General features: G+C 63.7%; 57 protein-coding genes, 1 tRNA gene and 1 pseudogene (1 of these 59 only partly in view). 33 read left to right on the top strand and 26 right to left on the bottom strand.

Features of this window, described 5'->3' with window-relative positions; all coding sequences use genetic code 11:
• Positions 1 to 218 precede the first annotated feature (218 nt).
• The 8 genes and pseudogenes from FJ972_RS04605 to FJ972_RS04570 all read left to right on the top strand — a co-directional run.
• A pseudogene (locus FJ972_RS04605) lies at positions 219 to 636 on the top strand (glycosyltransferase); the annotation flags it as partial.
• Positions 637 to 641: 5 nt separating this feature from the next.
• The gene (locus FJ972_RS04600) at positions 642 to 2,015 is read left to right on the top strand and encodes a glutamine synthetase family protein (RefSeq protein WP_140524685.1); all 1,374 of its coding nucleotides are present in this window, start codon (positions 642 to 644) and stop codon (positions 2,013 to 2,015) included.
• A 2-nt stretch (positions 2,016 to 2,017) separates the two neighbouring features.
• Positions 2,018 to 3,316 (top strand): NAD(P)/FAD-dependent oxidoreductase, encoded by a 1,299-nt coding sequence (locus tag FJ972_RS04595; RefSeq protein WP_181173423.1) that lies wholly within the window; start codon positions 2,018 to 2,020, stop codon positions 3,314 to 3,316.
• A gap of 198 nt (positions 3,317 to 3,514) precedes the next feature.
• The gene (pcaF, locus tag FJ972_RS04590; protein ID WP_140524646.1) at positions 3,515 to 4,720 is read left to right on the top strand and encodes a 3-oxoadipyl-CoA thiolase; all 1,206 of its coding nucleotides are present in this window, start codon (positions 3,515 to 3,517) and stop codon (positions 4,718 to 4,720) included.
• A 150-nt stretch (positions 4,721 to 4,870) separates the two neighbouring features.
• Positions 4,871 to 5,902 (top strand): BMP family protein, encoded by a 1,032-nt coding sequence (locus tag FJ972_RS04585; RefSeq protein ID WP_140513977.1) that lies wholly within the window; start codon positions 4,871 to 4,873, stop codon positions 5,900 to 5,902.
• 165 nt (positions 5,903 to 6,067) lie between these two features.
• The gene (locus tag FJ972_RS04580) at positions 6,068 to 7,579 is read left to right on the top strand and encodes an ABC transporter ATP-binding protein (protein WP_140524645.1); all 1,512 of its coding nucleotides are present in this window, start codon (positions 6,068 to 6,070) and stop codon (positions 7,577 to 7,579) included.
• Positions 7,579 to 8,634 carry an ABC transporter permease gene (locus tag FJ972_RS04575; protein ID WP_140524644.1) on the top strand — a complete coding sequence of 352 codons (1,056 nt, stop codon included), beginning with the start codon at positions 7,579 to 7,581 and terminating at the stop codon, positions 8,632 to 8,634. The genes FJ972_RS04580 and FJ972_RS04575 overlap by 1 nt, the downstream gene beginning before the upstream one ends.
• Complete coding sequence (locus FJ972_RS04570) at positions 8,631 to 9,575, top strand: ABC transporter permease (RefSeq protein WP_140524643.1); 945 nt, start codon at positions 8,631 to 8,633, stop codon at positions 9,573 to 9,575. Before FJ972_RS04575 ends, FJ972_RS04570 begins: the two co-directional genes overlap by 4 nt.
• 42 nt (positions 9,576 to 9,617) lie before the next feature.
• Here FJ972_RS04570 and FJ972_RS04565 read toward each other — a convergent pair whose 3' ends face one another.
• Positions 9,618 to 10,385, bottom strand: a complete 768-nt coding sequence (locus FJ972_RS04565; RefSeq protein WP_140492551.1) for an SDR family NAD(P)-dependent oxidoreductase — start codon at positions 10,383 to 10,385, stop codon at positions 9,618 to 9,620.
• A gap of 292 nt (positions 10,386 to 10,677) precedes the next feature.
• On the opposite strand from FJ972_RS04565, the gene FJ972_RS04560 reads away from it, so the two are divergent.
• The gene (locus tag FJ972_RS04560) at positions 10,678 to 10,833 is read left to right on the top strand and encodes a hypothetical protein (RefSeq protein ID WP_140492547.1); all 156 of its coding nucleotides are present in this window, start codon (positions 10,678 to 10,680) and stop codon (positions 10,831 to 10,833) included.
• A gap of 137 nt (positions 10,834 to 10,970) precedes the next feature.
• On the top strand, positions 10,971 to 11,918 hold the full coding sequence (locus FJ972_RS04555; protein ID WP_140524642.1) for an LLM class flavin-dependent oxidoreductase: 948 nt from the start codon (positions 10,971 to 10,973) through the stop codon (positions 11,916 to 11,918).
• Positions 11,919 to 12,016: 98 nt separating this feature from the next.
• Here the strand turns inward: FJ972_RS04555 and FJ972_RS04550 are convergent, their stop codons facing one another.
• Positions 12,017 to 12,691: a cysteine hydrolase family protein gene (locus tag FJ972_RS04550; protein ID WP_140524641.1), complete on the bottom strand. Its 675-nt coding sequence runs from the start codon at positions 12,689 to 12,691 to the stop codon at positions 12,017 to 12,019.
• A gap of 219 nt (positions 12,692 to 12,910) precedes the next feature.
• On the opposite strand from FJ972_RS04550, the gene FJ972_RS04545 reads away from it, so the two are divergent.
• Genes FJ972_RS04545 through FJ972_RS04530 form a run of 4 tightly spaced genes read left to right on the top strand, consistent with a single transcriptional unit; the run spans position 12,911 to position 16,102 of the window.
• Positions 12,911 to 13,702: an ATP-binding cassette domain-containing protein gene (locus FJ972_RS04545; protein WP_210239833.1), complete on the top strand. Its 792-nt coding sequence runs from the start codon at positions 12,911 to 12,913 to the stop codon at positions 13,700 to 13,702.
• Positions 13,703 to 13,757: 55 nt separating this feature from the next.
• Positions 13,758 to 14,678, top strand: a complete 921-nt coding sequence (gene exbB, locus FJ972_RS04540; RefSeq protein WP_140524639.1) for a tonB-system energizer ExbB — start codon at positions 13,758 to 13,760, stop codon at positions 14,676 to 14,678.
• Positions 14,679 to 14,690: 12 nt separating this feature from the next.
• Positions 14,691 to 15,158: a TonB system transport protein ExbD gene (exbD, locus tag FJ972_RS04535; RefSeq protein ID WP_140524638.1), complete on the top strand. Its 468-nt coding sequence runs from the start codon at positions 14,691 to 14,693 to the stop codon at positions 15,156 to 15,158.
• Positions 15,155 to 16,102, top strand: a complete 948-nt coding sequence (locus tag FJ972_RS04530; protein WP_140524637.1) for an energy transducer TonB — start codon at positions 15,155 to 15,157, stop codon at positions 16,100 to 16,102. The genes exbD and FJ972_RS04530 overlap by 4 nt, the downstream gene beginning before the upstream one ends.
• A 74-nt stretch (positions 16,103 to 16,176) precedes the next feature.
• On the opposite strand, the gene FJ972_RS04525 is transcribed toward FJ972_RS04530, so the two are convergent.
• From FJ972_RS04525 to FJ972_RS04510, 4 genes are all read right to left on the bottom strand, one after another.
• On the bottom strand, positions 16,177 to 16,500 hold the full coding sequence (locus tag FJ972_RS04525; protein ID WP_140524636.1) for a hypothetical protein: 324 nt from the start codon (positions 16,498 to 16,500) through the stop codon (positions 16,177 to 16,179).
• A 241-nt stretch (positions 16,501 to 16,741) separates the two neighbouring features.
• Positions 16,742 to 16,993: a hypothetical protein gene (locus tag FJ972_RS04520; protein WP_140492525.1), complete on the bottom strand. Its 252-nt coding sequence runs from the start codon at positions 16,991 to 16,993 to the stop codon at positions 16,742 to 16,744.
• Positions 16,994 to 17,062: 69 nt separating this feature from the next.
• Positions 17,063 to 18,157, bottom strand: coding sequence for a SagB/ThcOx family dehydrogenase (locus FJ972_RS04515; protein WP_226880501.1), 1,095 nt, complete (start codon positions 18,155 to 18,157; stop codon positions 17,063 to 17,065).
• A 399-nt stretch (positions 18,158 to 18,556) separates the two neighbouring features.
• Positions 18,557 to 19,303: a helix-turn-helix domain-containing protein gene (locus tag FJ972_RS04510; RefSeq protein ID WP_140524635.1), complete on the bottom strand. Its 747-nt coding sequence runs from the start codon at positions 19,301 to 19,303 to the stop codon at positions 18,557 to 18,559.
• Between the two features lie 443 nt (positions 19,304 to 19,746).
• Between FJ972_RS04510 and FJ972_RS04505 the strand changes: the two genes are divergently transcribed.
• Positions 19,747 to 21,111 (top strand): tyrosine-type recombinase/integrase, encoded by a 1,365-nt coding sequence (locus tag FJ972_RS04505; RefSeq protein ID WP_140524634.1) that lies wholly within the window; start codon positions 19,747 to 19,749, stop codon positions 21,109 to 21,111.
• An 11-nt stretch (positions 21,112 to 21,122) separates the two neighbouring features.
• On the opposite strand, the gene FJ972_RS04500 is transcribed toward FJ972_RS04505, so the two are convergent.
• Positions 21,123 to 21,638 carry a hypothetical protein gene (locus FJ972_RS04500; RefSeq protein ID WP_140524633.1) on the bottom strand — a complete coding sequence of 172 codons (516 nt, stop codon included), beginning with the start codon at positions 21,636 to 21,638 and terminating at the stop codon, positions 21,123 to 21,125.
• Between the two features lie 358 nt (positions 21,639 to 21,996).
• Between FJ972_RS04500 and FJ972_RS04495 the strand changes: the two genes are divergently transcribed.
• The 5 genes from FJ972_RS04495 to FJ972_RS04475 all read left to right on the top strand — a co-directional run bounded on the left by FJ972_RS04495 (position 21,997) and on the right by FJ972_RS04475 (position 26,174).
• Entirely contained in the window at positions 21,997 to 22,665 is a 669-nt protein-coding gene (locus tag FJ972_RS04495) for a recombinase family protein (protein WP_140524632.1), read from the top strand.
• A gap of 247 nt (positions 22,666 to 22,912) precedes the next feature.
• Positions 22,913 to 24,049: a hypothetical protein gene (locus FJ972_RS04490; protein ID WP_140524631.1), complete on the top strand. Its 1,137-nt coding sequence runs from the start codon at positions 22,913 to 22,915 to the stop codon at positions 24,047 to 24,049.
• Positions 24,050 to 24,192: 143 nt separating this feature from the next.
• On the top strand, positions 24,193 to 24,732 hold the full coding sequence (locus FJ972_RS04485; protein WP_140524629.1) for a hypothetical protein: 540 nt from the start codon (positions 24,193 to 24,195) through the stop codon (positions 24,730 to 24,732).
• A gap of 399 nt (positions 24,733 to 25,131) precedes the next feature.
• Positions 25,132 to 25,635 carry a hypothetical protein gene (locus FJ972_RS04480; RefSeq protein ID WP_140524628.1) on the top strand — a complete coding sequence of 168 codons (504 nt, stop codon included), beginning with the start codon at positions 25,132 to 25,134 and terminating at the stop codon, positions 25,633 to 25,635.
• Positions 25,636 to 25,682: 47 nt separating this feature from the next.
• The gene (locus tag FJ972_RS04475) at positions 25,683 to 26,174 is read left to right on the top strand and encodes a hypothetical protein (protein ID WP_140524626.1); all 492 of its coding nucleotides are present in this window, start codon (positions 25,683 to 25,685) and stop codon (positions 26,172 to 26,174) included.
• A gap of 1,095 nt (positions 26,175 to 27,269) precedes the next feature.
• Here the strand turns inward: FJ972_RS04475 and FJ972_RS04470 are convergent.
• Positions 27,270 to 27,345 (bottom strand) — tRNA-Ala (locus tag FJ972_RS04470).
• Between the two features lie 136 nt (positions 27,346 to 27,481).
• On the opposite strand from FJ972_RS04470, the gene FJ972_RS04465 reads away from it, so the two are divergent.
• Together FJ972_RS04465 and FJ972_RS04460 are read left to right on the top strand one after the other, a co-directional pair.
• Positions 27,482 to 27,772 carry a YggT family protein gene (locus tag FJ972_RS04465; RefSeq protein WP_140492518.1) on the top strand — a complete coding sequence of 97 codons (291 nt, stop codon included), beginning with the start codon at positions 27,482 to 27,484 and terminating at the stop codon, positions 27,770 to 27,772.
• 13 nt (positions 27,773 to 27,785) lie between these two features.
• The gene (locus FJ972_RS04460; protein ID WP_140492515.1) at positions 27,786 to 28,103 is read left to right on the top strand and encodes a DUF167 family protein; all 318 of its coding nucleotides are present in this window, start codon (positions 27,786 to 27,788) and stop codon (positions 28,101 to 28,103) included.
• Between the two features lie 3 nt (positions 28,104 to 28,106).
• On the opposite strand, the gene FJ972_RS04455 is transcribed toward FJ972_RS04460, so the two are convergent.
• From FJ972_RS04455 to FJ972_RS04445, 3 genes are read right to left on the bottom strand one after another with little or no spacing between them, the layout of a single operon-like run.
• On the bottom strand, positions 28,107 to 28,988 hold the full coding sequence (locus FJ972_RS04455; protein ID WP_140492512.1) for a MurR/RpiR family transcriptional regulator: 882 nt from the start codon (positions 28,986 to 28,988) through the stop codon (positions 28,107 to 28,109).
• Between the two features lie 24 nt (positions 28,989 to 29,012).
• Positions 29,013 to 30,080 carry an ABC transporter ATP-binding protein gene (locus FJ972_RS04450; RefSeq protein ID WP_140524624.1) on the bottom strand — a complete coding sequence of 356 codons (1,068 nt, stop codon included), beginning with the start codon at positions 30,078 to 30,080 and terminating at the stop codon, positions 29,013 to 29,015.
• Between the two features lie 2 nt (positions 30,081 to 30,082).
• Entirely contained in the window at positions 30,083 to 30,853 is a 771-nt protein-coding gene (locus FJ972_RS04445; RefSeq protein ID WP_140492506.1) for an SDR family NAD(P)-dependent oxidoreductase, read from the bottom strand.
• A gap of 280 nt (positions 30,854 to 31,133) precedes the next feature.
• On the opposite strand from FJ972_RS04445, the gene FJ972_RS04440 reads away from it, so the two are divergent.
• From FJ972_RS04440 to FJ972_RS04425, 4 genes are all read left to right on the top strand, one after another.
• Entirely contained in the window at positions 31,134 to 32,366 is a 1,233-nt protein-coding gene (locus FJ972_RS04440; RefSeq protein ID WP_140492503.1) for an ABC transporter substrate-binding protein, read from the top strand.
• A 126-nt stretch (positions 32,367 to 32,492) separates the two neighbouring features.
• Positions 32,493 to 33,362 (top strand): carbohydrate ABC transporter permease, encoded by an 870-nt coding sequence (locus FJ972_RS04435; protein WP_140492500.1) that lies wholly within the window; start codon positions 32,493 to 32,495, stop codon positions 33,360 to 33,362.
• Between the two features lie 5 nt (positions 33,363 to 33,367).
• The gene (locus FJ972_RS04430) at positions 33,368 to 34,192 is read left to right on the top strand and encodes a carbohydrate ABC transporter permease (RefSeq protein WP_140524682.1); all 825 of its coding nucleotides are present in this window, start codon (positions 33,368 to 33,370) and stop codon (positions 34,190 to 34,192) included.
• A 78-nt stretch (positions 34,193 to 34,270) separates the two neighbouring features.
• Positions 34,271 to 35,797: a M81 family metallopeptidase gene (locus tag FJ972_RS04425; protein ID WP_140492494.1), complete on the top strand. Its 1,527-nt coding sequence runs from the start codon at positions 34,271 to 34,273 to the stop codon at positions 35,795 to 35,797.
• Positions 35,798 to 35,910: 113 nt separating this feature from the next.
• On the opposite strand, the gene FJ972_RS04420 is transcribed toward FJ972_RS04425, so the two are convergent.
• The 6 genes from FJ972_RS04420 to FJ972_RS04395 form a co-directional block, all read right to left on the bottom strand.
• Positions 35,911 to 37,965 carry a M3 family metallopeptidase gene (locus FJ972_RS04420; protein ID WP_140524623.1) on the bottom strand — a complete coding sequence of 685 codons (2,055 nt, stop codon included), beginning with the start codon at positions 37,963 to 37,965 and terminating at the stop codon, positions 35,911 to 35,913.
• An 85-nt stretch (positions 37,966 to 38,050) separates the two neighbouring features.
• Entirely contained in the window at positions 38,051 to 38,485 is a 435-nt protein-coding gene (locus FJ972_RS04415; protein WP_140492488.1) for a nuclear transport factor 2 family protein, read from the bottom strand.
• Positions 38,482 to 39,126, bottom strand: coding sequence for a carbonic anhydrase (locus FJ972_RS04410; RefSeq protein ID WP_140492485.1), 645 nt, complete (start codon positions 39,124 to 39,126; stop codon positions 38,482 to 38,484). The genes FJ972_RS04415 and FJ972_RS04410 overlap by 4 nt, the downstream gene beginning before the upstream one ends.
• Before the next feature lie 138 nt (positions 39,127 to 39,264).
• Positions 39,265 to 40,035, bottom strand: a complete 771-nt coding sequence (locus FJ972_RS04405) for a DUF429 domain-containing protein (protein WP_140524621.1) — start codon at positions 40,033 to 40,035, stop codon at positions 39,265 to 39,267.
• Entirely contained in the window at positions 40,032 to 40,916 is an 885-nt protein-coding gene (pdxY, locus tag FJ972_RS04400) for a pyridoxal kinase PdxY (protein ID WP_140524619.1), read from the bottom strand. Before pdxY ends, FJ972_RS04405 begins: the two co-directional genes overlap by 4 nt.
• Before the next feature lie 7 nt (positions 40,917 to 40,923).
• The gene (locus tag FJ972_RS04395; RefSeq protein ID WP_140524617.1) at positions 40,924 to 41,175 is read right to left on the bottom strand and encodes a hypothetical protein; all 252 of its coding nucleotides are present in this window, start codon (positions 41,173 to 41,175) and stop codon (positions 40,924 to 40,926) included.
• Positions 41,176 to 41,337: 162 nt separating this feature from the next.
• Between FJ972_RS04395 and FJ972_RS04390 the strand changes: the two genes are divergently transcribed.
• From FJ972_RS04390 to ppa, 5 genes are all read left to right on the top strand, one after another.
• A complete protein-coding gene (locus tag FJ972_RS04390) occupies positions 41,338 to 41,973 on the top strand; it encodes a LemA family protein (RefSeq protein WP_140514006.1) in 636 nt (211 codons plus the stop codon).
• A 51-nt stretch (positions 41,974 to 42,024) separates the two neighbouring features.
• Entirely contained in the window at positions 42,025 to 42,834 is an 810-nt protein-coding gene (locus FJ972_RS04385) for a TPM domain-containing protein (RefSeq protein ID WP_181165206.1), read from the top strand.
• 8 nt (positions 42,835 to 42,842) lie between these two features.
• Entirely contained in the window at positions 42,843 to 43,481 is a 639-nt protein-coding gene (locus FJ972_RS04380; protein ID WP_140524615.1) for a TPM domain-containing protein, read from the top strand.
• Between the two features lie 116 nt (positions 43,482 to 43,597).
• Positions 43,598 to 44,104, top strand: a complete 507-nt coding sequence (locus tag FJ972_RS04375; RefSeq protein WP_140492466.1) for a GNAT family N-acetyltransferase — start codon at positions 43,598 to 43,600, stop codon at positions 44,102 to 44,104.
• 190 nt (positions 44,105 to 44,294) lie between these two features.
• Positions 44,295 to 44,828: an inorganic diphosphatase gene (gene ppa / locus FJ972_RS04370; RefSeq protein ID WP_140492463.1), complete on the top strand. Its 534-nt coding sequence runs from the start codon at positions 44,295 to 44,297 to the stop codon at positions 44,826 to 44,828.
• Between the two features lie 14 nt (positions 44,829 to 44,842).
• On the opposite strand, the gene FJ972_RS04365 is transcribed toward ppa, so the two are convergent.
• From FJ972_RS04365 to ccmA, 5 genes are all read right to left on the bottom strand, one after another.
• Positions 44,843 to 45,424 (bottom strand): DsbE family thiol:disulfide interchange protein, encoded by a 582-nt coding sequence (locus FJ972_RS04365; RefSeq protein WP_140524613.1) that lies wholly within the window; start codon positions 45,422 to 45,424, stop codon positions 44,843 to 44,845.
• Positions 45,421 to 45,594, bottom strand: a complete 174-nt coding sequence (gene ccmD / locus FJ972_RS04360) for a heme exporter protein CcmD (protein ID WP_140524611.1) — start codon at positions 45,592 to 45,594, stop codon at positions 45,421 to 45,423. Before ccmD ends, FJ972_RS04365 begins: the two co-directional genes overlap by 4 nt.
• Positions 45,591 to 45,740 (bottom strand): hypothetical protein, encoded by a 150-nt coding sequence (locus FJ972_RS04355; RefSeq protein WP_181173424.1) that lies wholly within the window; start codon positions 45,738 to 45,740, stop codon positions 45,591 to 45,593. Before FJ972_RS04355 ends, ccmD begins: the two co-directional genes overlap by 4 nt.
• Positions 45,727 to 46,392, bottom strand: a complete 666-nt coding sequence (gene ccmB / locus FJ972_RS04350; RefSeq protein ID WP_140524610.1) for a heme exporter protein CcmB — start codon at positions 46,390 to 46,392, stop codon at positions 45,727 to 45,729. The genes FJ972_RS04355 and ccmB overlap by 14 nt, the downstream gene beginning before the upstream one ends.
• Before the next feature lie 196 nt (positions 46,393 to 46,588).
• Positions 46,589 to 47,197, bottom strand: a complete 609-nt coding sequence (ccmA, locus tag FJ972_RS04345) for a heme ABC exporter ATP-binding protein CcmA (protein ID WP_140524608.1) — start codon at positions 47,195 to 47,197, stop codon at positions 46,589 to 46,591.
• A gap of 284 nt (positions 47,198 to 47,481) precedes the next feature.
• Between ccmA and acnA the strand changes: the two genes are divergently transcribed.
• The gene (acnA, locus tag FJ972_RS04340) at positions 47,482 to 50,172 is read left to right on the top strand and encodes an aconitate hydratase AcnA (RefSeq protein WP_140524606.1); all 2,691 of its coding nucleotides are present in this window, start codon (positions 47,482 to 47,484) and stop codon (positions 50,170 to 50,172) included.
• 54 nt (positions 50,173 to 50,226) lie between these two features.
• Here acnA and FJ972_RS04335 read toward each other — a convergent pair whose 3' ends face one another.
• A complete protein-coding gene (locus FJ972_RS04335) occupies positions 50,227 to 50,898 on the bottom strand; it encodes a ceramidase domain-containing protein (RefSeq protein ID WP_140524604.1) in 672 nt (223 codons plus the stop codon).
• A gap of 179 nt (positions 50,899 to 51,077) precedes the next feature.
• Between FJ972_RS04335 and FJ972_RS04330 the strand changes: the two genes are divergently transcribed.
• Entirely contained in the window at positions 51,078 to 51,893 is an 816-nt protein-coding gene (locus FJ972_RS04330) for a DUF1223 domain-containing protein (RefSeq protein WP_140524602.1), read from the top strand.
• 91 nt (positions 51,894 to 51,984) lie between these two features.
• On the opposite strand, the gene FJ972_RS04325 is transcribed toward FJ972_RS04330, so the two are convergent.
• The 3 genes from FJ972_RS04325 to FJ972_RS04315 form a co-directional block, all read right to left on the bottom strand.
• Positions 51,985 to 53,370: an NAD(P)/FAD-dependent oxidoreductase gene (locus tag FJ972_RS04325; protein ID WP_140524601.1), complete on the bottom strand. Its 1,386-nt coding sequence runs from the start codon at positions 53,368 to 53,370 to the stop codon at positions 51,985 to 51,987.
• A 125-nt stretch (positions 53,371 to 53,495) separates the two neighbouring features.
• Positions 53,496 to 54,608, bottom strand: coding sequence for an ABC transporter ATP-binding protein (locus tag FJ972_RS04320; RefSeq protein WP_140524599.1), 1,113 nt, complete (start codon positions 54,606 to 54,608; stop codon positions 53,496 to 53,498).
• A protein-coding gene (locus tag FJ972_RS04315) for an ABC transporter permease (RefSeq protein ID WP_140492241.1) crosses the window boundary here: on the bottom strand, positions 54,605 to 54,927 show its end. Its footprint extends 475 nt past the window's final position; the window shows 323 of its 798 coding nt (coding positions 476–798); the start codon falls outside the window, past its right edge — the gene reads right to left on this strand; it ends in the stop codon at positions 54,605 to 54,607. The genes FJ972_RS04320 and FJ972_RS04315 overlap by 4 nt, the downstream gene beginning before the upstream one ends.

Here is a 54,927-nt window from a genome sequence, read left to right as displayed (position 1 = left end):
CAAACTGCGACCGCAAGCGGCCGGCCGCGGCGCTCCCGCGCCGTTCGGCATGATCAGCCGGCCGGAATGAAGAGGAATAATTGACGCGTAAAGCCAGCCCGACCATCGCGCTGTTCCCCGAAGCAGGCTTCGGCGCGGCGCTGAGTTGCGTCGGCATCGCGCGGGCCGTGCGGGGCCCCGCCTTCATCTTCCATGCCGGCCTTTCCGGCGTCTTTGCCGACAAGCTGCCGGCGCGCTTCATCGTCAATGTCGGCGGCCTGCGCGACGCTTACCGAGCGGTGCCCGACAATGTCTATCTCGGCGCCTGGTTTCCGCAGTCCTCGGCGGTGGCGAAGTTGGATTTGTTCATCCACCACGGCGGCAACACCGGCTTTTGCGAGGCGCTGCGCTTCTGTGTGGCGTCGCTGATCATGCCCTACTGCCGGGACGGCCACGACAATGCACCTCGCGCCGAAGAGACCGGCACCGGCGATCATATCGGCCGTGACGGCTGGACCGAAGGAGGATTGGAGAGAGCCATTCCCGGCCTGCTGGCCGACCACGCCATGCGCGCCCGCCTCAAGGGAAATGCAGCCAGATGGCGCTGACACCCAGAACGTGGCCGCGCAAGCCATACTCTCTCTGATACGGACTTGAACGAAATGCTTGAGAAGAACACGAATACCGCGCCCTTCAGCGATCCCAAGGCATGGTTGGCGCAGCACGGCATCAACGAGGTCGAATGCCTGGTGCCCGACATGAACGGCGTGCTGCGCGGCAAGGCGCTGCCGACGGCAAAATTCCTCACGGCGCTGGAAGACCGCGCGCTTTATCTGCCGAGCAGCGCCTTCCTGGTCAGCATAGACGGGCGCTATTCCGGTTCCATCGACGAGGGTTTTGCGTATTCGGACCCCGACATGCGCATGGTGCCCGATGTCTCGACGCTTTGCCTGGCGCCGGGCGCCGGCGCTGGCAAGGCCTACGTCTTCGCCGACGCCTTCCACATGGACGGCCGGCCATGGATGGCCTCGCCGCGCCATGTTCTGCGCGCCGTGCTCGATCTCTACCGGCAGCGCGGCTGGCGGGCGGTAGTGGCGCCGGAGCTCGAATTCTACCTGACCGCGCCCAATCCCGATCCCGACAAGCCGCTGACCGCGCCGACCGGCGGCAATGGCCGCGCCGAGGCCGTGCAGCATCCCTATGACATGGCGGCGCTCGAGGAATATGAACCGGTGGTCCGGCGCGTCTATGACTATGCGGAGGCGGCCGGACTGCCGCTCGATACGCTGATTCATGAATCGGGACCGGGGCAGTTGGAGATCAACTTCCTGCATGGCGACGCGCTGCCGCTGGCCGACAAGGTGCTGCTGTTCAAACGGCTGACGCGCCAGGCCGCCCAGCAAGACGGCATGTATGCGACCTTCATGGCCAAGCCGATCGCCGCACAGGCCGGCAGCTCGATGCATCTGCACATGTCAGTCATCGACGAGGCCGGCAACACGTTGTTTGCCGGCAGCGATGATGCCGATACCGCGATGTTCGGTTATTTCATCGGCGGCCTGCAAAAATACATTCCCGAAATCATGCCGCTGTTCGCGCCCAACGTGAATTCGTTCCGACGCGTTAGACCAAACCACAGCGCGCCGGCCAACATCGAATGGTCGCATGACAACCGTTCCTGCGGCCTGCGCGTGCCGGCCGGCGGGCGCGCCGCGCGGCGGGTGGAGAACCGGCTGCCGGGTGCCGATTGCAATCCGTATCTGGCGATCGCCGGCTCGCTTCTGGCGGGCTATCTGGGCGTCGAACAGAAGCTGGCGCGCTCGGCGGAAGCATCCGGAAATGCCTACAAGATCAAGAGCACGCTGCCGAAAACGATGGAGGAGGCGCTGGATCGTTTCGAGGCCTGTGAACCGGTGCGCAAACTGCTCGGCGAGGACTTCTTCCAGACCTATCTGCGCGTGAAAAGCGTCGAGCTCGACCTGTTCCAGAGCGTGGTGACGAGCTGGGAACGCGACCACCTGCTGCTGAAGGTGTGATCATGGCATCTTCAACGGGTTTCAATTCCGGTCTCGACATCGGCAAGTCCTACTATGTCGCCACCGCCAATCCGGCGCCGGACCATCCGGCACTTATCGGCGATGTCGAGGCCGACCTGGTGGTCGTCGGCGGCGGCTGCACCGGTCTGTCGGCCGCTCTTCACGCCGCCGAACGCGGCTTGAAGGTGGTGCTGCTGGAAGGCGGCAAGATTGGCTGGGGCGCTTCGGGCCGCAATGGCGGCCAGATGATCCCCGGCCTGCGCAAGGGCGCCAAGGGCCTGGTCAAGCTTTATGGGCCTGAACGGGCAAAGGCGCTGTTCGATCTCGCCTTCGAGGCGCGCGGCCTGGTGCTCGACATTATCGAGCGCCATACGATCGACTGCGATCTCAGGCTGACCGGCCATCTGGTCGGCGCGGTCAACGGCTCCGATCTCAGGGATTTGGAGGAAGAGGCGAAATGCCTAGAGAGCGTGATGAAATTCCGCGACGTCGAGATCCTGTCGGCGGCGCGGGCCCGGGCCAAGGTCGACACGCCCTATCACGGCGCGATGTACGAGCCGCTCGGCGGCCACATGCATCCCTTGAATTACACGCTCGGGCTTGCCCGCGCTGCAAGCGCGGCCGGCGTCGTCATCCACGAGAATTCGGTGGCCGTGCGGCTTGAGCGCGAGCCTTCGATCCGGGTCTCGACGTCAAAAGGATCGGTGCGCGCAAAGCATGTCGTGCTGGCTGGCGACGCGCTGCTCAATGGGCTGGAGCCGCGCGTCAACAGCCGCATCATGCCGGTCGGCAACTACATCGTCGCCACCGAGCCGCTGGAGGGCTCCCGCAACGTCATTCCTGCCAATGTCGCGGTGTCGGACACGCGCTTCGTCGTCAACTATTACCGCATGTCGGCCGACGGTCGCCTGCTGTTCGGCGGCGGCGAGCGCTACACGCCGTCGCCGCCGGCCGATATTGCCGGTTTCGTGCGGCCGCACATAGAAGGCACCTTCCCGCAGTTCAAGGGCTGCCGGATCGACCATGCCTGGGGGGGGCTGGTGTCGGTGACGACGTCGCGACTGCCGCATGTCGGGCACTATGGCGAGGTCTATTACGCGCACGGCTATTCCGGCAAGGGCGTCATCCTGTCGACGCTGTCGGGCAAGCTGCTCGCCGAAGCCATCACCGGCGACGCCTCGCGGCTGGACCTGTTCTCGACGCTGACCCCGATGCCCTTCCCCGGAGGCACGGCGCTGCGCGGGCCGCTCTATGTGCTGGGAATGCTGTGGTATGCGATGAGGGATCGGATGAAGCATTGAGCTCGCGGCCAACCGGCTGATCGTGGCGCTGCATCCAAGCGTGATTCGCCAGCAGGGCAGGAGAGCTGTGGCTGGGTGGTTAAGTTCGCGCGGGCGCTTGACGAAATGCCGGCGCCAAGCGAACCGAGCTACGACATTGCGCGACCTGCACGCGTCGCACCAAGGCGGCGCATAAGGGAAACGGGAGAGCTGACTGACATGGCCGAAGCCTATATCTGCGACTATATCCGCACGCCGATCGGCCGCTTTGGCGGCTCGCTGTCCTCGGTACGCGCCGACGACCTCGGCGCCATTCCGCTGAAGGCACTGATCGAGCGCAATGCCGGCGTCGACTGGCAGGCGGTCGACGACGTTGTCTACGGTTGCGCCAACCAGGCCGGCGAGGACAACCGCAACGTGGCGCGCATGGCGCTGCTGCTGGCCGGCCTGCCGAAGGAAATCCCCGGCTCGACCGTCAACCGCCTGTGCGGCTCGGGCATGGATGCGCTGACCATCGCCGCCCGTGCAATCAAGGTCGGCGAGGCCGAGCTGATGATCGCGGGCGGCGTCGAATCGATGAGCCGGGCGCCCTTCGTCATGCCCAAGGCCGAGACGGCGTTTTCACGCAATGCCGAGATCTACGACACCACGATCGGCTGGCGCTTCGTCAACCCGCTGATGAAGAGTCAGTATGGCGTCGATTCCATGCCGGAGACGGGCGAGAATGTCGCCGAGGATTTTTCGGTTTCCCGCGCGGACCAGGACGCTTTCGCGGTGCGCAGCCAGGACAAGGCCGTCGCCGCGCAGTCCAATGGCCGGCTGGCCAAGGAAATAACCGCGGTGACCATTCCGCAGCGCAAGAGCGATCCGGTTGTCGTCTCGAAGGACGAGCACCCCCGCGCTGGCACCACGATAGAGGCCTTGGCCAAGCTGCCGACGCCGTTCCGGCAAGGCGGCACGGTGACCGCCGGCAATGCCTCGGGCGTCAATGACGGGGCGGCGGCGCTGATCGTCGCTTCGGAAGCGGCGGCCAGGAAATACGGCCTGACGCCGATCGCCCGCATCCTCGGCGGGGCCGCCGTCGGCGTCGCGCCGCGCATCATGGGCATCGGCCCGGCGCCGGCGACGCAAAAACTGTGCGCGCGGCTTGGCCTGACGCCAAAACAGTTCGATGTCATCGAGCTCAACGAAGCCTTCGCCTCGCAAGGCATCGCAGTGCTGCGCCAGCTCGGCATCGCGGTGGATGCGCCGCACGTCAACCCGAATGGCGGCGCCATAGCGCTCGGCCACCCCTTGGGCATGTCGGGCGCGCGCATCTCCGGCACGGCGGCGCTGGAGCTGCGCGAACGCGGCGGCCGCTATGCGCTGGCGACCATGTGCATCGGCGTCGGCCAAGGCATCGCTATCGCGCTCGAACGGGTCTGAACAACCGCTCTCCCGGCTAGTCCAGGAGAGTGGATATGATCGATCTGCCAAATTTGACCATGTGGACAAAAGTCCGGACCCGTTCCATAGTTCCTCGTCTGATTTTTAGAACGGCCGGCTCGACACGGCTGTCGAACAGAGGGGACTGCAATGGAAAACCGGAAGAACAAATCTCATTCAACGCGCGAAGGCCTTTCGCGGCGCGACGTGCTTGAGCTGGGCGCGCTTGGCCTGGCCGCGGCGATGCTGCCGGGCGCCGCCTTCGCCAAGGACAAGAAGCTGAAAGTAGCGGCGATCTTCGCCACGCCCATCGAGGAGCCGTGGGACAATCAGATCCATGTCGCTTTGCAGAAGGCCGAGAAGGAACTCGGCATCGAGTATAAATGGTCGGAGAAGGTGCAGACCGCCGACTTCAGCCGCGTCATGCGCGAATATGCACAGGGCGGCTATGAACTGGTGCTGGGCGATGCCTTCGCCGCCGAGCGTGAATCGCGCCGTACCGCCAAGCAGTTCCCGAAGACTGCTTTTCTGTTCGGCTCCGGCGCCGGGCCGGCGGAGCCCAATTTCGGCGTCTTCGACAATTGGATCCACGAGCCCGCCTATCTCTCCGGCATGATCGCCGGCAAGATGTCGAAGTCGGGCACGGTCGGCGCCGTCGCGGCGATGGGCATTCCGGAAGTGAACCGGCTGGTCAACGCCTTCTTCGCCGGCGCCAAGGAGGTCAATCCGAACATCAAGAAGAAGGTCGCCTTCATCGGTTCCTTCTTTGATCCTCCCAAGGCCAAGGAGGCGGCCGTGGCTCAGATCGACGCCGGCGTCGACGTCATCTATGCCGAGCGCTTCGGTGTCATCGAAGCGGCGGTGGAGAAAAAGATCTACGCCATCTCCAATATGTCCGACCAGTCGAGCCTTGGCCCCGACACCGTCATTACCGGCCCGGTCTGGGATATGTATCCCACCGTCGAACAAGCCATAAAACTGGTCAAGGCCGGCGTCTTCACGGCGCAGGACTATGGCGATTTCTCGCGCATGGCCAAGGGCGGTTCTCACCTGGCGCCCTACCATAAGTTTGACAAGACGCTGCCGGCCGAGGTCAAGGACATGGTCGAGAAGAAGAAGGCCGAAATCCTTGAAGGCAATTTCCGCGTCGACGTGGACGAGAACACACCGGTTTCGGATTGAGTTCCTTACCCTCCCCCTAGTGGGGAGGGTCGATCCGCGAAGCGGAGCGGGGTGGGGTCTTCGGCGCCGCACCCCCCGTCTTACGATCTTCGCTTCGCTGCGATCGCAAACCGACCCTCCCCACAAGGGGGAGGGTGAAGTAGAGCCATCTCCGCAGGAGCGCCCTTGCCCGCCCCGCTCATCGAAATGCACGGCATCACCAAGAGTTTCGGCGCCGTCAAGGCGAACGAAGCCGTCGACCTCAGCGTGGCGCCCGGCGAGATCCTCGGCTTGCTGGGCGAGAACGGTGCCGGCAAGACGACGCTGATGAACGTGCTGTTCGGCGCCTATGCGCCCGACGCCGGCGAGATCCTCATCCAGGGCCGGAAGGTGCGGATCACCAGTTCGGCCGATGCACTGGCCGCGGGCATCGGCATGGTGCACCAGCATTTTCACCTGGCGCCACGGCTTACGGTGCTGGAAAACCTGCTTATCGGCATACCAGGCAAGTCCGGGCGGATCGACCGGTCCGGCGGACTGGCGCGGTTGGCCGAAATCAGCCGCCAGCACGGGCTGACACTCGATCCCAGCCTGCCGGTCTCGGCGCTGTCTGTCGGAGAGCAGCAACGTCTCGAGATCGTCAAGGCGCTGTTTCGCGGCGCAAAACTGCTGATTCTCGACGAGCCGACCGCGGTGCTGGCGCCGAGCGAAGTCGACGGTCTGTTTTCGGCCTTGCGGTCGATGGCGGCGCAGGGTCTGGGCATCATCTTCATCTCGCACAAGCTCAACGAGGTGCGCGCGCTCACCCATCGCTGCACGGTGCTGCGGCATGGCCGCGTCGCCGGCCGCGTCGACGATCCGGCCAACACCACGTCGGCGGAAATGGCGCGACTGATGTGCGGCCACGAGATCGTGCCGCCGGCCAAGGGGCCGTCGACACCGGGGGCAGCGGTGCTCACTCTCGACGGCATTTCCACCTCGAGCCATTCGGGCACGGCGCTGCGCGATGTGTCGCTTTCCGTGCGCGCCGGCGAGATCCTCGGCATTGCCGGTGTCTCCGGCAATGGCCAGCGGGCACTGGCGGAGGTGATCTCGGGCGTACGCGCCCCCGATGCCGGTCGGATGACGATTGCGGGACAGAAAGTGTCTCGCTTCTCGCCGCGCGAGGTGCAGGCGCTGGGCCTTGGCCGCATCCCGGAAGACCGCATGACGACGGGACTGGTCACCAATTTGCCGCTCGCCGATTCCATGGTGCTGCCGCGCATCGGCACCGCCGCTTTCAGCAGCAAGGGCCTGCTCAAGCTGGATGCAATCCGCGCCTTCGCCGAGGCGCAGATCAAGGCCTATGATATCAGATGCCCCGGGCCGATGACGCGCGCCGGCGCCCTGTCCGGCGGCAATCTGCAGAAGGCGCTTTTGGCGCGCGAGCTCGCCTTCGATCCGAAGGTGCTCATCGTCTCGCAGCCGACGCGCGGCCTCGACATCGGAGCCGCCCGCTTCATCCATGAAAAATTCCTCCACATGCGCGCCAAGGGCTGCGGCATCATCGTCATCGGCGAGGATCTGGAAGAGTTGCTCGTGCTCTGCGACCGCATCGCGGTGATGTATGAGGGCCGCATCGCCGGCACGCTTCCCAGCGCCGAGGCGACGATCGCACGGCTGGGGCTGCTGATGACCGGGGCGGAGGGCCATAGCTGATGTTCCGCCTCGAAGTCCGCAGCTCGACGCCAGCCTGGTTCAACCTCGCATTGCCGCTGCTGGCGATCGGTGCCGCGCTGGTGCTGTGCAGCGGCCTGATCGCGCTGGCCGGCGCCGGCGTGCTCGAATCCTACGGCGTTATGTTCACGGCTTCGCTCGGCGACAGCTATGCGATCACCGAAACGCTGGTGCGCGCCGCGCCCATGATCTTCACCGGGCTGGCGGTGGCTGTCGCCTTCCGCGCCAAATTCTGGAACATCGGCGCCGAAGGGCAACTGCTTGCCGGCGCGGTGGCGAGCTGCTTCGTCGGCGCGATCCCGATGCCGGGACCGCTCGCCATGCTTTTGATGGCAGTGGCAGGCGCCGCGGCCGGTGCAGCCGTCGCGCTCGTGCCGGCAACGCTGCGGGTGAAATTCAAGGTCGACGACGTCGTCAGTTCGCTGCTGCTCAATTCGGTCATCTATTACGCGCTGATGGCGCTGATCGAAGGGCCATGGAAGGATAGTTTCAGTGGCTATCCGATCTCGCCTCCGATTGAGGATTCGGCCAATTTTCCGGTGCTGATCGAGGGCACGCGGCTGCATCTCGGCGTCATCGTGGCGCTTATCGCGGCACCGCTGATCTGGTTCCTGATCGCGCGCACCACGCTCGGCTTCCGGATCCGGGTCACCGGCGAAAATCCGGAAGCGGCCAGATATGGCGGCATCAATGTCCAGCGGGTGCTGCTCTCGACGGCGTTGCTGTCCGGTGCGCTAGCCGGGCTCGCCGGCGTCGGCGAGGTTGGCGGCGTGCATTTTCAGGTGATGAGCGACATCTCGCCGGGCTACGGGTATTCCGGCATCGTCGTTGCAATGCTGGCGCGGCTCAACCCGCTCGGCGTGGTGCCGGCGGCAATCTTCCTGGCTGCCGTGATGACCGGCGCCGAGGCGATGTCGCGCGCGACCGGCGTGCCGGCCTTCCTCAGCGATGTCATCCAGGGCACGGCACTGCTTGCCATGCTGGTGGCGCTGCTGTTCACCGCCTATCGCATCCGCCGCGTCGGAGCCGCCCAATGAGCGCGGTGTTCGAACAGATCTTCCAGGTCGGCTTCTTGGCCGCCATCATCCGCATCGCCACGCCCTTGGCTTTCGCCACGCTTGGCGAAATGTTCTCCGAGCGCGCCGGCGTGCTCAATCTCGGCATCGAAGGCATCATGCTGTTGTCGGCAATGGCCGGCTTCACCGCCGCCAGCCTCAGCGGCAACCTGTGGCTGGGCGTCCTGGCGGCGGTGCTGACCGGCATGCTGATGGGGGCGCTGCATGCGCTGTTCACGGTGGCGCTGGGCTTAAGCCAGCATGTCTGCGGCATCGGCGTGACGCTGCTTGCGTCGGGTCTGGCCTATTTCCTCTACCGGCTGATCTTCGGCCAGCAATCGGTGCCGCCGAGCATCAAGGGTTTTCAGACGCTGCCGATCCCGGTCCTCTCCGAGATTCCCGTGCTTGGGCCGGCGGTGTTCAACCAGTTCGCGCTGGTCTACATGGCGATCCTGGCCATCCCGATCGCCGCCTTCGTGCTCTACCGCACGCCATGGGGGCTGTCGGTGCGCATGGTCGGCGAAAACCCGCGCGCCGCCGACTCCGCCGGCGTCAGCGTCATTGTCACCCGCTTCCAGGCGGTCATTCTCGGCGGGGCGCTGATGGGGCTGGCCGGCGCCTTTCTGTCGATGGCGCAGTTCAACGCCTTCACCTTCGGCGTCGTCTCGGGGCGCGGCTGGGTGGCGATCGCCCTGGTCGTGTTCGGCCGCTGGGATCCGTGGCGCTCGGCGGGAGCGGCGTTGCTGTTCGCCTTTGTCGATGCCTTGCAGTTGCGCATGCAGGCGAGCGGTCTCGGGCATATTCCCTACGAGGCGTTCCTGATGCTGCCTTTCATCTTCACCATCGTCGCCATGGCGGTGATGTCGCGCAACGCGGTGGCGCCGTCGGCGCTGCTGAAGCCGTTTCGACGGGAAGAACGATAGACGAGTAGGGCTTGGGACGAAGACCCTGGACCTTGGGACACCTCACATCGCGGTAAAACCATTGTCGACGAACAGATGGGCCCCGTTGACGAAGCTCGACTCGTCGCTGGCGAGGTACAGCGCCGCCTTTGCCACCTCTTCCGGTTCGCCGATCCGCCCCTGCTGTGCGGCCAACGCCGCGTCGGAGACATCGACGCCGAGCTTACCCAGATCGGCGACCTCGCGCAGCCCATGCGGTGTGCGGATGAAGCCGGGGCAGACGGCGTTGCAGCGGATGTTGCGGTCGCGGAATTCCACGGCGATGGCGCGCGCGAACATGTGACAGGCGCCCTTGGTGGTGTCATAGAGCACTTCGTTCGGCGTCGCCGCCACCGCCGAGATCGACGAGGTGCAGACGATCGAGCCGCCGCCGGCCGCGATCATGCCGGGCAGCACGGCGCGGGTCATCAGGAACATCGAGCGCACGTTGACGGCATGCAGCCAGTCCCATTCCTGCACGCTGGTCTCCAGGAACGGCTTTATCACGATGGTGCCGGCATGATTGAACAGGACGGTAACCGCGCCGAACTTCTCGGCCGCGCCCTTCACGGCCGCCTCGACCTGCGCCTCGTCGGAAACGTCGGCGACAAAATGCTCCGCGATTTGGCCGCGCGCCCGGATCGCCGCGGCGGTGGCTGCCGCCGCTTCGCCATTGCGGTCGATGATCGCCACCTTTGCGCCTTCCGCCGCGAACAGTTCCGAGGCCGCCCCGCCCATTCCCGTCGCGCCGCCCGAAACGATGGCGACCTTGCCGGCCAGTCTTGCTCCCATTTCCTTGCTCCTCCCAAATGTCCTTTGGACGATCTCGCATTGTCGCTCTGCCGCGATGCTATCCTGCCCGCGCGGGGCGGCCAATGCACGAATGGATCGGCAAGTGAAGTGCCGTCGAGCGCCGGAAGTGAAACCGACGCTGCCATGTCCGTCGATCACGCCGATGCCGCTCTGCAGCAACTCAGCGCCAGTTCTCACGGCGCTGTTAGAAAAAAATTCTGCGCATGGCCGAAAAATAGCAATCGACAAAGTCTACAACTTTTATAGATTAACCGGCGAGACGGAGGTCGACATGTCCTATATGCAGAACACCGAGACCCGCAGCAGCGGCCAGAGGCTGGCCAATGCCCAGAGCTTCCGCCCGGCCTATGCCGGTGCTTTCGCCTATGTCGTCTTTGCCCTTGCGTTCGTGTTCACCGGGGCTGTTGTTCTGGGCCTCATTCCCTGAGCCGTGGTCCGGCCAGGCTGACGACCCACCGCCTTCAGGCAATCGGAGTTGAATGAACCGGATCCCGGTGCGCTTTCGCGTGCGCCATTGATTCGTATCTGACCGCATCCGTGATTCCAGAGATGGAGGAGATGGCAATGCCGATCGAATTCACGCATGTGCCCGGCAAGACCTATCCTGCCGATAGCGCAGTTTCCTTTTTCTACGACTTTGCCGAGACGGCGACCAGGCTGGCGCTGATCGAGGATGGCGGTTTCCGCAACCTCGTCGTCGACGATCCGGCCGGCCTGCTGACCAATATGGATCTTGCCGCCCAGGTGCTGGACCGCAGCTCGTCGCTGGAAGTGGTCCTCACCCATTGGGCCGGCGTGGTCGAACCGACCGTGGCGGCGCGGCAGCTTGCCTCGATCGACGCCCGCAGCGGCGGCCGCCTGGCGCTCAGGATGATCAGCGAGCCGTTAAGCGACGACGATGCCGAAGCGCGTCCGGTCGGACACGGTGTCCTCTGGCAGCGCATCGACGAGTATCTGGTTCTGTTGAAGCGGCTATGGTCGAACGAGCGGCCTTTCGACCACGAAGGCGCGTTCTACAGCATCAAGGGCGGCTATGTTCCGCGCAAGGGGCCTCATGGTGCCGACCTCGTCATCCGCATGGGCGGGCAGTCCGGCACGGCACTGAAAGTGGCCGGCCGGCATGCCGACGTCTTCGAACTGGCGCCCGGTTCGATCGACGATGTCAGGCAGTTGATGGAGCGTGTGCGCGGCGCCGCCGTCGAACATGGCCGGGCCGCCAGACTACGCTTCGCCCTTCCGGTCCGCATCCACCGGGGAATTTCCTCGGCAGGGCACAAGGCGGTCGATGTCTCCGGTCCGCCGGCCCAGGCCGCCCTGTCGCTGCTTGCTTACGCGGCTCTCGGCATCGATGAATTCATGATCGTCGGTGTCGACACGCCGCGCGAGATCGCGACAGTCGGCCGCGAGACGATCGCGCTGCTGCGCAATTCGCTGGCGCGGCGTGAAAGCGGCGAGTTCCAGCATGGGGCTTTCGCGCAGCGCACGGGACTGGAAACACGGGCAACGGGCTGAACTGCGGAGAAATTTCCTTTCCAACCGCTCTGGCCTGCCGGAGGGTGCTATCCTGCCGTGTCTATGACGTGCGAGGCTGCTCTGCGGTACCTAATCCTTTAACGCGCCTTGCTACCCAGCCGTGACAGGCCTTCAATGACTGCACCAGAATCCGCCAGCACGCCGAAGACGCCGTCTTCGACCGTCACCATGTGAAGGGCCGCCTCATGCGCCCGTCCGTCGCCGCTGGCGCAGGCGTCGGAGATCGTCAGGCACTGGAAGTTGCGATCGCAGGCTTCGCGCAGCGTCGTGTGCACGCAGACATCCGTAGTGCATCCGCAAAACAGAAGATGCGTGATGCCTCGCGCGCGCAGCACGAGCTCGAAATCCGTATAGGTGAAGGCGCCGTTGCAGGTCTTGTCGACGATGATGTCCTGCGGCGCGACGTCGATCTCCGGAACGATCTGAAAACCCGGACCCGAACGAAGCAGGATCTCGGTGCCGTCGAGGCCGGCCCGCCTGCGGCGCCATTTCTCGTACGGCGTCATGTCGGCCATGTCGGCCCGGTAGCCCTGCCTTGTATGGACGATGCTGACGCCCGCCTCGCGGGCAGCGGCGATCAGCCGGCTCACCGCGAGCAGGATCGCTCTCAACGGCGACGGATCATATCCCTTCCTGGCGAAGTAACCCGTCGTCGACAGGAAATCCTGCTGCAGGTCGATCACGACCAGCGCGGTGTTCTCGGCCACCAGCCTGCCGTCATAGGGAAAATCGAAGGGTGTCGCCTTGATCATGCGCGGTTTCCTGTTTCAGCGAAGACCTTAGAGCGGTTCATCGCTTCACGGAAACGCTTCCTTGCCTGAAATTCGAAGCGGCATCAGGCGTCACGATATTTTGTTGATGCAAAAACTCAACTTCATTGTTGACTAGTAAAGTCATGTTTCATAGTCAACCGGGCACGGCTGCCGAAAACCGGATTGATGACATGCCCGCAGCCGTACTGGAGACGGACCTTGACCGGAATTGACACCCAGACTGCTTTCCACATCGACGCGGTGCGCTTTGCCGTGGGCGAGCGGACGCTGCTCGGTCCGGTTTCGCTCGAATTGCAGTGTGCGCGCGTCTACGGGCTGATCGGCCACAACGGGTCCGGCAAGTCGACGCTGGTCAAGCTTTTGGCGCGCCAGCAGCCGGCAAGCGCTGGCGCCATCACCTTCGCCAGGCGGCCTTTGGCCCAGTGGGGTGCGCGCGAACTGGCGCGGGCGCTTGCCTATCTGCCGCAGACGACGCCGGCGGCGACCGGCTTGACCGTGCGCGAGCTGGCGGCGCTCGGACGTTATCCGTGGCATGGCGCGCTCGGCCGCTTCGGCCAGGACGACAGACGGCATGTCGAGGAAGCGCTGGCCCTGACCGACATGGCCGGCTTTGCCGACCGGCTGGTCGACGAGCTGTCGGGCGGCGAGCGCCAGCGCGCCTGGCTCGCCATGCTGGTGGCGCAGAATGCCGGCGTCATGCTGCTCGATGAGCCTATCTCGGCGCTCGACATCGCCCATCAGGTCGAGGTGCTTGGGTTGGTCAGGTATCTCAGCCGCAAGCGCGACCTTTGCGTCGTCGTGGTGCTGCACGATCCCAACATGGCGGCGCGCTATTGCGACGAGCTGATTGCCCTGAAGGACGGCAGGCTGCTGACGCGCGGCACGCCCGGCGAAATCATGCAAGGCGATGTGCTCAAGGGCATTTTCGGGGTCGAGATGGGGGTGTTCGCGCACCCCGTCACAGGCCAGCCCGTCGGCTACGTCCTGTGACGCTTCAGCGCCACGGCGGGGAAGACTGGCGGCTGTGAGAACGAGGAAGAAGACGATGTCGAGAACCGGTTTGGTCGCAGCGCTGTTTGCATCCGCCATGCTGGCGGCCGCCAGCGCGCCGGCGCAGGAGCAGCCGGCAAGCGGCACGCCCGCCACCATTACGGCGCCAGCACCATCGCCGGCCGCGCCCGCCGCTCCCGTGGGAGCCCTAGCGCCTGCACAGCCGCAAGCCGGGGCCGGTACCGCGGCCGAGCCCTCGCCGGCGCTGAGCTTGCCGCACGATTTGTCGCCATGGGGCATGTTCATGGCTGCCGACATCATCGTCAAGGCGGTGATGATCGGGCTGGCCTTCGCCTCGCTCGTCACCTGGACGATATGGCTGGCCAAGTCGCTGGAAGTGCTTGCCGGCAAGCTTGGCGCTCGTCGCGCCGCGCGGGCCATCGGCAATGCCGCGACGCTGAAGCAGGCGAGCCGCGCGCTCGACCGCAACGGCGGCACCGGCGCCCTGCTGGTGCGGGCGGCGGAGGAAGAAGCGGCACTTTCGGCCGGCGCGCTCGACCATGCCGGCGGCGACGGGCTGAAGGAACGGGTCGCCTCGCGCCTGACACGCATCGAGGCGGCGGCGGCGCGACGCATGTCGCGCGGCACCGGCCTGCTGGCGACGATCGGCTCGACCGCGCCTTTCGTCGGTCTGTTCGGCACGGTATGGGGCATCATGAACGCCTTCATCGGCATTTCGCAGGCGCAGACCACCAATCTGGCGGTGGTGGCGCCGGGCATTGCCGAAGCCCTTCTCGCCACCGCAATGGGGCTCGTCGCCGCGATACCGGCCGTCGTCATCTACAACGTCTTTGCGCGCTCGATAGCCGGCTACCGGCAGATCCTCGCCGACGCCTCGGCTGGCGTCGAGCGGCTGGTCAGCCGTGACCTCGATTTCCGCACGGTGGCGGCGGCAACGGCGCTGGCGGCGCAGTAGCGGGGCAAGACCTTGGGCAGCCGCATCCGTCAGACCATGGACGACGATCTCGAGGAAAGCCACGAGATCAATGTCACGCCCTTCATCGACGTCATCCTGGTGCTGCTGATCATCTTCATGGTCGCAGCGCCCTTGGCGACGGTGGATGTCAATGTCGACCTGCCGGGCTCGACCGCGACGCCGGCGCCGCGGCCGGAGACGCCGCTGTTCCTGACGTTGAAGGATGACCTCTCGCTGGCGATCGGCAACGACACCGTGCCGCGCCAGGTTTTCGCCGCCACGCTTGACGGCAGGACCAAAGGCGACAAGCAGGCGCGCATCTTCCTTCGCGCCGACAAGGCGGTTGCCTATGGTGACCTGATGGAGGCGATGAACCTGCTGCGCGGCGCCGGCTACCTGAAGATCGCCCTGGTCGGCCTGGAGGCTGCGCACGCCGGCGATGCTCCCGCAGTGGCGCCAAGCGGAGCCGCTGGTCCATGACCGGGCAAGCGGCCGCCTTGCCAACGGTGGAGCTGTCGCGCCTCGGCTGGCGCGACCTCGGCCTGTGGGCGGTTGCGGCCACGCTGGTGCTTGGGGCGCATGTTGCGGTCGCCTATGCGGTGCAGAGCTTCAGCCCGGTCGACCCGGCGGATGGCGGGGCGCCGCCGGCGCTGGCCATCGAGATGGCGCCGATGGTCGCGACGCCGGCCGTGCCCGAACAAGCCGCGATGTTGGACGCCGCTGTGCCCGACCAGGCCGAGCCGGTCGAGGACACCGAAAAGGCCGCCGAAGCCGAGCCCGAGAAAATGGTCGAGCAAGCGGAGCCCGTTGCCGAGCCGGATGCAACGCCGCCTGACACGACCGAACCGACTGAAACGACGCGGGCTGAGCCGGCCGACCAACCCCCGCTTGAAGAGATCGTCCCTGACATGGTCGAGACGGTCGCGCCTGACGTCGTCGTGCCGCTGCCGCAGCCGAAGCCGGTCGAGACGCCCAGGGAAAAGAAACCCGTCCAGGCCAAGGTGAAAAAGCCGGTCGAGAAACCCAAGCCGAAGAAGGATAAGGCGCCGCCGCCGAAGACGGTAACCGCCGCGAGCGCGGAGGCAAAGCCCGCCACCAGGACGGCGGCGCCGAAATCGGCGTCCGGGGCGTCCGGCGTCAGCCCGGCCAAGTGGGAATCGCGGCTGCTGTCATGGATCAAACGGCATACGCGCTATCCGAGCGCCGCGAAATCGCGACGCTCGCAAGGCAATGCGAACGTCACCTTCACGGTGGACGCCTCAGGCCGGGTGACGTCGGCGCGCATCGTCCGCTCCTCGGGCGATCCCGACCTCGACCGCGCCGCGCTCGCCGTGCTGCAGGGCGCCACCGTGCCGCCGCCGCCGCCGGAGCTGGGTTCGCGCGTCAGCCGCACGGCGCCATTCGTATTCAGCCTTCGGAACTGATGCATGCCGCCCAAAACTGAACCCGGTTCGGGAGAAACGACATACACGGATCAAAGCAAGGTCGAAGGGTCGGCCTACCGATAGCTCATCGACAGACACAGAGCCTCGACCTGCTCGAGGTAGAAGCGGCATCTCATGCGCAGGATCCTGAGGTTCGGATCGCCGGTGCCGTTGATCTCGATGGTCTGCATCATGAAGTCGAAATGGGCATGGAAGGCATCCACCGCGCCCCAGAGACTGTCGGCATGCCAGGTGTCGGCTATCGCCGTGGAAACCAGTTGGCGCGCTTGCAGGCGCGCCGCATCCGGCGATGCCGGCCGGCTGGCGATCAGGGCATGGAGGCGGCTGAAGACATTTTCACCGACATCGGCGCTTTTGATGGCTGCGATCATGTTCATTTGTGGGTTCCCCTCAGGTCGTCGTGCATAAAGGCCGGTTCGGCGGGCTGCGGGCGATCATTGCAGGGATCGCAGCGGCATCGGCCGGCCGGCCTTGGATGATGTTGCCTCTGCGCCCGCGTGTTCCAACCAATCGGCCATCTCGATGCGGTCAAGCCGACAGCGGCCTTCCTCAAGGACGGCAGCAGGCCTTGCCGCGCACGTCCCCGGGGCACGCCACAGAGATGATGGCTGCATCTGGCTATGCCCTCCTCGGCTGGACGCGATTGTCTTTCGCCTGCGTCCTGGGGTGCATCGAATTGCCGCTGAGCTGCGGATGCCTGGCCGGCCGGGCGCCGCGAAGGACGTCGAAGGCCTCGGCATAAGCCATGCCCAGCAGATAGGAGATCATGGGGAAACGGCTTGCTTCGGCCATCTGCACCAGCTCATTGGCCATCGATGCGATATATTGGAGACTATCGATCTCGGACTGGCGTAGGGATTGGTTGGCCACGTGCTGCTCCTGTGATGTGGTGGAATTCAGGGGACCCCCTCACCGGGCACTCTGAACATAATCAATCGGCTAATTGATCGACCCCGCTGCCGGGCGCGGATCGGTTTCCGGGATAGACAGTGTCAAGGCGTAGATGGGCGCGTCGGTGAGCCGGTCGAGGCCGAGCAGGCGCTTGATCGCCGAGTGGCTGAGCGCCGCGGTCGGGCAGGCCGACAGGCCGTGCCTGGTCGCTGCAAGCATCATGTTCTGGCCGATATGGCCAGCTTCGATCAGCACGACACGATAGGCGTTGGCGTCCTCATACTTCCACATGGTGCGGTCGAGCCTTGCGCAGAGCAGGACCAGGCAGGGCATGGGGTCGGCCCATTCCTGTCCGCCGACCAGCTCGGAGACTTTCGGCAGGTGGTTCGCCGAAATCCTTTCAAGATCGTGTCCGACAGCCGAGTAGTGATAGACGCCGGGCTCCAGCCCTTCCACCGCCGGCGCGACCACATAGGCTTCGTAGGGGTTTCTCGCGCCGCCGGAAGGGGTCATGCCCAGCGGCAGGGCGCCAATGCAGTTGCTGGTCTCGCCGGTGATGCCCATGCCCGCGAACAGACAGTCGGAAAGCTGTTTCGCGGTGATGGTGGGCGCCGCCGCCGTTCGGTTCGTGCGACGCTGCGCCATCAGGGCAATGAGTTCATTGTCGTCCAGCGCGTCCGGCAGCCGGATGGCCGTCGCGGAATTCCTGAGCACGAGGTCGGGCTGCACGGTGTGACCGGCGCGTTCGATCTGCCGTGCCTCCGCCTGTTCGATGGTCATGAACTCGCTGTCCTGGACGCAGAAATGCATCAGCGCGGTCGGAATGCCCCAGTTCCATTGTCCCGAGAATTGGCTCTCCTGTTCGGCCAGTTGCGACCCGGCGGTCACCAGTGCGGAAAAATCGAGCAATTGGGGGATGACGGCATCCAGCTCTGATCGCGACCATCCGTGGTCCCGCGCGATCTCCGCGGCGGATGCCCATTTGTCCCAGGATGCGAGAAGACCGATCACCTCGGAACTGCATTCGAAGACGCTTCTGGTCAGGAAATTGCACGCCGTGACCTTGTTGGCGCCGGGGTAGAAGACAAGCGTTTTTGCGGAGCGCATTTTCATGATGCCGAAAGCCGAATGCAGAAATGTCATTGCGAAGGCGAGGCGCCGACGAACAACCGTCGCCGGCGCCTCGGGCAGCTCAGCGCTTGTTGTAGTGCATGCCCTGCGAAAAGAAGACGGTCTGGGTGCCTGCGGCAATCGTCAGCTTCGGAGCAGTGTTCACTTTCTTCGCCATTTTCATCCCTTCCTGACCCCAAATGGGATCTGTTGAAAAGATCCCCAAAACGGGATCCACGGGCGGAAGGTAAGATCGAAAGAGTTAATGGTTTGTTAAAATGGTAGTAAAACTGCATTAAACTAAATTATCTTTCTTGTCTGTAAAGTACAAAAAATCGATTTTACTCACATACGGAGTAGATGACTGCCGGCATACGCTATTTCCGGATAGAGTTATTCTTATTTAGCGTAAAAGGGAAGATTCTGACGCGATCAGTCCAGCCCCTCCCGAGCGAGGCTGACCACGAGCTGGTCGAGGCTCGGGTCGTCGAGCTTGACGACGTGCGCCATGCGGATCGCCTGCCGCGGGCCGATGGATACGTCCTGCCGCATGATGACCGACACGAAGGCCGGCCCGGCTTCCGTCAGAAGCATGGCCTTGCCAATCAGTACCGGTTCCGAGATGGGAGCCCACTGCACCGAGATCAGCGATGGTTCACCGGTCTGGCGGCGATTGACGCCGCTGAAGTAGATCCAGTTCAGGCGCGAGATCGCCACGCCGTAGTGATTGCCGCGCGCCCGCGCCCATGTCGTTCCCCGGCGCTCCGACCATCCGGTAACCCTTCGGAACGTCACCAGCTCGGCGTCGCGCCGCACGAAGGTCACCGACCGCATCAACAGGTCGGGGCGGGCCGGGATCGAAAAATAGGTGAAGTAGGTGCCGCCCGCGATCGACGGGGCGGGCGGCCGGATCATTTGGTTGAACAGGCTTTCGGAAATCGGTGGCAGGCCGCGAACCGCAGGTTTCGGCGCGCCCGGTTCCCGGTACAATTCGGCTTCGTCGATGCGGAAATAGTCGCAGATCAGCTTGGCTGTCGCTTTGTTCGGAACAGTCTGTCCCTGAAGGTAGCGTTCGAACTGCGTGCGATTGATGCCCAGTTCCCGGCATACCGCGCTTACCGAGGCATGCTCCTTACAGAGCCGTCTGAGATTTGCAGCGAGATACTCGCGAATTGACACGTTTTGCTTCCGCGGGCGGGTTCTTCATATCGACTTCCAAATCCGTATAGCGCCGTCAGCCGCCCCCACCGAAACGCCTTGCTACAACACACAGAAAAAACTGATTTGGTAATGTCACTCTAATGGGGTGGATTCCAAAAAAAATAGCGCGATTCCATAGCGATCACCGCCATAAGTCCAATTGACAGGCGTTTGCCCCGGAAGGCTCTCGCAATCCTTCATGATGGACGGAAAAGGGCGCCAGTGTCGTGACATTTCGCACCGTAGCCACCGACGTGGGTTCGGCTGTTGCAATGCAGCGAAGAGAAGAAAACGACTATCCCGCTGGTGGAGCTGAGGGGGATCGACGCTGAAGCTACCTATACCCTTGATATCCTTGTAAATCAATGCAATAGACCCCCGGGACGTGGGCCAAATGCGTGGGCCAAACTGGGGGTCTTTCTATGCCGAAGCAGCGAAATAGTGCCAGACGACACCTCGAATTGAAGCGCCGGATATGGTGGTTCAAGATCGGGGTTCCGGTCGCCATGCGCAGCCACTTCGATGGCAAGACCCATCACCGGGAGAACCTCCAGACCAGCGACATGCGCGTGGCAATGGAGCGGCGGGATCAAGCCGAGCGGGATACCCGGAGCCTGTTCAAACAGATCGCGGCGGGCAAGGTGATCAGCCCAGCCACGATGTCAGCACGAGAGCGCGGCACCGTCTGGCGCGAAGCTCTGGTCGACCTCAAGGCCACCGATAACCACAGCCAGTTGGATTTCGCTATGGGCCTTGCTGAGGATGAGAGCGAGCGGCTGCGGGGGTCACAGCGCAAGGAGTTTGAAGACGCCTTCACCGGCAAGGTTCCCATTGACGAGCATGTTGAAGCGTATCTGAAGGCCATAGGGCTCGCCGACAAGACCACGAGCGAGCGGCGGGGGCTTGTGAAGCGGTTCGCCCGCTGGTGTTCGCAAGAAGGTTTGAAGCTGCCTGACATCGACCGCAAGAGCGCTGGCAAATACGTGGTCGCCATCATTGAACCGATGGATCGCAGGACCGCTAAGAAGCACATGACGGCGCTGCGCGGATATTGGGACTACCTCACGTTGCGAGGCCATGTTGCCGGTGCAGTCATGAACGGCAAGGCCATCGAAAGCCCATGGCTTGGCCAGATGCTGCCCGATAATAAGCGGCGGGTGGAGCGCGGCGAACGGGGGAATGACGAGCGACCATTCGAGGCTGAGGAGCTTCGGAAGCTACTCTATGCCGACTATCCCAAGGACAAGATAAGCGAGGAGTTCCGGCACCAGATAGCCGACGCCCTGCGTATCTCGTGCCTGTCGGGGATGCGGCTGGCGGAGGTCATTACGCTCTGGGTCGAGGATGTGCATGATGATCTGTTCGATCTCCAGCACGGCAAGACCGGGTCAGCACCCCGGAAGGTGCCGATGCACCCCGACCTGGAGGAGATCGTGAAGCGGCGGACCAAGGACAAGAAGCCGAAGGAATGGCTGTTCCATGAACTGGCAGGCGAGCGCGACCCCAGCGACACCTTTGGGAAGCGCTTCAACCGTTATCGCAAGGCCCTGAAGGTGGATGACATGCGGCCCGGCAAGCGCAGGAGCCTTGTTAACTTCCATTCGTGCCGACGCTGGTTCGTCGAACAGACGGAACATGCGGGCATACCCGAGACAACCGTTGCGGCAGTCGTGGGCCACGCCGAGGGACGCAAGGGGCAGACGTTCGGCGGTTACAATAAAGGTGGGCCGAGCGATGCGCAGAAGGTGGCCTGTGTGGAGACTGTGAAGCTGCCAGCCAGCCGTTAGGAAGGCTCGCGCTATCGGGACAACATCAGTTCGAATGGCTCGTGTTCCCAACCTGGAAAGTAGACAACTCCTTCGACCAACGCTTCAGGTCGTGGATTGTCAGTAATTGCCCCCTGCCAATAACGCATGGTGGCATCTGGCCATAGGCTCGGGAGGTGATCGAGATGACGGGCGTCTGCTATGTGAAGTTTGACGTCCATTGAGAGACGCACTTCTACAATGACTTTGTCCTGACCGGTGTACCATTCCTGGATAGCCCTCTCAGCATTCTCTTTGGAGGGGAAGACAAAGAGTGCCTTTTGGCGACTTGGAAGGTCGGGGAAGTGAGTTGCCCGTACGCTTTCCCAAACGCGCTCCTTATCACTGCCGCCAGCGAGCTGAGAGTAGGGGGTAAACGCATCTGCCAGCTCACCTTTAGCGAAGTATGAGATACTTGCACACCAGCCCTTACCAATCCGGACGTTGTGGAGAAGGATGCCGCCACGGTCGGTTACATGCCAATAGCTCTCACCCCTCAGTTCCTTCATTGGCCCTGCCCTTAGCCCAAGTGCTTTGGGTAGCATTTGTCAGTTCGACACCGGAAGCAACCGAAATATCTGACGCAAAAATCCGTCCGACCCATCAGATATAGGGCAGCGCGCGATACCCCCCGTACCCCCTCGGTTCCACCACAGGGCACCCTCAGGCAATCCCAGACAGCCTCGCCTTGCTGTGCGGTCGACGCGCCAGCGCTGTTAGATGGTGTGGCTGGCAATGCACCTGCGATGAGACTGGACGGGGGGGGGGGGGGCGGGCGGTGGACCTTGACTTTGTACCTAATTCTCAGGTACAAGGTACAGATAGCGAGCCCGGTGGCTTGCAGCACATGGGATCGGACCACATAGAATGACCACGGCAGTTGCCTATCTTCGGACCTCCTCACGGACCAATGTCGACGGCGACAGCGCGCCACGGCAGCAGCAGGCTATCGACGCCTATGCCAAGCGACACGGGATCAAGGTCGTTCGGGAGTTCAATGACGCGGCTGTGAGCGGGGCTGATCCGATTGACACACGCCCGGGCTTCCAAGACCTCCTTGAATACATGGCTGGCAATGGCGCGAGGGTGATCCTTATCGAGAACGCCAGCCGGTTCGCCCGCGACCTTGCTGTGCAGATAGCGGGCCACAAGCTCCTACAGGGTCTCGGCTATGAATTGATCCCGGTCGATGCGCCAGACAGCTTCACGAATGACACGCCGACCGCTGCCATGGTGCGGCAGATACTTGGTGCCGTCTCACAGTTCGAGAAGGCGCAGCTTGTGGCGAAGCTCAGGGGCGCTCGTGATCGGAAGTCTAAGGAGCTTGGAAGGCGCGTAGAGGGCAACCACGGCTACCGGGTGTCCAATCCCGAGGTGATCCGCGAGGCGAAGCGATTGGCGCGCAAGAGCCCAAAGACGGGTAAGGCAAAGAGCCTGCGGGAAATTGCAGCGGAGCTTGCACAGCTTGGCCACACGACCGCGAAGGGTCAGCCGTTCTCTGCGTCCCAGGTGCAGCGGCTGATAGATGCGGGTTAGGGTGAACAGTAGGTTTACGGAGCGGGTCCGTTAGCGATTGCTAATAGGGACCACAGTGGCACTATGAAGCCGAACAGGGACAACCATGGCACTACGAAGCCGAAATCCCCACGCGCTCGTCTGCGCCTCTATGTGTTTCGTGGCGACAGTCGGCACCGGGAGCGCAGGGCTGCCAAGATTTCTGTCGGCGACAGAAAAGTGGAACAGCGCATCAAGTTCCAGCCGCCACCGGGAAGCTAAGGTTTCCATGGTCCATGGAAAAGCGGAGCAGCGAGCCAAGGCCAAGGCCAGTTTGCCACCACGTGGTGACAAAGTGGAGCAGCGCCTCAAGTTCCAGCCACCACCCGAACCGGACGAGCGTGACGCCACCCTGTCCCGCATCGCCGCCAAGCTGGCCAAACTCTCAATCGAACAACTCCACGCTGTGGAAAGGATCATCCCGACCGCAGCACACCTCGACCCCAACGGCACCGCAAGGACAGCCCGAGGGGATACTTTGCGGAAGCGACAGTCGGCACTTTGTCAGGACGTCCCGACAAACTCACCACCCACCAATGCCATCAAAGGAGACAATCAGAACCATGAAGCGAAGTTGCGGGCAGAGACAGCGAGCCCCACAAACCGAGAGCCACACGCGGTGAACACGCCTGACATCCGAACGCTTGCCCTGAGCGGCATCGTCATTGAACCGGCGGTGCAGGTTCGGGTGGCCACGCGCTGGGCGACAGTCAAGGAATATCAGGAAGCGATGAAGGCCGGGGCGGTATTCCAGGCTGTCACGGTCACCCCGATTGACGATGCCGACCTGTCCAAGGGCTTTGTGCTGCTCGACGGGCACCATCGGTTCCACGCTACGGCAGCTTTAGGGCTGACCTCGATCAATGCCGAGGTGGTCTATGGGCTGCCACGCGAGGGGTGGCGATGGGCCGGTGTTCAGCGGAACCGAACGCATGGCCTCAGATACACGATGGTGGAGCGTCGGGAGCAGTTCAGGGCGTATATAGAGGCTGGCAATCATCGTATTGGAAAGCGTGGGATCAAGTCAGCTCGACAGATGGCCAATGAACTTGGTGGCATTGTCAGTGATCGTAGGCTTCCTGACTGGATGAAGCAGGACTTTCCTTCGATCTATCGGATGATGATTGCTAGGAAGATGATAGCGCAACCCACAGCAAACTTCGGGAGGAAAGACATGGACCCTGAACTGGCTCAGATTGCCGCATCAAACCTTGATCAATTCATGGCTGCATTTAGAGGCATCAAGAGCGATGACCTCAGGGCGACCATAGCGGGGAACATTATGGGGGTTGCCCAGATGGCTGCTAAGGCGGCTGGGGGTGGGCCGACGCTGCCACCTGTCGAGATACCTGAAGATGAGTTCTGAAGTAACCGATTGAATTTGCTTAGGAAAACCTCCTTAGTGCGAAATGTCGCGGTGCGGGGGGCGCATTGGAGGCCTCAACGCCTTGTCCCATAAGGCTTTGCGGAGATTTACCCCGAAATAATGCAGAGAGGAACACGCATGACATGACAGACGACGCACGACCGTTCGATAAGGCTCTATTCCTTCACGAGCGAGAGTTTACACCCGACGATCAGGACCACGATCCCGACGACGCCCTTGCCACAGCAGCCACAGCCAAGCGACAGGCCAAGACAGCGCTGCGGGCATCGCAGGGCGACCGCACCGACTGGAAACAGCACCTCGTCAATGCCCCCGGCTATCGCAACGTCCCTGATACCAAACTCTCCACCCGGACCAAGCAGGCCCGCACCCATTCCATTAAGGCAGCGGCAGATCGACGTGAGAAGCGGCGCGAGAAAGGCGTCACCGTTCACTATGACCAGTTCGCGTGGAAGCGGCTGGGTCAGGCCAAGCGAGACCAGTTCGACCTAATCCGCAGGTCACTGGCATGGATTGGACCGAGGTGGGATGCTGACCGCGACTTTGGCTGGTATTCCGGTGGGGCGGATGGTGGCCAGCACCTCGACCACCTCTTCCGCTTCGGAACGGCCAAGGCTCACGCCAAGACGCCATGGCTCCAGCACAACAGGGAAGGCCTGTGAGCCAGTTTCTCCCAGCGCTTGCAGATTGGCCGACCCGAGAACAGGCCCTCGCCATCATCGAAGCGTTGGGCAGGATGGAGGAAGGTCGGGCATCCGAACTGGACCGGCTTTCTGGTATCCCAGACGCCTTAATGGTCGCTGGGCGATGCTATGCCGTCTACGGCTATCGCGAGCTTGAAGCTGGCGACATGATGCGGCGAATGGCCGAGCTGTACATGCGCCCCCGCAAGGCCAGCCTAAGCCCTACCGTAGCGGCCCCGGCGGTTGACCACTCACCACCAATCCACAGCTATGGCCTCCAGCCGCGCCGCTGAGGCCCTGCAACACCACTCACCACCCCAACTACCAAAACCCCGCAGCATCCCGCTGTGGGGACCATCACCATTGAAGGAACCAACCATGTCTAACGATAGATACAGCGACGACCAGATGAGCGGCAAAGACAGCGATAAGCCGATGTCAGTCACCGAGCAGGCATTCGCCAATATGAGCCAGCAGCAGCGGGATGAGTTCGTCGAGCGGGCTAAACACGCTTCGGCCAAGGCTGCTTATGACGAGAAGGCGGCGAAGTTGCGGGCACAGGTTGCAGCGGCAACGGAAGTCTCCCTTGCGGGTAATGCTTGGTACCAGCAGCAGCAGCGCGGTACCCTCAGCCAGCGTGTCAGCATCTCGAACGGCGTGACCAAGGTCGAGCAGTTGAACGCACCGGCCCCCGAGAGTGACAGCAGTGCATTTGCAGTGCCGCCTAGGGCTCTTGTCGACACCATCCCGGTGACGGTTGGTGGCATCCAGCTTGGACCTAAGCAGGCCCGTGAGATGTATGAGGCTGGCGAGATTAGCGCCGAGGATTACGGTGCAGGACTTGACGAAGCCCTGAGGCCATACGGCTACCGTTTTCGGTAACCCAGTCCGACCTTGGACAGCCTTCGGAGGGAGAAATCCCCTCGGAGGTGTCGGATTGGGGTGATGACGACATTGACCTCGATAACCTGAACCCGGAAGACTACGAGATCAAAGACGACCAAGACACCATCGCTGACCTCGAAGCCGCTGACCTCGAAGCCCTTGACGCCGAGCTGAAGGCCATGGGCGTGGAGGAGCTTCAATCGAAGACCAACGAAACCCTCGATAGCCTTCGGGAGACCCACACCGAGGAGCAGCAGAAGTTCCTTGCAGATGCTTTCGTCGACCTTGGAGAAATCCCTGTCGGCGAGGAGTTCGGGATCACTGAGGCGCAGGCTATGGTTGTCGAGGCTGGCTTCATTGCAACTCTCAATCGAGATGTGTTTAGCCAGTACGGGATCGACCATGCCACATGGATGGATCACGTTGACGAGCAGGACCTCCCGACGTTCCGTAAGGCGGCGTTGAGGGGTGATTTCTCGATCTTCCACCAGCACTGCGTCGAGGTGGCTAAGATGCGGAAGGGGCTCGGCCTGTAGGCAGCATTCCGCACCAGAAGAAAACCCGAAGGGGGTCAGGTCGCCATCCCGGTGAACCATTGCCCCAAGCTCAAAGCCCCCTTCGGGCTCTACCCCGCAGGCCATTCGTGGCCGAGGACCACTCACCCTAACACCCACCCAGACACCCACAGAACGCTGTGCGGGATGACCGCCAGAGCGTGTTCGCGGTCGCGCCGGTACGATCTACCGTCCAGAGACAAACACCCCTCAGCGCAGCGTAGCGAGCCAAGCGGGCCAAACCGCACAACAGCAAGGAGCAAATGCTACATATCGAATATCGAGGATCACTCACTGCCGCCACCACTCTACGGGGCGAGGAAATCGAGAAGACCACGACGCGCAAGGACCCTGTGCCGGTCTTGTGTCGGGAACTGGTCAAGCGAGGCGTTGACCCTAGCGAGCCTGTCAGGGTCACCATAGGCGGCATGCAAATGTGGAAGCGGGATCGCACCGCAGGCGCATGGGCGGGGATTGATGTCGTGGAAAGTGACGCGACCGGGTTGCGGGCTGTGAAGTATCGACCGTTCCCGTCCACTCACCAGTTACAGCCCCATAGGGCTGTGCGGTAGCGGCGTCGGGAGGCGTTCGGGGGTTCGCTGGTGTAGGACACCTAAGAAGCCCTGAATGCGCTCTGGCCATGATTGCGCACGGCCTCTGGCGCATAGGCGTCTCCGGCAGGGGAGATACTCCTCTAACGTGTTGAATTTATTTGATTTGACGACCTCAAGAGCGAACCCCTATCTGAGGACATCTGCCCCAATCACGGGGCGGGTGACCGGTAGGAGCAAGACCCACATGGAAATCGAATACAGCACTCTTCAGGCGGACGTGGCATCGTGGCGTGAAGGACACCTTGAGCGTGTTCGGGACATCCTAGGGGAGAGCGAGGCCCACGCTGAGGCGATGAGATTGGAGGACGACCCTTGGGTAGCCCTGCAATGGTATGCCGAGGATATGAGGAGCGCGGAGCAGTCGGCCTCAGCCTAAACGTGGGCCAAATGCGTGGGCCAAACGAAAGATGCCGTTTTGGCTATCTAGTTGAATTTACTGGAGGATATGCCCTCTAAATTCCGCTGGTGGAGCTGAGGGGGATCGAACCCCTGACCTCGTCATTGCGAACGACGCGCTCTCCCAGCTGAGCTACAGCCCCGTCCAGCGGATGGCGCATTTATCGGGCACGGCAGTTTTCTGTCAAGGCGACGTTTTGCCGAAATCCTGGCGGCCGAAGCCTGCCCTTGCCGGTTTCGCGCGCAATGGCTACATGTCGGCAACAATTGGAGACCGGCATGCTCGCCCTCATTCAAACAATCGTCATGGCGCTCGACCTCTATTGGTGGGTCATCATCATCTCGGCGATCTTTTCCTGGCTCTATGCCTTCAACGTCGTCAACTCGCGCAACCAGTTTGTCGGCAGCATCGGCAATATGCTCTACCGGCTGACCGAACCGGCGCTCAGGCCGATCCGACGTTTCATGCCGGACCTTGGCGGTATCGACATCTCGCCGATCATCCTGCTGCTGATCCTGTTCTTCCTCAGGCAGTTCCTGCTCACCACCGTGGCACCGCTGGTGCTGTGAACCCGATGCTCGCATGAGTGCCCCGTTCCGCATCCGCGAGAACGGCATCGAATTGTTCGTCCGGCTGACACCGAAGTCTTCCATGGACAGGTTCGAAAGCATAGAGACATCGGCTGATGGGCGAAGCCATTTGAAGGCACGGGTCCGCGCCGTGCCCGAAAACGGCGCCGCCAATCGAGCGCTGGAGAAGCTGGCCGCCAAGACGCTTGGAGTGCCGGCCTCGGCCGTTTCGGTTGTCGTCGGCGGCACGGCACGGCTCAAGACGCTGCGCGTGACGGGCGAACCCCAGGTGCTGATGCAGCGCATCGAGGCGCTCAGTGCTTCGGCCTGAAGTTCAATCGCCCAGCGGCAAACGCGGATCGTCGACCTTCAGCGTGTTCACGCTCTGCTTGATGCGGCGCAAATTCTCCAGCACCTTCGGGCCGCGCGTCTCGGCCACCGACGTGACGATCATGTCGACGATCGCCAGCAGCGCATAGCGCGACGATGTCGGCTTGTAGATGTTGCCGTCCTCGAGCGGCTGCAAATGGATGACGGTGTCGGCGGCCCTGGCCAATGCCGAGTCCGGCGCGGTGACGGCGACCGTTGTGGCGCCATATTGCTGCGCGACCTGCACCGCCTCGATGACCGACCGTGCATAGCCGGAAACCGAGAAGGCGACCAGCGTGGTGTCGGGCGTGGCCACGGCGGCGTACATGCGCTGCAATTGCCCGTCGATCTGCGCCAGCACCGGCAGGCCCAGCCTGAACAGCCGGTTCTGCATCTCGGTCGCCATCATCGAGGAAATGCCGCCGGAGCCGACACACAGCACGTTGCCTGACGTGGCAATGCGCGCGGCGACATCGACCAGCGTCGTCATGTCGAGGTTTTCGCTGGCGCGCTGGATGGCCGATATCGCCGCCTCGGTGATGGCCGATGCGATGCGCTGCTCACGGGCGTCGCGGCTCAGCGGCTCAGGCGACAGATACTGTCCGCCAATGGCGATCGCCTGCGCCAGGTAGAACTTGAAGTCGCGCAGGCCTTCGCAGCCGAGATTGCGGCAGAAGCGGGTCACCGTCGGCTCGCTGACGCCGACGCGCGCGGCGATCTCCGAGATCGCCGCCTTGGAGGCGAAATCGAGATCGGACAGGACCAGGCCCGCCAGCCGACGATCCGACTTGGTGCCGTCCTGCGACATCAGTTGCAACCGGGTGATGATGTCGGCCGGTGTCTTCATGCCGTTGTCTTCACGCTTGTGCTTTCATAGAGGCAGGCCCGTCGCCTTCTCGAAAAGATGGATGTTGCGCGGCTCGACCGAGACCGGCAGGCGGTCGCCCGGCTTCACCTGCATCCGGTCGCGGAAGACGACGCGCACCGTATCGCTGCCGATGGCGCCGTAGACATGGGTTTCGGAGCCCGTCGGCTCGACGACGTCCACCTTGATGGTCATCGCGTCGGCAGCTTCGCCGATGACAAAATGTTCGGGCCGGATGCCGGCCTCCACCGCACCGCCTGTCGGCACCTCTTTGCCGCCAAGCGCAAGCCTTCCGCCGCCGGTCGATTCGAACCAGCTGTTCGTGGCCGTCGTCTTGAGGGACCCGGAAACGAAACTCATCGAGGGCGAGCCGAGAAAGCCGGCAACGAACTTGTTGGCCGGCCGGTCATAGAGCTCCAGTGGCGGCCCGACCTGCTGGATCCGGCCGCGATCCATCACCACGATGCGGTCGGCCATTGTCATGGCCTCGATCTGATCGTGGGTGACATAGACGACCGTCGATCTCAGTCTCTGGTGCAGCGCCTTGATCTCGGTGCGCATCTGCACCCGCAATTGCGCGTCGAGGTTGGATAGCGGTTCGTCGAACAGGAAGACCGAGGGTTCGCGCACGATGGCGCGGCCCATGGCGACGCGCTGGCGCTGACCGCCCGACAATTGCCGGGGGTAACGGTCGAGATAGGAGAACAGGTTGAGGACGCCGGATGCCTTCTTGACCTTGTCCTCGACCGCGGCGCGGCTCTCGCCGCGGATTTTCGGTCCGAAGCCGATATTGTCGGAGGCCTTGAGATGCGGAAACAGCGCATACGACTGGAAGACCATGGCGATGTTGCGCTGCTGCGGCGGCAGGTCGTTGGCGCGCACGCCGCCAATGACGAGATCGCCCGAGCTTATCGTTTCCAGTCCAGCCAGCATGCGCAGCAAGGTCGACTTGCCGCACCCGGACGGGCCGACCAGCACGACGAATTCGCCGCTCTCGATGTCGAGGTCGATGTTCTCGAGGATGCTGTGCTGGCCGAAGGATTTCGAAAGGTCGCGGAACTGGACGTCGGTCATGGTCACGCTCCCAATATGTCGTCGATGAACGGCAGGCAGCCGGCGGTCAGGCCGGCATCCACCGGCATCACCACGCCCGTTACGCCGGACGCCCGGTCGGAGGCAAGAAACGCCACGGCTTCCGCCACCTCCGAGGCATTGACGATGCGGCCGAGCGGATAGAGCCGCTGGAGCTTGCCGAGAATATCCGGGTTCTTGGCCAGGCGATGGTCCCAGGCGGCGGTACGGATCGATCCCGGACAGACGACATTGGCGCGAACGCCGCTGCGGCCGAGCTCGACGGCGATCGCCTTGGCATAGGCGTTGATACCGGCTTTGGCGGCGGCATAGGCGGGGTTGCCGAAATGGGCGATGGCGTTGACGGAAGAAATGAAGACGACGCTGCCCGAACCGCGCGCCGCCATCGCCTTGACCAGCGGGTCGGCAAAAGTCATCACGCCGGTCAGGTTGAGATCGACTTCCTGCCCTATCCTGTCGGTCGTCAATGCGCCGAGCGTCTCCGCGCGCGTCCAGCCGGCATTGTTGATCAGGATGTCGGGCACGCCGTCCTTGTCGAGCACGGCCGCGATGGCTGCCTCGACTGAAACCCGGTCGAGAAGGTTGAAGACATGACGCGAGGCGAGGTGCGGGCTTGCCAGCGCCTCCTCCGATTGATCGCAGCCGATCACCCGCGCGCCTCTTCCGGCCAGCAACGCGACGATCGCCGAGCCGAGGCCACCGCCGGCGCCCGTGACAACGACAGTGCGGCCTTCGAACTCGGCTTTCGAAACCACGGCGCTTGCTCCTCCGGCAGTTCGAGCAATTCCAGGAAAGTGTATACGGTTTTCCGTCCGGAATTGCGTCAAAACAAAGAGTTAGAGTGGTTCTCCGTTTCCTTGAAACGGTGAACTGCTCTAGGCAGATGTCGGCAGGCTAGTGAATGGAATGTAATTAAGCAACACGATAATCTGCTTGCGTGCGGCCAGATCCTCGATAATGTAGGAAAGTCACATAATCCTGCGCCAACATCGGCGTGAGGAGCGCAAAAGCGCGGAACAAAATGGGAGAGATCGGATGAGCATTGCGAAATGGACTGTCGGCTTGATGGCCGGAATGAGCATGCTGGCCTTCGCGGCACAGGCGCAAGCCGGCGAGGTGCGCGTCACCGTCGCCGAATACAGCGCCAAGACCGGCCCCTACTTCGAGGAGGTCAAGAAGGAGTTCGAGGCAAAGAACCCCGGCATCACGGTCAAGTTCGAAGTGGTGCCGTGGGATGTGCTCTTGCAGAAGCTGACCACCGACATCACCGCCGGCACCAATGCGGATCTCTCGATCATCGGCACGCGCTGGCTGATCGACTTCGTGCAGCAGGACGTCGCCGAGCCGCTCGACAGCTACATCACGCCAGACTTCAAGGGCCGTTTCATCGACACGTTCCTGTCGCCTTCGATCATGGACGGCAAGACCTACGGCCTGCCGATCGCCGCTTCGGCGCGCGCCATGTATTACAACAAGGAGCTGTTCGAGAAAGCAGGCATCGCCAAGCCTCCGGCCAATTGGACCGAGCTGCAGGAGGACGCCCGCAAGATCAAGGCGCTGGGGTCCGGCACATTCGGCTTCGGCCTGCAGGGCAAGGAGATCGAGACCGACGTCTACTATTACTATGCGATGTGGTCATACGGCACCGAGATCCTCAACAAGGACGGCACATCGGGCTTGAGCACGCCTGGCGCGCTCGAAGCCGCCAAGCTCTACAAGTCGATGATCGACGAGGGCCTGACGGAGCCCGGCGTCACCTCCAACAACCGTGAGGACGTTCAGAACCTGTTCAAGCAGGGCAAGGTCGGCATGATGATCACCGCACCCTTCCTGTCCAACCAGATCAAGGAAGAGGCGCCGAGCCTGAAATACGGCGTGGCGGCTATACCCGCCGGCCCGACCGGCGCGCGCGGCACCTATGGCGTCACCGATTCCATCATCATGTTCAAGAACTCCAAGAACAAGGACGAGGCCTGGAAACTGCTCGACTTCCTGTTCACCACGGAACAGCGCGCCAAGTTCACGCAAGGCGAAGGCTTCCTGCCGGTGAACAAGGAAGAGGCCAAGATGGACTATTACGTCAACAATGCCGACCTCGCCGCCTTCACCGCGCTTCTGCCCGATGCGCGCTTCGCGCCGGTCATTCCGGGCTGGGAGGAGATCGCCCAGATCACGTCGGATGCGATCCAGAAGATATACCTCGGCGGCGACCCGGAGGCGGGTTTGAAGGATGCGGCGGCGAAGGCCAACGCCGTGCTGAAGAAATAGGGCGTATCTCCCTGCGCCCGTGGCGCGCCCCACTCAGGCGGGGCGCGCCACATCTTTGGTCTCCCGATCCGAAATCCGCATAAGCAGAACCTTCCGATCCCGTGCGCCGAGGTTGCAGGCCAGCCGATGCAAAATCGCTTCTTGCCCTATCTGCTGACCTTGCCCAGCCTGTTCCTGGCGGCAATCGTGATCTTCTGGCCGGTCTGGGACCTGATCCAGATCGCCACGCATGACGTCAACCGCTTCGGCCAGCTGCGCGAATTCAGCGGCCTTGCCAATTTCGCCGCCCTCACCACCGATCCCGATTTCGTCGCGGCACTGTGGCGCACGGGGATATGGACCGTGCTGGTGGTTGGCGGCGCGCTGCTTCTGTCGATCCCGGTCGCGATCATCCTCAACACCGATTTTTACGGCCGCGGCCTTGCCCGCGTCATCATCATGCTGCCCTGGGCGGTGTCGCTGACCATGACGGCGGTGGTCTGGCGCTGGGCGCTGAGCGGCGAAAGCGGCATGCTGAATTCGGCGCTGCTCGGCCTCGGCCTGATCGATCACAATGTCCAATGGCTGGCCAGCGCCGAGACGGCGTTCCCGATGCAGGTGCTGATCGGCATATTGGTGACGGTGCCGTTCACCACGACGATCTTCCTCGGCGGCCTGTCTTCGATTCCGGACGATCTCTACGAGGCCGCCGCGCTCGAAGGAGCGACGCCGGCACAGCAGTTCCGCGAAATCACCTTTCCGCTCCTGAAGCCGTTCATCAACATCGCCATCGTGCTCAACACCATCTATGTCTTCAATTCCTTCCCGATCATCTGGGTGATGACGCAGGGCGGGCCGGCCAATTCGACCGACATCCTGGTCACTCACCTCTACAAGCTCGCCTTCCGCATCGGCAAACTGGGCGAGGCTTCCGCCGTGTCGCTGGTGATGTTCGCCATATTGCTGGTCTTCACCATGATCTATGTGCGCCTCGCCATGCGGGAGCAGCGCGCATGAGGAGCATGGCGGGCAAGCTGAAACGAACCGTCATCGCCTGGCTGCTGCTGGCGCCGCTGATCGTGGTGACGATCTTCCCCTTCGCGGTGATGTTTCTGACCGCGGTCAAGCCGCGGCAGGAGGTGCTGTCGCCGACCTGGTGGCCGAGCGAATTCCGCTGGTCGAATTTTGCCGACATGTGGGTGGCGACCGGCTTCGGCCGGGCGCTCGCCAATTCGCTCTATGTCTCGGTCATCGCCACGGTCGGCGCCATCCTGATCTCGGTGCCGGCGGCCTATGCCATGTCGCGCTTTCGTTTTGCCGGCTATGGCGCCTTCCGCCAGTTCCTGCTGATCTCGCAGATGATCTCGCCCATCGTGCTGGTGCTCGGTCTGTTCCGGCTGATGGCCGCCTGGGGCCTTGTCGAATCGACGACCGCGCTCGGCTTCATCTACATGGCCTTCAACGTCGCCTTCACCGTGTGGATGCTGCAGAGTTATTTCGACACCATCCCGCGCGATCTCGAGGAGGCGGCCTGGATGGAAGGCGCCGGCCGCTGGCTGACGCTGCGCAAAGTGTTCCTGCCGCTCTGCCTGCCGGCCATTGCCGTCACCGCCATCTTCACCTTCATCAACGCCTGGAACGAATTCGTCGTGGCGCTCACCATGCTGCGCAGCCAGGAGAGCTATACGCTGCCGATCCAGGTGTTCTCGCTGGTCGCCGGGCGCTACACCATCGAATGGCATCACGTCATGGCCGCCACGCTGCTGGCGACGTTGCCAGTGGCGATCCTGTTCATCTGGCTGCAGCGCTACCTCGTGCGGGGGCTGGCGCTCGGGGCCGTCAAATAGCAATTCCATTGAAAAAGTGTGTGGCGGTTTTCCGTCCGGAATTGCGAGAACGAAGAGTAACCTGTCCACGGAGCTTTCATGCGCATCTTCACCGCCTCGCTGGCGACGGAAACCAACACCTTTTCGCCGGTGCCGACCGACAGGGCATCGTTCGAGATGGCCTTCTATGCCGGGCCGGGCAAGCATCCGGAGACGCCGACGCTGTGCTCCTCGCCGATCGTCGCCCTGCGCCGGCGCGCGGCCGGCGAGGGGCTCGACGTCATCGAGGGCACCGCCACCTGGGCCGAACCCGGCGGCCTGGTGCAGCGGCAGACATACGAGGAGCTGCGCGACGAGATCCTCGCCCAGCTCACGGCGGCACTGCCGGTCGAAGCGGTTATCCTCGGACTGCACGGCGCAATGGTGGCGCAGGGCTATGACGATTGCGAAGGCGACCTTCTCGAACGCGTGCGCGGGATCGTCGGCCCGAAGGTGGTGATCGCCTGCGAGTTCGACCCGCACAGCCACCTGACGCCGAAGCGCGTGGCAGCGTGCGACGTCATGGCTTATTTCCTAGAATTCCCGCACACCGATTTCTACGAACGCGGCGAACATGTCGTCGAGCTTGGCCTCGCCGCGGCGCGTGGCGAGATCAAGCCCGTCATCTCGACCTTCGACTGCCGCATGATCCAGGTGCTGCCGACCAGCCGCGAACCGATGCGCTCCTTCGTCGACCGTATCAAGGCGCTGCACGGCAGGGACGGCGTGCTGTCGGTTTCGGTCATCCATGGCTTCATGGCGGCGGATGTGCCCGAAATGGGCACGCGTATCCTCGTCGTCACCGACAATGACAAGGCCAAGGGCGACGCGCTGGCCGAAACGCTGGGACGCGAGCTCTACGCGATGCGCCAAAAGACGGCGATGACGATGCTGAGCGCCGGCGATGGCATCGATCGGGCGCTGGCGGTGCACGCTGAAAAGCGCGGCAGGCCGGTGGTCATCGCCGACATCTGGGACAATCCGGGCGGCGGCGTGCCGGGTGACGGCACCATCGTGCTGCGGGAGCTTTTGGCCCGCGGCATCGACAATGTCGGCGTGGCGACGATCTGGGATCCGGTCGCCGTGACCTTCTGCCGGGCCGCGGGCGAGGGCGCCGTCATCGACCTGCGTTTCGGCGGCAAGGCCGGTCCCCAGGCCGGCGAGCCGATCGACGCCCGCGTCATGGTGCTGAAAGTTCTCGCCGAAGGTTGGCAGAGCTTCGGGCCGAGCCGGGTGACGCTCGGGCCCGCCGCGTTGATCCGCATCGAGGGCACCGAGGTCGACATCATCCTCAACACCAACCGCACGCAGACCTTCGAACCGGACATTTTTTCCAACATCGGCGTCGATCCGCTGGCCAAGGACATGCTGCTGATCAAATCGACCAACCATTTCTACGCCGGCTTCGAACCGATCGCCGCCGAGATCATCTATCTCTCGGCGCCGAGCGCGTATCCCAGCAATCCGGCGGTGACGGATTACAGGAAACTGAAGCGGGCGATCTGGCCAAGGGTGGCGGATCCGTGGAAGGACAAGGCTCCCCCTTCTTCCCTTGTGGGAGAAGGTGTCGCCGAAGGCGACGGATGAGGGGCGTTCCAGGGAACACCCACGCCTCACTCCGCTGGAACACCCCTCAACCGTCTCGGCGCTGCGCGCCGATCCACCTTCTCCCACAACAAGGGGAGAAGGGAAGGCTCGCCCTACACCAGCCCCCGCTTCACCATCATGGCTTCCGGCGACGGCATCTTGCCGCGAAACGCGGTGTAGAGTTCTTCCGGATCCTTCGAGCCGCCGGCGGCATAGATGTTCTTTCTCAGCCGCTCGGCCAGCGCGGGATTGAAGGGGTCGCCCGTCTCCTCGAAAGCGGCGAAGGCGTCGGCGTCGAGTACTTCCGACCACATGTAGGAATAGTAGCCGGCCGAATAGCCCTCGCCGGCAAAGACATGGCCGAAATGCGGCGTGCGGTGGCGCATCGCGATGGTGTCGGGCATGTCGAGTTTTTCGAGCGTTTCGGCCTCGAAACGAAGTGGCTCCTCAGGCGCGTCGGGCCTTGCATGGAAGGCCATGTCGATCAGCGCCGAGGCGGTGAATTCCACCGTGGCAAAGCCAGCCCCGAAAGTGCGCGCCGCCAGCATTTTGTCGAGCAGAGCCTTCGGCATCGGCTTGCCGGTCTTGACATGCAAAGCGTGCTTTTCCAGCACCGCCGGCACGGTCAGCCAGTGTTCGTAGAGCTGCGAGGGCAGTTCGACGAAATCGCGGCTGACGGAAGTGCCCGACACCGAAGGCCAGGTGACATCGGTCAGCATGCCGTGCAGGGCATGGCCGAATTCATGGAACAAGGTCTTCGCCTCGTCCACCGACAGCAGCGCCGGCTCGCCCACGGGCGGCTTGGCGAAATTCATGATGTTGTAGATGATCGGGCTCGCGCCGGGGCCCAGGCGGTAGCCTGATTTCAGTGCGCTCATCCAGGCCCCGGAGCGTTTCGACGGCCGCGCGAAATAGTCGGCCAGGAACAGGCCGCGCTCGCTGCCATCGGCATTCTTCACCACGAACACACGCGCGTCCGGATGCCAGGCGGCAATGCCTTTCCTCTCTTCGAAGGTGATGCCGAACAGTCTTGTCGCGACGTCGAAACAGGCATCGATGATCCGGTCGAGCTGGAGATAGGGCTTCAATTCCGCCTCGTCGAAGGCGAATTTCTCCGCGCGCAGCTTCTCCTGGTAGAAACGCCAATCCCAGGCGGCGAATTTTTCGTTGCTGCCGGCTTCCGCCGCCAGCCGTTCCAGCTCCTTTTGGTCGTCGGCGGCCTTTTCCAGCGCCTTTTCCCATACGGGATCGAGCAGGTCGTGCACCGCCTTGGGCGTCTTGGCCATGGTGTCGTCGAGCTTCAGCGCCGCGAAGGAGCCGTAGCCGAGCAGCTTCGCCTTCTCGGCGCGCAGCTTCAGCATGTCGCGCACCACGGCCGTATTGTCGGTCGCGCCGCCATTCTGGCCGCGCATGGTGAAGGCGCGGAAGGCGATCCCTCGCAAGTCGCGGCGCTCCGAGAAGGTCGAGAACGGCTCGTAGATCGAGCGCGACAAGGTGACGGCGTAGCGGCCTTTCTGGCCGCGCATCTCGGCGGCTTCGGCCATCGAGCTCTTCACGAAATCCGGCAGGCCGGCCAGGTCGGCCTCGTCGAGGAACAGCGCCCAGTCGCGTTCGTCGGCAAGCACGTTCTGGCCGAAGCTGGTGCCGAGCGACGAGAGCTCCTCGTTGATCCCTGCCAGCCGCTTCTTGCCATCCGCATCGAGTTTCGCGCCCGAGCGGACAAAACCCTTCCAGGTCTTTTCCAGCACATGCAGCGTCTCGGCATCGAGCTTGAGCGTCTCGCGGCGCCGGTAAAGGTCGTCGATGCGGGCAAAGAGCCTTTCATTCATCGAGATCGCCGAGAAATGCCTCGACATCCTTGGCGAGATGTCGCGCTCCAGCGCCTGGATGTCCTCGTTGGTGTGGGCCCCGGCACGGCACCAGAAGATCGACGAGACATGGTCGAGCGCTTCGCCCGCGAGCTCCAGGGCTTGAAGCGTGTTCTCGATGGTCGGCGTATCCTCGTTCGCGGCGATGGCCTCGATCTCGGCCTCATGCGCCTTCAGCGCCGCGTCGAAGACGGGTGCGAACTCGTCGTCGCCAAATCGGGCGAAATCGGGCAGGCCGAGTGGCCCTTGCCACGTGGTCAGCGGATGGGCGGCGAGGTCGACGGCTTTCGTGGCGGGCATGGATTGTCTTTCGGGCTGGCAGGTCGGGAGGGGCTGAAATCACCGATGTAGGGCGCTCGTCCGGCGCGCGCAACAGCGCTGCCGGTCAGTAGGCTTCGCAGCTTTCCGCAAGCGCTTTCTGCGTGCTGGCCGTGATGCGGTCGCCCGCTATGGCGAAGGTCTCATGCATCAGCATGTCGTTGTCGGGGAAGTCGTAGCAGGCGATCACCGTGGTGACGCCGCCTTCGTTCTTCTCGATCCGGTGTCGGATCGCGGCACCAGCAACCGCACCTTTCCATTCGTCGAGCGAGGCGATGAACTCCTGCTTTCCCTGCACGATGCCGAGGTCGTCGAGTTCGATGCGCACATTGTCGGCGAGCAGGTCGGAAAGTTCGGTGCGGTCGGCGACCAGCAGGGCCGAATACCACCGGCTGATGATGGCGCCGTCATCGGCGCGGGCGGCCATTATCGCCATCAGCAGTGCGGCGGCGGTGAACATGACCGGCCGGATGTTCATTGCCTGGCGTGCCGTTTCGGTCACTCCAGCACCGGGCGCTCGAAATCGCCGGTTTCCTTGTTCATCACCCAGAGCTCGCCGGTCGAAATGTCGAACCAGGCACCGTGCAGCGACAGCCGCCCCTTGCCCTCAAGGATCGAGACGCAGGGAAAGGTCCTGAGATTGGCGAGGGAATAGCGGATCGAGATGCGCTCCAGCGCCGTCTGGCGCTCCGTCGCAGTCATGAAGGTGCTGGCCGACACGGTCTCGGCGGCCGGCGCGATCAGGCTCATCCATTTGCCGATGAAATCGCCCGGCGACAGTGGCGCGGAATTGGCGTCGAGCGCGGCACGGATACCGCCGCAGCGGCCATGGCCCATGACAACGATGTTCTTGACCTTGAGGCTCTGCACCGCGAATTCGAGCGCGGCCGAGGTCGAGTGGAACTCGCCGTCCGGCTCGTAAGGCGGCACCAGATTGCCGACATTGCGCAGCACGAAGAGTTCGCCGGGCCCTGCGTCGAAGATCGCCTCGGGAGCCGAGCGGGAATCGCAGCACGCGACGATCATGGTTTCCGGCGCTTGCCCCTCCCGGGCGAGCTCGCGATAGCGGCCGCTCTCGGTGAGATAGCGACCGTTCATGAAATTGCGGTAGCCGGCAAGAAGGTGGTCGGGAAGGTGAGGCATGGGCGGCTTTCCGGGTTGGAGGCGGCAGCTCGTTGCGGTCGAGAAAACGCTCTAGCGGTAAAAGCCCGTCGCGAGCAATGCAGAATTGTGGGGTTGGTGAGAAATGCCCTGCGTCAGGCGCAAAGCTGGGCAATGTTGTCACGCCCAGATGGCGACCGGTATGCCAAAGCCGTCGGTAAGTGGCGGGTCGGGAAACGGCCGTGCCGTGCAGGCGGCGATGCGGCCGGCGATCAGCATCATCGCCGCCGCATCGAGGAAATCGTCGGCGGCCGCACCGCGCGGCGGCGCCTGATCGAGGAAGTCTATGGCATAGCCGTGCCGGCTAAGCAGCGCCTTGCGTTCCGCCATGCCGGCCGGATTGATGCTGCCCTTGACCTTCTTCGGCAGCAGCATGGCCTGCCCGCCGTTGAGCCGACAGAAAGCCACTTCCGGATGCGATTCGAAGACGCGGCCACGCAGTTCGGGCCGCGAGATCAGCAACGTATCGATCTCGCGTATTTTGCCAAAGATGCCGAATGCCTGGATCGAAACGCCGCGCGGCGGATCGGATGTCGTCCTGGCCACGTCGCTCGCCCGGCGGTGCGCGGCGTACCAGGCTTCGATCGAAGTGAACTCGGCGGTATCGGCGTAGAGTGCCGCACGAGACGGGATCGAGAAGACGCTGGATTGGCGCGGCCCGAGCAGCGACCTGACCTGCGCCTCCGGTCCGCGCCCGCCCTTGCTCGAAAATTCAGGCAGGCCGATCGGCATGTCGACGGCGACGATCGCGTCGTCGGGAACCGCAGCGAGCAGCATGGCGAAGCTGGCGAAAATTTCGACGGAGGGCAATGAGCCGGGTGCACGTCGAACGACGATCCAGCCGGCCTTGCAGCCGTCGACGCCGGCAACAACGACTTCGGCCGATGTCACGCGCGGCGGTCCCGCCCCGGATGCGTGAGACGGCGAAGCTGCACCATCGCCATCGGGTGCGACAGGCTCTGCGCATCGGTTTCGAGCTGCAATTCGTCGCCGCCGCGTTTGGCCGTGCGCGCCAGGATCTCGTAGACCGCCGCCGTCGTCGATTGCAGCGCCTTGATCGCCGGCTGGCCGGAGAGGATGCGCGCCAGGTAGACCGCCGCTGTCAGGTCGCCCAAACCGTTCGGCGGCTTGTCGATGACGCGGTGCTCGGCGAGCAGCGCCTGGCTGCCGTCGAGCAGAAGATTCCCGGTGCCGCCTGAAATCATCGACGGCGCCGAGGTGACCAGCATGGTTGAAGGCCCCGCATGGAGCGCCGCGGCCATCACCGACTTCAGGTCGGGCAACGGCACGCCGGCCATCCATTCCAGCTCATAGCGGTTAGGGGTAGCAATGTCGGCGATCGGCATCAGCCGGTCGCGCATGGCGATCGCCGTCGGCTCCGGCACATAGAGCCCGCCCGAATCGCCCATTACCGGATCGCAGATATAGACGGCGTCGGGCGTCCTCGCCTTGACCGCAGCGACCAGCGAGGCGACGGCTTCGGCCTGGCCGGCCTCGCCGAGATAGCCCGACAGCACCGCCCCGACCTCGCCCAGCCACGGCGCGCGCTCCAGATCGGCCATCAATGCCTTGAACTGATCGAGCGGCGGCACGATGCGGGTCGCGCGCCCATGGCCGGGATGCCAGGGCAGGATGATTGTCGGCACCGCCCATACCGGGAAACCCAGCGATTCCAGCGCAAAGACGGCGGCGCGATTGCCGACCGAACCGCGTGCGACATGGCTGGAAATGACGATGACCGCGCGCGGCGCGTCGGCTTGCTCGGTGCTCATTGGATTCCTAACTGCCCCGGGCGAGGAAAAGCACGAGCCAGACCATCAGGCCCAGCGCCAGCAGCAGCCCAATTATCCTGCCAATGCGCGTGCCCCAGACTTCGATCGGATCCGCGCGGTCGGCATCGGCCGCCGCGACGTGGTCGCGAACGGCCTTCGCGGTCCGCGCCGCGAGCGAAGTGGCGGCCGGATCGGTCTCGCGCGCGACGCGCTCGAGGATGCGGCGCGATTCGGTGTCGCTGTCCTGGCGCTGCGCCATGATGCTGTCCTGTTTCGTGGCGACCTTAGCGCGTTCGCCCCGTCAATTACAGCGCCTTGCGACCGACCGTGATCCCATCGACAACCGTCTGCGCCGAGGTCGTTTTCTTGTGCGCCGATTGTGGTAATGCTTCGCATGCAACTTCTACCGAGGGGACCGATCATGTTTGCCCAGCGCCTTGCTTTCCCGACATTCCGCACGCTGCCCGCCTTGCTGGTGATGGCCGTCATGCTGCCGCTGCTTGCCGGCTGCGGCTACAACACCATCCCGACGGCGGAGGAGAACGCCAAGGCGGCGTGGAGCGAGGTGCTGAACCAGTATCAACGCCGCGCCGACCTCATCCCCAACCTGGTCGAGACGGTCAAGGGCTACGCCTCGCACGAAAAGGACACGCTCGACGCTGTGGTCGAGGCGCGCGCCAAGGCGACGCAGGTCACGGTAACGCCAGAAACGTTGAAGGATCCCGAAGCCCTCAAGAGGTTTCAGGACGCCCAGGCAGGGCTGACCAGCGCGCTGTCGCGGCTGCTCGCTGTGTCGGAGGCATACCCGGACCTGAAGGCCAACCAGAACTTCCTGGCGCTGCAGGCGCAGCTCGAAGGCACCGAGAACCGCATCGCGGTGGCGCGGCGTGACTACATCCAGGCGGTCAGGGACTACAATCTGACGCTACGGACCTTCCCCTCGGTGCTGTGGGCGACGTTCTGGTTCCGCGGCAACGAGCCCTTCGCCAATTTCACGGTCGAGGAGGACAAATTGCAGACGCCGAAGGTCGATTTCGGCACGAAACAGGGCGGATGATTGCCGGATTCCGACGTGGTGATCCTGCTCGCCAATGAGGGACGACGCGCCATGTATCGCGTCGCTGTCCTGCTCCTCGTTCTCGTGGTGCCATTTGCGGCCCTCGCCGCCGAGCTCCCGGCGCTGACCGGCCGTGTCGTCGACAATGCAGGCATCATCGATGCGGCGACCAGGGCGGCACTGACGCAGAAGCTTGCCGATTTCGAGACGAAAGGCTCCGATCAAATCGTCGTCGCCACCATCCCCAGTCTCGGCGGCGAGGAGATCGAGCCCTATGCCAACCGGCTGTACCGGTTCTGGAAACTCGGCCAGGCGAAGGAGAACAACGGCGTGCTGCTTCTGGTCGCGCCGAACGACCGCAAGATGCGCATCGAGGTCGGCTACGGGCTGGAAGGCACGCTGACCGACCTGCACACCAAGCTGATCATCGAAAACGACATGGTGCCGGCCTTCCGTGCCGGCGATTTCTCCGGCGGCATCACCAAGGCCGTCGACGACATGATCATGGTGCTCAACGGCAATCCCGAGGAGCTGGAAGCACGCGGCAAGCGCAACCAGCAGGCGCCGTTCAATTCCGACGATTTGTTCTTCGCCATCTTCATCGGCATCTGGGCGCTCATCTTCTTCGGCAGCATAGCGGCCTCGGTGTTGCCGCCGATCTTCGGCCAGAAGATCGGTCCCGGCCGTTACCGCTGGCTCGGCATGACGTTCGAGCCGAGCCGGCGATCGTCGGGTGGCGGCTGGTCGTCAGGTGGCGGCGGCTGGTCGGGCGGCGGCGGCTGGTCCTCGGGCGGTAGCGGCGGTGGTTTCTCCGGCGGTGGGGGCTCTTCCGGCGGCGGCGGCTCTTCTGGAAGCTGGTGAGAGGGATCATGGCGATACGACCGATCAGCCCGCAGGACCATGAGCGCATCGCCGGGGCGATCCGCGCCGCCGAATCAAGGACCGACGGCGAAATCTACTGCGTGGTGGCGCATGCCAGCGGCAACTACTTCTTTCCGGCTGCCTTCGTGGCGGCTCTCGCCACGCTGCTGGTCAGCCTCGCCGTCGCCTATGGGCTCGAGGCCTGGTGGCTCACCATCCGTCTGCCGCACTTCGTCATTGCCCAGCTTCTGGCGCTGGCCTGCTTTCTTTTGCTGTTATGGGCCTTTCCGGGGCTGCGCATCCATATGGTGCCGAGACGGCTGCGCTATCAGACCGCGCATGACAACGCACTGAAGCAGTTCCTGGCCCGCAACGTCCACCGCACGACCGCGCGCACCGGCGTGCTGGTGTTCGTCTCGGTCACCGAGCGCTACGCCGAGGTGGTCGCCGATTCAGGCATTGACGCCAAGGTCGGCCAGCATGTCTGGGATGATGTGGTGCGCGAGCTTACCGCACATGCCGGCGACGACCGGCTTGCCGACGGCTTCGTCAAGGCGATCCAATCGGTTGGAGCGGTGCTCGCCGAGCACTTCCCGGTGACGTCGGGCGACACCAACGAGCTCGACGATCATCTGGTCGAGATTTGAGCTCCACCGACAGCCTCGAACGCGCATTGCGCAGGCGATGACGGCCTGTGAGAAAGCGTCCTCCGGACTGCCCGGACTCTTGCATTCGAGCGATGCGGGTTTATGGTTAACAAATCATGAATACGCTGAGCATCGATATCCGCAAAGCCGAATCGCGCGACGCCGCGGCGATCGCCGACGTGCATTTGCAGGCTTGGCGCGGCGCCTATAGCGGCATCATCCCGCACCGCACCCTGACATCGATGATCAACCGTCGCGGCGCCGACTGGTGGGCCAATGCCATCCGTCGCGCCGCCACCGTCCTGGTGATCGAGATTGGCGGCACGGTTGCCGGCTACGCCACGATCGGCAAGAACCGGGCCCGCGAACTCAAGCAGCAGGGCGAGATCTATGAATTGTACCTGCGGCCGGAATATCAGGGCATCGGGCTCGGCAGCCGGCTTTTCAAGGCGGCACGGGCGCGGCTTGCCGACCACGGATTGAAGGGCACGGTGGTGTGGGCGCTGGAAGACAATCAGAACGCGCTCGCCTTCTATTCCGGCGCCGGCGGCCGCGATATCGCCGAAGGCGTCGAGATATTCGAGCAGAAGGCGCTGAAGAAGGTTGCTTTCGTCTGGGAATGACCGGCGAGGAACGATCGCGTAAGCGGCGCGAAGCGCAACCTACGCAATCACGACACTGAAACATCTTCTGCTAATGATTGAACGCATTGAATGCCATTGCGTCTTGCTGGGCGTTCTTGAGCACCATTCGCCGCATTGCACCATTTTGCGCCGCCCGCTATCGGTCTGCCAATCGAGAGAGGGATAAGTCATGCGTATTGAAGCCATCGCCACCGGAAAGAATCCGCCCGAGGACGTCAACGTCATCATCGAGGTGCCGATCGGCGGCGAGCCGATCAAATACGAGATGGACAAGGAGGCCGGCACGCTGTTCGTCGACCGTTTCCTGCACACCTCGATGCGCTATCCCGGCAATTACGGCTTCGTTCCGCACACGCTGTCTGGCGACGGCGATCCGATCGACGTGCTGGTCTGCAACACGCGCGCGCTGGTGCCCGGCTGCGTCATCAATGTTCGGCCGATCGGCGTGCTGATCATGGAAGACAATGCCGGCCAGGACGAGAAGGTCATCGCCGTGCCGTCGCCGAAGCTGACGCTGCGTTACGAGAACGTCACCGAATACACGCAGCTGCCCGAGATCACCCGCGATCAGGTGCAGCACTTCTTCGAGCACTACAAGGATCTCGAACCCGGCAAATGGGTCAAGATCGAGGGCTGGCACGATTCCAAATATGCCAAGAAAATGATCGTCGACGCGATCGAGCGGGCCAAGGCAAGCAAGTAGGCCGGCCGGTCACCTCAGTTCGGCGCGGCCAGCGCCTTCTCGATCTGCGGCAACAGCAGCGTCTGAGCCGTCTCGGCCGTCAGCGGCCCGACATGCTTGTAGGCTATTTTGCCGTCCTTGCCGATGACGAAGGTTTCCGGCACGCCATAGACGCCCCAGTCGATCGCCGTGCGGCCGGCCTCGTCGACGCCGATCGCCTGGAACGGATTGCCGAGATCGCCGAGGAACCGGCGGGCGTTTTCCGGCCGGTCCTTGTAGTTCAGAGCCGCCATGGTGAAGCGCCTGTCCTGCGCCAGCCCCAAAAGCACCGGGTGCTCTTCGCGGCAAGGCGCGCACCATGAGGCGAAGACGTTGACCAGCGTCACCTTGCCGGCGAACGATTTCGAATCCAGCCCCGGCAGGTTCGTGCCGTCCAGCGGCGGCAGGTTGGTCGGCGGCGCCGGCAGGCCGATCAGCGCCGACGGCACCTCCGAAGTGTCGCGCCCCGACAGGAGCTGCGCCAGGAACAGCCCCGCCAGCCCGAGGAAGACCAGCAGCGGCAACAGCACGAACAGGCGGCGCCGGGCCGGCGCCGGCGTTGGCATATCCGTGCTCATGACGCGCGCTCCCCGCCCTTGTCGGAGCGTCGGCGCACGCCCGCCGCCTCGAGTTCGGCCAGTTCGCGCTTGCGGGCCCGTTGATCGAGCAGGATCCAGCCGATCAGCCCGGCCAGCGCAATCGCCGTGACGGTATAGGCGGCGGTGACGTAGAGCGCATGCGGGCTCATGCCGTCCACCTCGTCGGCATGCCGCCCGCCAATTCGATCCTTCCGCCGTGCTCGATCATGCCTTCCCTTAGCCCCGCGCCGGTGACCGCGCAATTGGCCGCCGCGCCGCAGCCTCTGCCGGTCATGGCCGCCTCAATCCGTGCCATGGCGCAGCGCCACCGCCGCCGCCAGCGGTCCGAGCACGGCAAGAAACAACGTCAGCGCGGCAAGAATGAGGAAAGGCTGCAGGAACGGATCGGGATTGGCCGTCGCGCCGTAACTCGCCGAAACCCCGAAGATCAGCACCGGGATGGTCAGCGGCAGCACCAGCACCGAGATCAGGAGTCCGCCGCGCGGCAGCGCCACCGCCACCGCCGCACCGACGGCGCCGATGAAAGTGATCGCCGGCGTGCCGACCAGCAGCGTAAGCGCCGTGGCGCCGATGGCGACCGGCTCCATGTTCATGAACAGGCCGAGCAGGGGCGCGGCGACCACCAGCGGCAGCACGCTGCCCGCCCAATGCGCCAGGCATTTGGTGAGCACGGTCAGCGCCAGCATGTGGCGGTCGTTGCCGAGCACCAGGAGATCGAGCGAGCCGTCCTCGCGGTCGGCCTGGAACAGCCGGTCGAGGCCGAGCAGGCAAGAGAGCAGCGCCCCGATCCACAGGATCGCCGGGCCGATGCGGGCTAGCAGTCTCAGGTCCGGCCCGACGCCGAAGGGAATGGTGGCGATCACAGCGAGGAAGAAGATCACGCCCGTCAGCGCCCCGCCGCCGGCCCGAATCGAAAGGCGGATATCGCGGAGGAGAAGGGCTAGCATGATATGAGATACTCGCGCTTGAGCGCCCCCCTCTGTCCTGCCGGACATCTCCCCCTCGAGGGGGGAGATTGGCAGCTTCGGTGGCGCGCCAATCTTTCAACCGTTGTAATTGGCGAAAGCCAAGCTGGCAGCCGATCTCCCCCCTCGAGGGGGAGATGTCCGGCAGGACAGAGGGGGGCGCCGTAGAGTGCCGTCATCAAAAGGCCTGCCCCATCCTCAACGTCTGCGCTCCCTCGATCCCGAGCGGCAGATGCGTTGCCGCGACGATCATCCCGCCCTCGGAACAATGCCCCCTCATCAATCCCGCGAATCGCGCCTCCGAATCCTTGTCCAGACCCGCCGTCGGCTCGTCGAGCAGCCAGATCGGTCGGTGGCTGACCAGCAGTTTCGCGATCGCCGCGCGTCGTCTTTGCCCGGTCGAGAGATAGCCGAACGGCAGATGGCCGATGCCGTCCAGTCCGACGGTCTCCAGCGCCTCCTGGACGCCGACGGATCCACCGCCGTTGAAGTCGCGCCAGAAGCGCAGGTTTTCCGTCACGCTGAGCGCCGTTTTCATTGCGTTCTGATGGCCGAGATAGTGGCAGGCCGAAGCGATCGACGGAAATTCATCCCCGCCGCCCTCGATCAGCAAATTGCCTTCAGCCTTCGGCAGCAGTCCGGCGACGATCCTGAGCAAGGTCGATTTGCCTGATCCGTTCGGCCCGGTGACGACCAGCGCCTGGCCTTGATCGAGCTCAAAGCCAATGCCCAAAAACACCGTCTCGCCGCCGCGTTCGCCGCCCAGATTTTCGGCGATAAGCCGCATCCCTCGCCCGCCCTGAAACAATCCGCCTCGGCCCCTGCCGCATCGCACAAATTTGCTTTTTAACTGTCTAGAACTATTCCGGAAAATTCTCTATATGCGGTGCATCCGTGCCAGCGGTCGGCGCGGGAACAGAACTAGCGCCGAACCAGCGCACGCGCCGCCTTGAACGGCTCGGGTTGCTTGGGAGCGGACAGCGGAAATGGCCGTACCCGCACCTTTGCGCGTGATTGCATGCCATCGGCGTCCGTTCCCTTTCAGGCTGAACAGACAAGGACGGATCGCACGTGTCAAAATCCCTCGACAGTTTCAATTGCCGCCGCACGCTGAAAGCGGGCGACGCCGAATATACCTATTTCGACCTCGTCGAGGCCGAGAAGAACGGGCTCACCGGCATCGCCCAATTGCCTTATTCGATGAAGGTTCTGCTGGAGAACCTTCTGCGCAACGAGGACGGCCGCTCCGTCACCAAGGACTCGATCAAGGCCGTCGCCGGCTGGCTGACCGACAAGGGGACGGCCGGCGTCGAGATTGCCTATCGCCCTGCCCGCGTCCTGATGCAGGATTTCACCGGCGTTCCGGCGGTGGTCGACCTGGCGGCGATGCGCGACGCCATGGCCTCGCTCGGCGGCGACCCGCAAAAGATCAACCCGCTGGTGCCGGTCGACCTCGTCATCGACCATTCCGTCATTGTCGACGAGTTCGGCTCGCCGATGGCCTTCGCGCGCAATGTCGAGCTCGAATATGAGCGCAACGAGGAACGCTACAAGTTCCTGAAATGGGGCCAGCAGGCGTTCCGCAATTTCCGCGTCGTGCCACCCGGTACCGGCATCTGCCATCAGGTCAACCTCGAATATCTCGGCCAGGTGGTGTGGACCAACACCGAGGACGGCGAAACATCAGCCTATCCCGACACCTGCGTCGGTACCGATTCGCACACCACAATGATCAACGGCCTCGGCGTGCTCGGCTGGGGCGTCGGCGGCATCGAAGCCGAGGCGGCCATGCTCGGCCAGCCCGTCTCCATGCTTTTGCCCGAGGTCATCGGCTTCCGCCTCACCGGCAAGCTGAAGGAGGGCGTCACCGCCACGGACCTCGTGCTCACCGTCACCCAGATGCTGCGCAAGAAGGGCGTCGTCGGAAAGTTCGTCGAATTCTTCGGCCCTGGTCTTTCCAATATGACGCTGGCCGACCGCGCCACCATCGGCAACATGGCGCCTGAATATGGCGCCACCTGCGGCTTCTTCCCGGTCGATAGCGAGACCATCCGCTATCTCACAATGTCGGGCCGCGAGGAAAGCCGCATCGCGCTGGTCGAAGCCTACTCCAAGGCGCAAGGCATGTGGCGTGACGCAGGCTCCGCCGACCCGGTCTTCACCGACTTGCTGGAGCTCGATCTCGGCGACGTCGTGCCGTCGATGGCCGGCCCGAAGCGCCCAGAGGGCCGCGTCGCGCTGGAAGGCATCCCGGCCGGCTTCGTCAAGGCTATGGACACCGAATACAAGAAGGCGGCTGAAATCTCGAAGCGCTACGCCGTCGAAGGCACCGGCCATGATCTCGGCCATGGCGACGTCGTCATCGCCGCCATCACCTCCTGCACCAACACCTCGAACCCGAGCGTGCTGATCGGCGCCGGCCTGCTCGCCCGCAACGCCAATCGCCTCGGCCTCAAGCAGAAGCCCTGGGTGAAGACCTCGCTGGCGCCGGGCAGCCAGGTGGTCGCCGAATATCTCGAGAAATCCGGCCTGCAGAAAGAGCTCGACCAGATCGGCTTCAACCTGGTCGGCTTCGGCTGCACCACCTGCATCGGCAATTCCGGCCCGCTGCCGGCGCCGATCTCCAAGACCATCAACGATAAGGGTTTGATTGCCGCCGCGGTGCTTTCCGGCAACCGCAACTTCGAGGGCCGTGTCTCGCCCGACGTGCAGGCCAACTATCTCGCCTCGCCGCCGCTGGTCGTGGCGCACGCGCTGGCCGGCACGGTGACGAAAGACTTGACCACCGAGCCGCTCGGCGAGGACAGGAACGGCAAGCCGGTCTACCTCAAGGATATCTGGCCGAGCTCGGCGGAAATCCAGGAATTCATCGAGAAGAACGTGACGCGCGAGCTGTTCGCCCGCAAATATGCCGACGTCTTCAAGGGCGATGAGAACTGGCAGAACGTCAAGGCGCCGGAAGGCCAGACCTATGCCTGGGACGACAATTCCACCTATGTGCAGAACCCGCCCTATTTCGCCGGCATGACCACGGGCTTCGGCAAGATCGGCGACATCAAGGGCGCCCGCGTGCTGGGCTTGTTCGGCGACAAGATCACCACCGACCACATTTCGCCAGCGGGCTCGATCAAGGCCGCCTCGCCGGCCGGCAAATACCTTACCGAGCATGGCGTCGGCGTTGCCGACTTCAACCAGTACGGCACGCGCCGCGGCAACCATGAGGTGATGATGCGCGGCACCTTCGCCAACATCCGCATCCGCAACCACATGCTGGGCGAGAACGGCAGGGAAGGCGGCTACACCATCCATTACCCGTCGAAGGAAGAGGAATCGATCTACGACGCGGCGATGCAATACAAGAAGGAAGGCGTGCCGCTGGTCATCTTCGCCGGCGTCGAATACGGCAACGGCTCGTCGCGCGACTGGGCGGCCAAGGGAACGAATCTCCTTGGTGTCCGCGCGGTCATCGCCCAGTCCTTCGAGCGCATCCACCGCTCCAACCTGGTCGGCATGGGCGTCATCCCCTTCGTCTTCGAGGAAGGCACCTCATGGGCTTCGCTCAACCTGAAAGGGGATGAGCTGGTCGAGATCGACGGCCTGGACGCCCTCAAGCCGCGCCAAAAGATGGAAGCCAGGATCACCTATGGCGACGGCACGGTGAAGAAGGTGCCGATCATCTGCCGCATCGATACGCTTGACGAACTCGACTACTTCAAGAACGGCGGCATTTTGCAGTACGTGTTGCGCGATCTTGCCGCGTAGCGGCAAGGGAGTAGGGCTTAGGCAGTAGGGAATAGAAAAACTACTGCCTACTGCCTACTGCCTTCGCTGCGGCGCGCCGTAGCGCGCCGCGGCGGCCAGCAGCACAGCCAGCATCAGCCCGTTGAGCAGGTGCCAGAGGAAGTGCGTGCCGAGCGGGAAGCTGGTGCAGACCAGCGGATCGATCATGCGGCAGATGACCGACAGCACGAAGATCGCCGATCCGGCCAGATTGTACCAGCCGGCGCGATTGCCGCTCGCCGCCACCCATAGACCGAAGAAGGCGAGCGCAAGGAACGGCGGCAGGTAGCCTGTGGTACCGTTCGACGCCTGGCGCAGCCAATCCGGTACGGCCAGAGTTATCGCTCCGACAACGGCATAGAAAACGACGAAGATCGCGATCGCCTTGCCCCATTCCAGGCGCAGGAAGCGGCGCAGGTTGAACAGCGTGTAGGCCAGCGTGAAGCCGGCGATCGGCACCACGTCGGCCCAGACCGTTCCCTTGGTGGCGAAGATGTGAAAGATCGTCGAGCCGACGCCGATCGCCACCACCCACCAGGCCAGGACCTCGGCGAAAATGCCGGTCCTGCATCGCCGCACTTGGCGGACGCCCCATAGTCCCGTGGCAATGAAAGCCAGGTTGGTCAAAGCATTCACCGGCTCGGCCCAAAGTTCAGGACCCGTTCGCTCGCAATAAAGATCGACTGGAGCCAGGAAACTTTGCCACATGATGATGATCCCGTCCCCGAATCGAACCGCCGGTTGAAATGCAGTGGCTTCTCCTATTGCCGCCCTACCCAGGCTTGCAATGGCAAAATTTCACCGCAACGTGACTTCCCGTTGACTTCCGGTTCTGCCACATATTTCAGCCAATCAAAACAAAGCCGGCATCACCGGCGGGAATTGGAATGGTCATGGCCTCGCGTAGATCATTGTGGCTGGCAGCGTTCGCGCTGGCCTTCTCGGCGTTTGCCGGTGCCGGGCACGCCGGCGAGTCCGGCAGGCTACCGGCCGACAAGCCCCAGGGCGACAGGCCCGTGGGCGTGGTCGAGCTGTTCACCAGCCAAGGCTGCAGTTCCTGCCCGCCTGCCGACGCCTTCTTCTCCGAACTTGCCGCCAGGCAGGATCTTGTCGCGCTCTCCTATCACGTCGGCTACTGGGATTATCTCGGCTGGCGGGACACGCTGAGCAGCAAGGAAAACACCGAGCGGCAATATGAGTATATGCGGGCCTTCGGCAACCGCTCAGTCTATACGCCGCAGGCGGTCATCAACGGCCGGGTCCATGTGAACGGCGCCAATCGCGGCGAGGTCGATGGCCAACTCGCCCGCATGGCAAGGATCGGCGAAGACATGCGGGTCGCCATCAAGGTCAGCCGGACCAGCGACCGCGTCATGATCGATACCGGCGATGGCGGGACCGGTCCCAGCGATGCCCATGTCGTCATCGTCTATTTCGAGCCGCCGCAGACGGTGACGATCGGCCAGGGCGAGAACACGGGCCGCAAGATGACCTATTGGAACGCGGTGACCGGCATCCAGACAGCGGGCATCTGGCACGGCAAGGCGCAGCGCTACGAATTGCCGATGAGTGAGATTTCCAAGAAGGGCGGCTGCGCCGTGCTTTTGCAGTCCGTCGGCAAGGACGGCCTGCCAGGGCCTATCCTGGGCGCCGCCTTCATTCACCGCCCCGGTTCCGATGCGCCGTTCGATCGAAGGCTCTGAAGCGCGCCGCCGAAAACGGAAATGATGCGACGCGCTGTCGGTCTCCATTCATGCCTGTCGACCAAACGGAATCGCGTTTGAGTGACCTGCCTCAATGGCCGGTCAGGCGATCAGCGAAAGCGGCGAGGCGCGACGTCCGCCCCAGGCCGTTTGCCTCCCGCCGGTCGGCGATGCGGTAGAGCTGGTACATGGCGTGGACGCCGAGCCAGCGCAGCGGCTCCGGCTCCCATTTCTTCACCGTGCGGTTGACCCAAGGCAACCGGGTCAGCTCCGTGTCATGTCCGAGCACCAGGTCGCGCAAGGTGCGGCCGGACAGGTTCGAACTGGAAACGCCGAGCCCGACATAGCCGCCGGCCCAGCCGATGCCGCTTTCGCGATCGAAGCCGCATGTCGTGCACCAGTCGCGCGGCACGCCGAGCGTGCCGCACCAGGCATGGTCGAGCCGCACGCCTTTGGTCTGCGGCAGCAGCCTGGTCAGGATCTCGTGCAGCTGGTCGATGGTCGCCTGTTGTGTCTTGCCGCGCGTGTCGGTGCGCGATCCGAAGCGGTAGGGCACGCCCCGGCCGCCCATGGCGATCCGGCCTTCCCGCGTGCGCTGCGCATAGCAGTAGGTGTGCGCTGCATCGCCCAGCACCTCGTAGCCGCTCCAGCCGATTTCGTCCCAGAGCTTCTGCGGCAGCTTCTCGGTCACCACGATGGCGCTGTTCAGCGGCAGCCAGAGACGCTCGTAGCCGGCAATGCCGGCGGTGAAGCCCTCGGTGGCGCGCACGATCTTTTCGGCGCGCACGACGCCGCGGTCGGTGGTGACCTTGCCCTTCTCGAGCGCCAGCACCTGCGTCTGTTCGTAGATGGCGACGCCGAGCCGCGCGACCGCCGCCGCCAGACCCTGCACCAGCTTGGCCGGCTGCACGCGCGCGACGTCGCGCACGACGAAGGCGCCCAATACATTGTCGATGGCGATGCGCTCGCGCGCTTCCTGCGCACCGAGGAAGGCCAGCCGCTCGGGCGGCATTTCCCAATGCCGGGCCTCTTCGTACTCGGCTTTGGCGCGCTCAAGCTGCGCGGCGTTTGTGGCGACGGTGATGTTGTCGACGCGGCGGATATCGGCGTCGATCCCTTCGGCAGCGGCAATCGCGATCACCTCGTCGACCGTGCCGGACATGGCGCGCTGCATGTCGATCACCGCCCCGCGCGAGGAGGTTTTTGCATATTTCTCGCGCGACCAGCTGAAGCCGCCGGACAGCCATCCGCCATTGCGGCCCGAGGCACCGAAGCCGGCGAACTCCTTTTCGACGATGGCGATGCGCAGCGCGGGCTCCGCCTTCTTCAGATAGTAGGCCGTCCAAAGTCCGGTATAGCCGGCGCCGACGATGCAGACATCGGCCTCGATGTCGCCGGGCAAGGGTGGGCGGCTGGCCGGCGGGCCACCTATGTCGGCATACCAGAACGACACGTCGCCATTGCGCTGGGCTTGCATCTTGTGATCCGTTCTCCGTGCGATTCCAGGAAAAGTGTGGAGCGGTTTCCCGTCCGGAACTGCGTTAAAAACCAAGAGAGGAGGCGGCCTCGTCGTTTTCCATGGAAAGGCGAGGCCGCTCTGTTTCAGGTAAGGGTCAGGTCGGCCTTGTCGTCATCGGCGAGCAGCTTCACGTCGCCGCCGGCGAAGAGCACGTCGACCTCGTCTCCAATGGCAAAGGTGTCCGCCTCGAGCGTCGAGCGCACGATGGCTTTCGAGCCGTCGGCGAGCTCCACCTCGTATTTGGAGCCGGAGCCGAGATAGATGGCCTCGCCGATACGCCCGGCGAGCCGGTTGCGGCCATCCCCGCCGCCGCCGCGACGCGCAAGCGCCAGCTTTTCGGGACGCAGCAGCATCACCGGCTTGCCGCCATTGGCGAGACGCTTTGCGGTCGCCACTCTCTGGCCTGATATTTCGATCGCCGTCTCCTTGCCGGAAGTGGCGGCGGGGCCGCGCAGCACGGTGGAATCGCCAATGAACTTGCCGACGAAAAGCGTCGCCGGCTCGTCGTAGAGTTCGCGGCCGGTGCCGATCTGCTCGATACCGCCGCGGTTGAACACGGCGATGCGGTCGGAGAGCACCAGCGCCTCCTCCTGGTCGTGCGTCACATAGACGAAGGTGGTGCCGAGTTCGCGGTGGATGCGCTTGATCTCGAGCTGCAGCCATTCGCGCAGTTTCTTGTCCAGCGCGCCGAGCGGCTCATCCATCAGCAGCAGCGGCGGATCGAAGACGATGGCGCGGGCCAGCGCCACGCGCTGCTGCTGGCCGCCCGAAAGCTCGCTTGGAAAGCGATGGCCGAAATCGGCCATCTTGACCATGTCGAGCGCGTGGCGGACACGGCGTTCGCGTTCTGCCCCGGTGACGCCGCGCAGCTTCAGCGGATAGGCGACATTGCGGCCGACCGTCATGTGCGGGAACAGTGCATAATGCTGGAAGACCACGCCGATGTTGCGCTTGTGCGCCGGCACGCCGACCACGCTCTTTTCCCCGACCAGCAGCTTGCCGCTGGTCAGGTCGGTAAAGCCGGCGATCACGTTCAGCGTCGTCGTCTTGCCTGAGCCGCTCGGGCCGAGCAGCGTCATGAATTCACCCGGCTCGATTCGCAGCGACACGCCGTCGAGCGCCTTGAAGGAACCATAGGCCTTGCTTACCGACTCCAGGTCGATCGCCGCACCGCGACTTTCCGCTTTCTGATTCATAAGCCTCCCTTCCGCTCACGGCCAAGAAGCAGCATGCCGCCGCCGATCAGCAGTGTCGTTGCGCATAAGAGGATCGTGCCGACGGCCGCGACCGTCGGGTCGGCGTCGCGCGTGATGGAAGCGAAGATCTGCACCGGCAACGTCTTGAGATAGGGATTGGTGATGAACAGCGACACCACGATCTCGTCGAAGGAGGTGGCGAAGGCGAACAGCAGGCCCGACAGTACCCCGGGGGCGATCAGCGGCAGCGTCACCGTGCGGAACGTGGTGAGCGAACCTGCGCCCAGGCTCGCCGCGGCTGTCTCCAGCCGCTTGTCGA

It is taken from the genome of Mesorhizobium sp. B2-1-1 (assembly GCF_006442975.2).
Taxonomy (GTDB): domain Bacteria; phylum Pseudomonadota; class Alphaproteobacteria; order Rhizobiales; family Rhizobiaceae; genus Mesorhizobium.
Note: the sequence above shows the minus strand (reverse complement) of the source record. Positions and strands in the feature narration are given on the sequence as shown.

What these genes read in the sequence shown, in the direction of transcription:
- FJ972_RS04600 (WP_140524685.1), top strand. Translation starts at nt 642, where the DNA reads ATGCTTGAGAAGAACACGAATACCGCGCCCTTCAGCGATCCCAAGGCA.
- FJ972_RS04595 (WP_181173423.1), top strand. Translation starts at nt 2,018, where the DNA reads ATGGCATCTTCAACGGGTTTCAATTCCGGTCTCGACATCGGCAAGTCC.
- pcaF (WP_140524646.1), top strand. Translation starts at nt 3,515, where the DNA reads ATGGCCGAAGCCTATATCTGCGACTATATCCGCACGCCGATCGGCCGC.
- FJ972_RS04585 (WP_140513977.1), top strand. Translation starts at nt 4,871, where the DNA reads ATGGAAAACCGGAAGAACAAATCTCATTCAACGCGCGAAGGCCTTTCG.
- FJ972_RS04575 (WP_140524644.1), top strand. Translation starts at nt 7,579, where the DNA reads ATGTTCCGCCTCGAAGTCCGCAGCTCGACGCCAGCCTGGTTCAACCTC.
- FJ972_RS04570 (WP_140524643.1), top strand. Translation starts at nt 8,631, where the DNA reads ATGAGCGCGGTGTTCGAACAGATCTTCCAGGTCGGCTTCTTGGCCGCC.
- FJ972_RS04565 (WP_140492551.1), bottom strand. Translation starts at nt 10,385, where the DNA reads ATGGGAGCAAGACTGGCCGGCAAGGTCGCCATCGTTTCGGGCGGCGCG.
- FJ972_RS04560 (WP_140492547.1), top strand. Translation starts at nt 10,678, where the DNA reads ATGTCCTATATGCAGAACACCGAGACCCGCAGCAGCGGCCAGAGGCTG.
- FJ972_RS04555 (WP_140524642.1), top strand. Translation starts at nt 10,971, where the DNA reads ATGCCGATCGAATTCACGCATGTGCCCGGCAAGACCTATCCTGCCGAT.
- FJ972_RS04550 (WP_140524641.1), bottom strand. Translation starts at nt 12,691, where the DNA reads ATGATCAAGGCGACACCCTTCGATTTTCCCTATGACGGCAGGCTGGTG.
- exbB (WP_140524639.1), top strand. Translation starts at nt 13,758, where the DNA reads ATGTCGAGAACCGGTTTGGTCGCAGCGCTGTTTGCATCCGCCATGCTG.
- FJ972_RS04530 (WP_140524637.1), top strand. Translation starts at nt 15,155, where the DNA reads ATGACCGGGCAAGCGGCCGCCTTGCCAACGGTGGAGCTGTCGCGCCTC.
- FJ972_RS04525 (WP_140524636.1), bottom strand. Translation starts at nt 16,500, where the DNA reads ATGAACATGATCGCAGCCATCAAAAGCGCCGATGTCGGTGAAAATGTC.
- FJ972_RS04515 (WP_226880501.1), bottom strand. Translation starts at nt 18,157, where the DNA reads ATGACATTTCTGCATTCGGCTTTCGGCATCATGAAAATGCGCTCCGCA.
- FJ972_RS04505 (WP_140524634.1), top strand. Translation starts at nt 19,747, where the DNA reads ATGCCGAAGCAGCGAAATAGTGCCAGACGACACCTCGAATTGAAGCGC.
- FJ972_RS04500 (WP_140524633.1), bottom strand. Translation starts at nt 21,638, where the DNA reads ATGAAGGAACTGAGGGGTGAGAGCTATTGGCATGTAACCGACCGTGGC.
- FJ972_RS04495 (WP_140524632.1), top strand. Translation starts at nt 21,997, where the DNA reads ATGACCACGGCAGTTGCCTATCTTCGGACCTCCTCACGGACCAATGTC.
- FJ972_RS04490 (WP_140524631.1), top strand. Translation starts at nt 22,913, where the DNA reads ATGGTCCATGGAAAAGCGGAGCAGCGAGCCAAGGCCAAGGCCAGTTTG.
- FJ972_RS04485 (WP_140524629.1), top strand. Translation starts at nt 24,193, where the DNA reads ATGACAGACGACGCACGACCGTTCGATAAGGCTCTATTCCTTCACGAG.
- FJ972_RS04480 (WP_140524628.1), top strand. Translation starts at nt 25,132, where the DNA reads ATGTCTAACGATAGATACAGCGACGACCAGATGAGCGGCAAAGACAGC.
- FJ972_RS04465 (WP_140492518.1), top strand. Translation starts at nt 27,482, where the DNA reads ATGCTCGCCCTCATTCAAACAATCGTCATGGCGCTCGACCTCTATTGG.
- FJ972_RS04460 (WP_140492515.1), top strand. Translation starts at nt 27,786, where the DNA reads ATGAGTGCCCCGTTCCGCATCCGCGAGAACGGCATCGAATTGTTCGTC.
- FJ972_RS04455 (WP_140492512.1), bottom strand. Translation starts at nt 28,988, where the DNA reads ATGAAGACACCGGCCGACATCATCACCCGGTTGCAACTGATGTCGCAG.
- FJ972_RS04450 (WP_140524624.1), bottom strand. Translation starts at nt 30,080, where the DNA reads ATGACCGACGTCCAGTTCCGCGACCTTTCGAAATCCTTCGGCCAGCAC.
- FJ972_RS04440 (WP_140492503.1), top strand. Translation starts at nt 31,134, where the DNA reads ATGAGCATTGCGAAATGGACTGTCGGCTTGATGGCCGGAATGAGCATG.
- FJ972_RS04435 (WP_140492500.1), top strand. Translation starts at nt 32,493, where the DNA reads ATGCAAAATCGCTTCTTGCCCTATCTGCTGACCTTGCCCAGCCTGTTC.
- FJ972_RS04430 (WP_140524682.1), top strand. Translation starts at nt 33,368, where the DNA reads ATGGCGGGCAAGCTGAAACGAACCGTCATCGCCTGGCTGCTGCTGGCG.
- FJ972_RS04425 (WP_140492494.1), top strand. Translation starts at nt 34,271, where the DNA reads ATGCGCATCTTCACCGCCTCGCTGGCGACGGAAACCAACACCTTTTCG.
- FJ972_RS04420 (WP_140524623.1), bottom strand. Translation starts at nt 37,965, where the DNA reads ATGCCCGCCACGAAAGCCGTCGACCTCGCCGCCCATCCGCTGACCACG.
- FJ972_RS04410 (WP_140492485.1), bottom strand. Translation starts at nt 39,126, where the DNA reads ATGCCTCACCTTCCCGACCACCTTCTTGCCGGCTACCGCAATTTCATG.
- pdxY (WP_140524619.1), bottom strand. Translation starts at nt 40,916, where the DNA reads ATGAGCACCGAGCAAGCCGACGCGCCGCGCGCGGTCATCGTCATTTCC.
- FJ972_RS04395 (WP_140524617.1), bottom strand. Translation starts at nt 41,175, where the DNA reads ATGGCGCAGCGCCAGGACAGCGACACCGAATCGCGCCGCATCCTCGAG.
- FJ972_RS04390 (WP_140514006.1), top strand. Translation starts at nt 41,338, where the DNA reads ATGTTTGCCCAGCGCCTTGCTTTCCCGACATTCCGCACGCTGCCCGCC.
- FJ972_RS04385 (WP_181165206.1), top strand. Translation starts at nt 42,025, where the DNA reads ATGTATCGCGTCGCTGTCCTGCTCCTCGTTCTCGTGGTGCCATTTGCG.
- FJ972_RS04380 (WP_140524615.1), top strand. Translation starts at nt 42,843, where the DNA reads ATGGCGATACGACCGATCAGCCCGCAGGACCATGAGCGCATCGCCGGG.
- FJ972_RS04375 (WP_140492466.1), top strand. Translation starts at nt 43,598, where the DNA reads ATGAATACGCTGAGCATCGATATCCGCAAAGCCGAATCGCGCGACGCC.
- ppa (WP_140492463.1), top strand. Translation starts at nt 44,295, where the DNA reads ATGCGTATTGAAGCCATCGCCACCGGAAAGAATCCGCCCGAGGACGTC.
- FJ972_RS04365 (WP_140524613.1), bottom strand. Translation starts at nt 45,424, where the DNA reads ATGAGCACGGATATGCCAACGCCGGCGCCGGCCCGGCGCCGCCTGTTC.
- ccmD (WP_140524611.1), bottom strand. Translation starts at nt 45,594, where the DNA reads ATGAGCCCGCATGCGCTCTACGTCACCGCCGCCTATACCGTCACGGCG.
- FJ972_RS04355 (WP_181173424.1), bottom strand. Translation starts at nt 45,740, where the DNA reads ATGGCACGGATTGAGGCGGCCATGACCGGCAGAGGCTGCGGCGCGGCG.
- ccmB (WP_140524610.1), bottom strand. Translation starts at nt 46,392, where the DNA reads ATGCTAGCCCTTCTCCTCCGCGATATCCGCCTTTCGATTCGGGCCGGC.
- ccmA (WP_140524608.1), bottom strand. Translation starts at nt 47,197, where the DNA reads ATGCGGCTTATCGCCGAAAATCTGGGCGGCGAACGCGGCGGCGAGACG.
- FJ972_RS04335 (WP_140524604.1), bottom strand. Translation starts at nt 50,898, where the DNA reads ATGTGGCAAAGTTTCCTGGCTCCAGTCGATCTTTATTGCGAGCGAACG.
- FJ972_RS04330 (WP_140524602.1), top strand. Translation starts at nt 51,078, where the DNA reads ATGGTCATGGCCTCGCGTAGATCATTGTGGCTGGCAGCGTTCGCGCTG.
- FJ972_RS04325 (WP_140524601.1), bottom strand. Translation starts at nt 53,370, where the DNA reads ATGCAAGCCCAGCGCAATGGCGACGTGTCGTTCTGGTATGCCGACATA.
- FJ972_RS04320 (WP_140524599.1), bottom strand. Translation starts at nt 54,608, where the DNA reads ATGAATCAGAAAGCGGAAAGTCGCGGTGCGGCGATCGACCTGGAGTCG.